Origin of the sequence: Nonomuraea bangladeshensis (assembly GCF_039529455.1) — a bacterium.
In the GTDB taxonomy this organism is placed as follows: Bacteria; Actinomycetota; Actinomycetes; order Streptosporangiales; family Streptosporangiaceae; genus Nonomuraea; species Nonomuraea bangladeshensis.
The window spans coordinates 224,534-279,606 of record NZ_BAAAMV010000004.1; the positions used below are offsets into that span (position 1 = coordinate 224,534).

General features: G+C 72.2%; 59 protein-coding genes (2 of these 59 running past the window's edge). 21 read left to right on the plus strand and 38 right to left on the minus strand.

Translation table 11 applies throughout. The annotated features are described in order from the left end of the window. The 13 genes from ABD292_RS12845 to ABD292_RS12905 all read right to left on the minus strand — a co-directional run. A protein-coding gene (locus tag ABD292_RS12845; protein ID WP_344207371.1) for an NADH-quinone oxidoreductase subunit A crosses the window boundary here: on the minus strand, positions 1–90 show its 5' end (the start). The gene continues 261 nt to the left of window position 1, outside the view; only the first 90 of its 351 coding nucleotides appear in the window; it begins with the start codon at positions 88–90; its stop codon lies beyond the left edge, outside the window. 14 nt (positions 91–104) lie between these two features. Continuing rightward, positions 105–497 carry a sensory rhodopsin transducer gene (locus tag ABD292_RS12850; protein ID WP_344207372.1) on the minus strand — a complete coding sequence of 131 codons (393 nt, stop codon included), beginning with the start codon at positions 495–497 and terminating at the stop codon, positions 105–107. A 293-nt stretch (positions 498–790) separates the two neighbouring features. Beyond that, on the minus strand, positions 791–1,648 hold the full coding sequence (locus ABD292_RS12855) for a GNAT family N-acetyltransferase (RefSeq protein ID WP_344207373.1): 858 nt from the start codon (positions 1,646–1,648) through the stop codon (positions 791–793). Beyond that, positions 1,645–2,619, minus strand: a complete 975-nt coding sequence (locus tag ABD292_RS12860) for a hydroxyacid dehydrogenase (protein ID WP_344207374.1) — start codon at positions 2,617–2,619, stop codon at positions 1,645–1,647. The genes ABD292_RS12855 and ABD292_RS12860 overlap by 4 nt, the downstream gene beginning before the upstream one ends. Beyond that, positions 2,603–3,643 (minus strand): dihydrodipicolinate synthase family protein, encoded by a 1,041-nt coding sequence (locus ABD292_RS12865; RefSeq protein WP_344207375.1) that lies wholly within the window; start codon positions 3,641–3,643, stop codon positions 2,603–2,605. The genes ABD292_RS12860 and ABD292_RS12865 overlap by 17 nt, the downstream gene beginning before the upstream one ends. Continuing rightward, on the minus strand, positions 3,643–4,665 hold the full coding sequence (locus ABD292_RS12870) for an NAD-dependent epimerase/dehydratase family protein (protein WP_344207376.1): 1,023 nt from the start codon (positions 4,663–4,665) through the stop codon (positions 3,643–3,645). Before ABD292_RS12870 ends, ABD292_RS12865 begins: the two co-directional genes overlap by 1 nt. Next, the gene (locus ABD292_RS12875) at positions 4,665–5,510 is read right to left on the minus strand and encodes a carbohydrate ABC transporter permease (protein ID WP_344207377.1); all 846 of its coding nucleotides are present in this window, start codon (positions 5,508–5,510) and stop codon (positions 4,665–4,667) included. The genes ABD292_RS12870 and ABD292_RS12875 overlap by 1 nt, the downstream gene beginning before the upstream one ends. Further along, positions 5,507–6,361 (minus strand): carbohydrate ABC transporter permease, encoded by an 855-nt coding sequence (locus tag ABD292_RS12880; protein ID WP_344207378.1) that lies wholly within the window; start codon positions 6,359–6,361, stop codon positions 5,507–5,509. The genes ABD292_RS12875 and ABD292_RS12880 overlap by 4 nt, the downstream gene beginning before the upstream one ends. Then, positions 6,361–7,584, minus strand: a complete 1,224-nt coding sequence (locus tag ABD292_RS12885; RefSeq protein ID WP_344207379.1) for an ABC transporter substrate-binding protein — start codon at positions 7,582–7,584, stop codon at positions 6,361–6,363. The genes ABD292_RS12880 and ABD292_RS12885 overlap by 1 nt, the downstream gene beginning before the upstream one ends. Positions 7,585–7,596: 12 nt before the next feature. After that, positions 7,597–8,817, minus strand: coding sequence for a Gfo/Idh/MocA family protein (locus tag ABD292_RS12890; RefSeq protein ID WP_344207380.1), 1,221 nt, complete (start codon positions 8,815–8,817; stop codon positions 7,597–7,599). After that, positions 8,818–10,884, minus strand: coding sequence for a hypothetical protein (locus ABD292_RS12895; protein ID WP_344207381.1), 2,067 nt, complete (start codon positions 10,882–10,884; stop codon positions 8,818–8,820). Between the two features lie 10 nt (positions 10,885–10,894). Next, positions 10,895–12,844 carry a hypothetical protein gene (locus tag ABD292_RS12900; RefSeq protein ID WP_344207382.1) on the minus strand — a complete coding sequence of 650 codons (1,950 nt, stop codon included), beginning with the start codon at positions 12,842–12,844 and terminating at the stop codon, positions 10,895–10,897. 175 nt (positions 12,845–13,019) lie between these two features. After that, entirely contained in the window at positions 13,020–13,817 is a 798-nt protein-coding gene (locus ABD292_RS12905; RefSeq protein ID WP_344207383.1) for an IclR family transcriptional regulator, read from the minus strand. A 161-nt stretch (positions 13,818–13,978) separates the two neighbouring features. On the opposite strand from ABD292_RS12905, the gene ABD292_RS12910 reads away from it, so the two are divergent. Genes ABD292_RS12910 through ABD292_RS12925 form a run of 4 tightly spaced genes read left to right on the plus strand, consistent with a single transcriptional unit; the run spans position 13,979 to position 18,074 of the window. After that, positions 13,979–15,316, plus strand: a complete 1,338-nt coding sequence (locus ABD292_RS12910) for an aspartate aminotransferase family protein (RefSeq protein ID WP_344207384.1) — start codon at positions 13,979–13,981, stop codon at positions 15,314–15,316. After that, a complete protein-coding gene (locus ABD292_RS12915; protein WP_344207385.1) occupies positions 15,303–16,484 on the plus strand; it encodes a mandelate racemase/muconate lactonizing enzyme family protein in 1,182 nt (393 codons plus the stop codon). Before ABD292_RS12910 ends, ABD292_RS12915 begins: the two co-directional genes overlap by 14 nt. After that, positions 16,474–17,316, plus strand: coding sequence for an amidohydrolase family protein (locus ABD292_RS12920; RefSeq protein WP_344207386.1), 843 nt, complete (start codon positions 16,474–16,476; stop codon positions 17,314–17,316). The genes ABD292_RS12915 and ABD292_RS12920 overlap by 11 nt, the downstream gene beginning before the upstream one ends. Further along, positions 17,313–18,074 carry an SDR family NAD(P)-dependent oxidoreductase gene (locus tag ABD292_RS12925; protein WP_344207387.1) on the plus strand — a complete coding sequence of 254 codons (762 nt, stop codon included), beginning with the start codon at positions 17,313–17,315 and terminating at the stop codon, positions 18,072–18,074. The genes ABD292_RS12920 and ABD292_RS12925 overlap by 4 nt, the downstream gene beginning before the upstream one ends. A 302-nt stretch (positions 18,075–18,376) precedes the next feature. Here the strand turns inward: ABD292_RS12925 and ABD292_RS12930 are convergent, their stop codons facing one another. The 3 genes from ABD292_RS12930 to ABD292_RS12940 all read right to left on the minus strand — a co-directional run bounded on the left by ABD292_RS12930 (position 18,377) and on the right by ABD292_RS12940 (position 20,786). Next, on the minus strand, positions 18,377–19,126 hold the full coding sequence (locus ABD292_RS12930; protein WP_344207388.1) for a hypothetical protein: 750 nt from the start codon (positions 19,124–19,126) through the stop codon (positions 18,377–18,379). Beyond that, a complete protein-coding gene (locus tag ABD292_RS12935; protein WP_344207389.1) occupies positions 19,126–19,599 on the minus strand; it encodes a papain-like cysteine protease family protein in 474 nt (157 codons plus the stop codon). The genes ABD292_RS12930 and ABD292_RS12935 overlap by 1 nt, the downstream gene beginning before the upstream one ends. 197 nt (positions 19,600–19,796) lie before the next feature. Further along, on the minus strand, positions 19,797–20,786 hold the full coding sequence (locus ABD292_RS12940; protein ID WP_344207390.1) for a helix-turn-helix transcriptional regulator: 990 nt from the start codon (positions 20,784–20,786) through the stop codon (positions 19,797–19,799). Positions 20,787–20,878: 92 nt separating this feature from the next. Between ABD292_RS12940 and ABD292_RS12945 the strand changes: the two genes are divergently transcribed. Further along, positions 20,879–21,259, plus strand: a complete 381-nt coding sequence (locus tag ABD292_RS12945) for a VOC family protein (protein ID WP_344207391.1) — start codon at positions 20,879–20,881, stop codon at positions 21,257–21,259. Here the strand turns inward: ABD292_RS12945 and ABD292_RS12950 are convergent. Further along, on the minus strand, positions 21,256–24,465 hold the full coding sequence (locus ABD292_RS12950; protein ID WP_344207392.1) for an ATP-binding protein: 3,210 nt from the start codon (positions 24,463–24,465) through the stop codon (positions 21,256–21,258). The genes ABD292_RS12945 and ABD292_RS12950 overlap by 4 nt on opposite strands. Before the next feature lie 110 nt (positions 24,466–24,575). Between ABD292_RS12950 and ABD292_RS12955 the strand changes: the two genes are divergently transcribed. Beyond that, a complete protein-coding gene (locus tag ABD292_RS12955) occupies positions 24,576–24,986 on the plus strand; it encodes a DUF4267 domain-containing protein (protein WP_344207394.1) in 411 nt (136 codons plus the stop codon). Positions 24,987–25,005: 19 nt separating this feature from the next. Further along, positions 25,006–25,191: a hypothetical protein gene (locus ABD292_RS12960; protein ID WP_344207395.1), complete on the plus strand. Its 186-nt coding sequence runs from the start codon at positions 25,006–25,008 to the stop codon at positions 25,189–25,191. 10 nt (positions 25,192–25,201) lie between these two features. On the opposite strand, the gene ABD292_RS12965 is transcribed toward ABD292_RS12960, so the two are convergent. The 3 genes from ABD292_RS12965 to ABD292_RS12975 all read right to left on the minus strand — a co-directional run bounded on the left by ABD292_RS12965 (position 25,202) and on the right by ABD292_RS12975 (position 26,602). Then, entirely contained in the window at positions 25,202–25,552 is a 351-nt protein-coding gene (locus ABD292_RS12965) for a transcriptional regulator (protein WP_344207397.1), read from the minus strand. Continuing rightward, on the minus strand, positions 25,549–26,190 hold the full coding sequence (locus ABD292_RS12970; RefSeq protein WP_344207398.1) for a hypothetical protein: 642 nt from the start codon (positions 26,188–26,190) through the stop codon (positions 25,549–25,551). Before ABD292_RS12970 ends, ABD292_RS12965 begins: the two co-directional genes overlap by 4 nt. Positions 26,191–26,278: 88 nt before the next feature. Beyond that, positions 26,279–26,602, minus strand: coding sequence for a hypothetical protein (locus tag ABD292_RS12975; RefSeq protein ID WP_344207399.1), 324 nt, complete (start codon positions 26,600–26,602; stop codon positions 26,279–26,281). A gap of 58 nt (positions 26,603–26,660) precedes the next feature. Between ABD292_RS12975 and ABD292_RS12980 the strand changes: the two genes are divergently transcribed. After that, positions 26,661–27,035 carry a hypothetical protein gene (locus tag ABD292_RS12980; RefSeq protein WP_344207400.1) on the plus strand — a complete coding sequence of 125 codons (375 nt, stop codon included), beginning with the start codon at positions 26,661–26,663 and terminating at the stop codon, positions 27,033–27,035. Between the two features lie 90 nt (positions 27,036–27,125). Further along, on the plus strand, positions 27,126–28,403 hold the full coding sequence (locus ABD292_RS12985) for an MFS transporter (RefSeq protein ID WP_344207401.1): 1,278 nt from the start codon (positions 27,126–27,128) through the stop codon (positions 28,401–28,403). A gap of 45 nt (positions 28,404–28,448) precedes the next feature. Here the strand turns inward: ABD292_RS12985 and ABD292_RS12990 are convergent, their stop codons facing one another. Continuing rightward, complete coding sequence (locus tag ABD292_RS12990; RefSeq protein WP_344207402.1) at positions 28,449–30,959, minus strand: MMPL family transporter; 2,511 nt, start codon at positions 30,957–30,959, stop codon at positions 28,449–28,451. A gap of 159 nt (positions 30,960–31,118) precedes the next feature. Between ABD292_RS12990 and ABD292_RS12995 the strand changes: the two genes are divergently transcribed. Further along, positions 31,119–31,793: a TetR/AcrR family transcriptional regulator gene (locus ABD292_RS12995; protein ID WP_344207404.1), complete on the plus strand. Its 675-nt coding sequence runs from the start codon at positions 31,119–31,121 to the stop codon at positions 31,791–31,793. 25 nt (positions 31,794–31,818) lie between these two features. On the opposite strand, the gene ABD292_RS13000 is transcribed toward ABD292_RS12995, so the two are convergent. After that, complete coding sequence (locus tag ABD292_RS13000) at positions 31,819–32,427, minus strand: TetR/AcrR family transcriptional regulator (protein ID WP_344207405.1); 609 nt, start codon at positions 32,425–32,427, stop codon at positions 31,819–31,821. A 63-nt stretch (positions 32,428–32,490) separates the two neighbouring features. Between ABD292_RS13000 and ABD292_RS13005 the strand changes: the two genes are divergently transcribed. Beyond that, positions 32,491–33,111, plus strand: a complete 621-nt coding sequence (locus ABD292_RS13005) for a maleylpyruvate isomerase family mycothiol-dependent enzyme (protein ID WP_344207406.1) — start codon at positions 32,491–32,493, stop codon at positions 33,109–33,111. Positions 33,112–33,393: 282 nt separating this feature from the next. On the opposite strand, the gene ABD292_RS13010 is transcribed toward ABD292_RS13005, so the two are convergent. Together ABD292_RS13010 and ABD292_RS13015 are read right to left on the minus strand one after the other, a co-directional pair. Further along, complete coding sequence (locus ABD292_RS13010) at positions 33,394–34,293, minus strand: aminoglycoside phosphotransferase family protein (RefSeq protein WP_344207944.1); 900 nt, start codon at positions 34,291–34,293, stop codon at positions 33,394–33,396. 2 nt (positions 34,294–34,295) lie between these two features. Continuing rightward, on the minus strand, positions 34,296–35,195 hold the full coding sequence (locus ABD292_RS13015; protein ID WP_344207407.1) for a LysR family transcriptional regulator: 900 nt from the start codon (positions 35,193–35,195) through the stop codon (positions 34,296–34,298). A 129-nt stretch (positions 35,196–35,324) separates the two neighbouring features. Between ABD292_RS13015 and ABD292_RS13020 the strand changes: the two genes are divergently transcribed. Beyond that, the gene (locus tag ABD292_RS13020; protein ID WP_344207409.1) at positions 35,325–35,900 is read left to right on the plus strand and encodes a DoxX family protein; all 576 of its coding nucleotides are present in this window, start codon (positions 35,325–35,327) and stop codon (positions 35,898–35,900) included. 6 nt (positions 35,901–35,906) lie between these two features. On the opposite strand, the gene ABD292_RS13025 is transcribed toward ABD292_RS13020, so the two are convergent. The 5 genes from ABD292_RS13025 to ABD292_RS13050 all read right to left on the minus strand — a co-directional run bounded on the left by ABD292_RS13025 (position 35,907) and on the right by ABD292_RS13050 (position 39,995). Continuing rightward, positions 35,907–36,575, minus strand: coding sequence for a cation efflux transmembrane domain-containing protein (locus ABD292_RS13025; protein ID WP_344207410.1), 669 nt, complete (start codon positions 36,573–36,575; stop codon positions 35,907–35,909). After that, positions 36,572–36,955, minus strand: a complete 384-nt coding sequence (locus tag ABD292_RS13030; protein WP_344207411.1) for an ArsR/SmtB family transcription factor — start codon at positions 36,953–36,955, stop codon at positions 36,572–36,574. Before ABD292_RS13030 ends, ABD292_RS13025 begins: the two co-directional genes overlap by 4 nt. Before the next feature lie 221 nt (positions 36,956–37,176). Next, positions 37,177–38,421 carry an MFS transporter gene (locus ABD292_RS13040; protein ID WP_344207412.1) on the minus strand — a complete coding sequence of 415 codons (1,245 nt, stop codon included), beginning with the start codon at positions 38,419–38,421 and terminating at the stop codon, positions 37,177–37,179. Then, positions 38,418–39,509, minus strand: a complete 1,092-nt coding sequence (locus ABD292_RS13045; RefSeq protein WP_344207413.1) for a PLP-dependent cysteine synthase family protein — start codon at positions 39,507–39,509, stop codon at positions 38,418–38,420. The genes ABD292_RS13040 and ABD292_RS13045 overlap by 4 nt, the downstream gene beginning before the upstream one ends. Before the next feature lie 51 nt (positions 39,510–39,560). Then, on the minus strand, positions 39,561–39,995 hold the full coding sequence (locus ABD292_RS13050; protein ID WP_344207414.1) for a hypothetical protein: 435 nt from the start codon (positions 39,993–39,995) through the stop codon (positions 39,561–39,563). A 149-nt stretch (positions 39,996–40,144) separates the two neighbouring features. Between ABD292_RS13050 and ABD292_RS13055 the strand changes: the two genes are divergently transcribed. Genes ABD292_RS13055 through ABD292_RS13065 form a run of 3 tightly spaced genes read left to right on the plus strand, consistent with a single transcriptional unit; the run spans position 40,145 to position 41,447 of the window. Then, positions 40,145–40,723: a PadR family transcriptional regulator gene (locus ABD292_RS13055; RefSeq protein ID WP_344207415.1), complete on the plus strand. Its 579-nt coding sequence runs from the start codon at positions 40,145–40,147 to the stop codon at positions 40,721–40,723. Next, entirely contained in the window at positions 40,720–40,971 is a 252-nt protein-coding gene (locus ABD292_RS13060) for an NAD-dependent epimerase/dehydratase family protein (RefSeq protein ID WP_344207416.1), read from the plus strand. Before ABD292_RS13055 ends, ABD292_RS13060 begins: the two co-directional genes overlap by 4 nt. Positions 40,972–40,979: 8 nt before the next feature. After that, positions 40,980–41,447 carry a hemerythrin domain-containing protein gene (locus ABD292_RS13065; protein ID WP_344207418.1) on the plus strand — a complete coding sequence of 156 codons (468 nt, stop codon included), beginning with the start codon at positions 40,980–40,982 and terminating at the stop codon, positions 41,445–41,447. Between the two features lie 16 nt (positions 41,448–41,463). Here the strand turns inward: ABD292_RS13065 and ABD292_RS13070 are convergent, their stop codons facing one another. Together ABD292_RS13070 and ABD292_RS13075 are read right to left on the minus strand one after the other, a co-directional pair. Further along, positions 41,464–42,399, minus strand: coding sequence for an NADP-dependent oxidoreductase (locus tag ABD292_RS13070; RefSeq protein WP_344207419.1), 936 nt, complete (start codon positions 42,397–42,399; stop codon positions 41,464–41,466). Positions 42,400–42,426: 27 nt separating this feature from the next. After that, positions 42,427–43,038, minus strand: coding sequence for a TetR/AcrR family transcriptional regulator (locus ABD292_RS13075; protein WP_344207420.1), 612 nt, complete (start codon positions 43,036–43,038; stop codon positions 42,427–42,429). A 147-nt stretch (positions 43,039–43,185) separates the two neighbouring features. Between ABD292_RS13075 and ABD292_RS13080 the strand changes: the two genes are divergently transcribed. Then, positions 43,186–43,947 (plus strand): class I SAM-dependent methyltransferase, encoded by a 762-nt coding sequence (locus ABD292_RS13080; RefSeq protein ID WP_344207421.1) that lies wholly within the window; start codon positions 43,186–43,188, stop codon positions 43,945–43,947. A gap of 33 nt (positions 43,948–43,980) precedes the next feature. On the opposite strand, the gene ABD292_RS13085 is transcribed toward ABD292_RS13080, so the two are convergent. Further along, entirely contained in the window at positions 43,981–45,399 is a 1,419-nt protein-coding gene (locus ABD292_RS13085; RefSeq protein WP_344207422.1) for an MFS transporter, read from the minus strand. Next, on the minus strand, positions 45,396–45,854 hold the full coding sequence (locus tag ABD292_RS13090; RefSeq protein WP_344207423.1) for a MarR family winged helix-turn-helix transcriptional regulator: 459 nt from the start codon (positions 45,852–45,854) through the stop codon (positions 45,396–45,398). Before ABD292_RS13090 ends, ABD292_RS13085 begins: the two co-directional genes overlap by 4 nt. A gap of 111 nt (positions 45,855–45,965) precedes the next feature. Here ABD292_RS13090 and ABD292_RS13095 point away from each other — a divergent pair, with 111 nt between their 5' ends. After that, a complete protein-coding gene (locus ABD292_RS13095) occupies positions 45,966–48,887 on the plus strand; it encodes an AfsR/SARP family transcriptional regulator (RefSeq protein WP_344207424.1) in 2,922 nt (973 codons plus the stop codon). 14 nt (positions 48,888–48,901) lie between these two features. Here ABD292_RS13095 and ABD292_RS13100 read toward each other — a convergent pair whose 3' ends face one another. After that, complete coding sequence (locus tag ABD292_RS13100) at positions 48,902–49,384, minus strand: winged helix-turn-helix transcriptional regulator (RefSeq protein ID WP_344207425.1); 483 nt, start codon at positions 49,382–49,384, stop codon at positions 48,902–48,904. A 129-nt stretch (positions 49,385–49,513) separates the two neighbouring features. On the opposite strand from ABD292_RS13100, the gene ABD292_RS13105 reads away from it, so the two are divergent. Continuing rightward, positions 49,514–50,512 carry a hypothetical protein gene (locus ABD292_RS13105; protein WP_344207426.1) on the plus strand — a complete coding sequence of 333 codons (999 nt, stop codon included), beginning with the start codon at positions 49,514–49,516 and terminating at the stop codon, positions 50,510–50,512. A 79-nt stretch (positions 50,513–50,591) separates the two neighbouring features. On the opposite strand, the gene ABD292_RS13110 is transcribed toward ABD292_RS13105, so the two are convergent. After that, a complete protein-coding gene (locus tag ABD292_RS13110; RefSeq protein ID WP_344207427.1) occupies positions 50,592–51,029 on the minus strand; it encodes a hypothetical protein in 438 nt (145 codons plus the stop codon). Positions 51,030–51,192: 163 nt separating this feature from the next. Then, positions 51,193–51,780 (minus strand): isochorismatase family protein, encoded by a 588-nt coding sequence (locus ABD292_RS13115; RefSeq protein WP_344207428.1) that lies wholly within the window; start codon positions 51,778–51,780, stop codon positions 51,193–51,195. 298 nt (positions 51,781–52,078) lie between these two features. Here ABD292_RS13115 and ABD292_RS13120 point away from each other — a divergent pair, with 298 nt between their 5' ends. After that, positions 52,079–52,822 (plus strand): PIG-L family deacetylase, encoded by a 744-nt coding sequence (locus ABD292_RS13120; RefSeq protein ID WP_344207429.1) that lies wholly within the window; start codon positions 52,079–52,081, stop codon positions 52,820–52,822. Beyond that, positions 52,809–53,192 (plus strand): MFS transporter, encoded by a 384-nt coding sequence (locus tag ABD292_RS13125; protein ID WP_344207430.1) that lies wholly within the window; start codon positions 52,809–52,811, stop codon positions 53,190–53,192. The genes ABD292_RS13120 and ABD292_RS13125 overlap by 14 nt, the downstream gene beginning before the upstream one ends. Before the next feature lie 114 nt (positions 53,193–53,306). Here ABD292_RS13125 and ABD292_RS13130 read toward each other — a convergent pair whose 3' ends face one another. Next, entirely contained in the window at positions 53,307–54,131 is an 825-nt protein-coding gene (locus tag ABD292_RS13130) for an SDR family NAD(P)-dependent oxidoreductase (protein WP_344207431.1), read from the minus strand. Positions 54,132–54,186: 55 nt separating this feature from the next. Between ABD292_RS13130 and ABD292_RS13135 the strand changes: the two genes are divergently transcribed. After that, on the plus strand, positions 54,187–54,783 hold the full coding sequence (locus ABD292_RS13135; protein WP_344207432.1) for a TetR/AcrR family transcriptional regulator: 597 nt from the start codon (positions 54,187–54,189) through the stop codon (positions 54,781–54,783). A gap of 29 nt (positions 54,784–54,812) precedes the next feature. On the opposite strand, the gene ABD292_RS13140 is transcribed toward ABD292_RS13135, so the two are convergent. Next, a protein-coding gene (locus ABD292_RS13140; RefSeq protein WP_344207433.1) for an alpha/beta fold hydrolase crosses the window boundary here: on the minus strand, positions 54,813–55,073 show its end. It continues 1,950 nt past the right edge of the window; 261 of the gene's 2,211 nt are visible here — the last part of the coding sequence; the start codon falls outside the window, past its right edge; it ends in the stop codon at positions 54,813–54,815.

The window sequence follows — 55,073 nt, forward strand, 5'->3', positions numbered from 1 at the left end:
CACACGCGACCACCACGACAAGGCGTACAGCACTCCCGCCGCCGCCAGGACGACGGCGAGCAGGGACACGGCGGCGGACAGTCCGTTCATCGGGGCGGCGCGGTTCAGGTGACGGAGGCCGCGGTTCCGGCGGGGAAGGCGATGGTCGACAGCAGGGCCAGGGCGGGCTGGCGGGAGTCGAGGCGGGTGTGCTGCACCACGATGGGCACGTCGCTCACGATCACGCTGGCGTAGTCGCTGCCCACCGGGACGGGCTCGGGCTCCCGCAGGTCGTTGAAGCGCTGGTGCAGCGTCCGCCGGGGCGGCACGACCACGCGGTAGGGGCCCACGGGGTCCCGGTCGGGGAAGAACAGGGTGATCTCGACGTTGGCCGGCGTCGGCCCGGTGTTGAGCAGGCAGGCGGTTTCGTGGCTGGTGAAGGCCCTGCCCTCGCCGGTGCTCTCCGGCGGTATGTAGCCCTCGGCGATGATCCAGGTCGTCCGGCCCAGGTGGTCCACTGCTCGCGTCCCTTCGTCGGTGCGGTGGGAAGCACGATGGTGTCCCCGGCGTCACCGTGTCCCTCCCCCGCTGAGCAGGGACGGAATCCGGTTCACGCCAGGTGGTGGGACCAGGACGGGTCCGAGATCTGCTGCTCGCCGCCGGCGGTCGAGGATCCGGTACGGCTGCGCATCGTCTCGATCGTGGCCGGCCATCAGGGCGGCGCGGCCACCATCGCACAACCCGCTCCGCGGTACCCACCGCAGGACGACCGGACAGGCCGTCAGCACGACTTCCGCATGGCCGAATCCGGCTAGAAGTAGTCCGCCGGCCAGTGGGCGGCGTTCTCCGCGCCCACCACGGGGGCCGGGTCGCCCAGGATCGCACGGGCCATCCCCGTGCGGTCCCGCTCCCGGACGACACTCGCGAACAGGTGCGGCAGGGCCGGCTCGTCCCAGGTCAGCCTGGCCCTGCCGGTACGGATACCCTTGGCCGCCGCCTCGACGGCCAGCGCGGACAGCACCCCGGGCAGGTCCCCGGCCACCTCCAGCACGTCGAGGACGCCGCCGTCCCATCGCACGGCGGCGTACCCGGCGTCCCCGGCCAGCAGCTCGACCGGGTCGCCGTACCAGATCGGCAGCCGGTCCCGCCAGTGCGCCTCGTCGCGCACGGCGGTCAGCGGACGCCGCGCGTTGTGCCGCTCGTACACTTCCCGCAGGACCGCCGCCTCACCGGCGGGGATCCGGCGCAGCCCCCGCCCGGCCGAGCCGGCGCGGCGCAACGGCCCGGACACGGTCCGCAGCTCGAAGCCGGTCCACTCCTTGTAGACCCCCGGCGTGCCGGTGAACAGCAACGACCAGGCGCAGCCGTCGGCCGCCATCGCCTCGGCCGCCAGCGCCAGCAGCCGCCGGACGTGCCCGCGCCCGCGTACCGACGGGTGGGCGGCGACGTTGGCCACGCCGCCCGCCCGCACCTCGCCGCCCAGGCCGTCGTGCAGCCGGCGCGGCAGGTAGTACACGCAGGCCGACACGTCTTCGGTCACGAACGTCCTGCCGTACCGGCCGGGGTCGGTCTCGTACAGGGGCACCACGTGCGGGGCGTCGAAGCAGGCGGCCCACAGCGCGTGGAGCGCCTCCCGGTCGCCGGGACGGGCGGTGCGCAGGGCCGTCATCCCATCCTCCCCAGCAGCTCCGGCGTCACCTCGTGCGCCAGCGGGACGCCGGCGGCGTACCGGGCGATCTCCTCGACCACCAGCCCGCCCTGGCGGGCCCGGCCCGAATCGGTGCCGGCCGCCTGGTGCGGGGTGAGCAGCGCGTTCGGCAGCGCGCGGAACGGGTGTCCGACCGGCAGCGGCTCCTCGTCGAAGACGTCGATCGCCGCGTCCAGCCGTCCCGAGCGCAGCTCGGCCAGCAGGGCGGCCTCGTCCACCAGCCACGACCTGGCGGTGTTGACCAGCCCGGCGCCGTCGGGCATCAGCGCCAGCTCCCGCGCCCCGAGCAGGTGGCGCGTCTCCGGCAGCGCCGGGGCGTGCACGGCCACGATCCGGCTGGTGGACAGCAGCTCGTCCAGCTCCATGGCGCCCTCGTGGTACGGGTCGGCGACGGTGACCTCGGCGCCGAGCGCGCGGACGAGGTCGAGGTAGGCCCGGCCGGTCCTGGAGGCGCCGATGACGCCGATCGGGCAGCCGAGGATCTCCCGCCTGGCCGGGGCCCGCTCGGCCGCCTCCCACGGCCGGCCGCCGCGCAGGGCGTGGTCGAAGCGGTGCACCTGGTGCAGCAGCGCCAGCGTGAACGTCAGCGCCACTTCGGCGACCGACCGGGCCATGGCCGCGCCCGCCTGCGTCACCCGGACGCCCCGCGCCCACAGCTCGCCGGTGACGAACGGCTTGACCGTCGCTCCGGTGTGCGCGACCAGCCGCAGCCCCGGCGCCCGGTCGAGCAACTCGGCGGTCAGCGGCGGCACCCCCCACGAGGTCACCAGCACCTCGGTGCCGGGCAGCGCCTCGGGCAGCGCGCGGTGGTCGTCGAGCAGCCGCACGTCCCCCAGGGCCAGCAGGGCGGCGGGGTCGGGGAAGAACTGCGCCCGCAGCGGCGGCGGAACGCTGACCAGGACGCGCACGGCGGCGTCAGCCGAGCCAGGCATCGCGGTGCTCCGCCACGAAGTCGTCGTCGGTCAGCCACGGGTAGGCGGCGCTGACGCGGGTCAGCTCCTCGGCCTGGCCGGGGGACAGGCCCTCGTCCGGGTCGAGGCACCAGGTGCCCGCCAGCAGGCCCTGCCTGCGCAGCACCTCGTGCACGCCGGCGATGCAGCCGGCGAAGGCGTTGGCGCTGTCGAAGACGGCGGCGTTGGCGTCGGTGAGCGCCGTGGCCCGGCCCCACCACCGCGCCGGGTCGTCGCGCAGGCCGTCGACCATCTCCACCGCCGCCCGCGTCCACACCGCCCACTGGCCGAGCAGCCCGCCGGCGAAGCGCAGGCCGCCGGGCAGTTCGGCCAGCAGGTCGCCGACGATGTGGTCGTCGTTGCCCGTGTAGAGCGTAACCTGGTCGGCCCGGTCGGAGGCGGCCACGCCGTGCGCCACGTCCAGCGAGCGGTAGCGGTCGAACGCCGCCACCTTCACCGCGACCGTGGAGGGCTGGTCGGCCAGGGCCCGCCAGAAGCCGCGAGACAACACCGGCCCGCCGATCGCCGCCTGGAGGTAGAAGCCGACGACCGGCAGCACCTCGCCCACGGCCCGCGCCCGCGCCAGCAGGTCGTCCTCGGAGGCGCCCGGCACGACCGGCGAGAGCAGCACGGCGTCGTACCCGAGCGAGGCGGCCAGCTCGGCCTCGGCCACCGCCTGCGCGGTCGGCCCGCACGCCCCGGCGACCAGCACCGGCCGCTCCCGGGCGGACTCACGGGCGGACTCACGGGCGGACTCACGGGCGGATTCCCGGGCGACGTCGGCGGCCAACCGGAGGACCGGCTCCAGCAGCCCGGCCCCGCGGATCTCGAACTGGGTCGTGTGCACGCCCACGGCCAGGCCGCCGGCCCCCGCCGCCAGGTAGTACCGGGTGAGCCCGGCCTGGCGGCGCTCGTCCAGCGTCCGGTCCGCGGTCAGCGCCAGCGGGTGGGCGGGGATGACGGTCCCCGCGCGCAGGCGCGACAGCGCGGGGTTCGGTGTGGGCATCAGAATCTCCCGTCTCGTACGGCGAACTTGGTGGGCTTGCCCGACGTCGGCAGCCCGGCGGCCAGCCAGTCGGCCTGCCAGTCGATCAGCGTGCCCAGCGGCACGTGCGGGTAGCCGAACAGGCGGTGGCAGAGCGTGGCGTCGTTCAGCAGCGCCGTCCCGGCCTCCGCGCCCTCGAAGGACACCGGCGTGCCGAGGCGCGCGCCGAAGGCGGCGGCCACCCGGCGCACCGAGGCGGTCTCGGGGCCGGTCAGGTTCAGCGTGAACGGCGTGCCCGCCGTCGCGTGGGCCAGCGAGCGCAGCACGACCTCGTTGGCGTAGCCCTGCCAGACCACGTTGACGTGCCCGGTCGTCACGTCCACCGGAGCGCCGGACAGCACCCGCTGCCCGATGTCGGCCAGCACGCCGTACCGCAGGTCCACGGCGTAGTTGAGGCGGATGACCGTCACGGCCGTGCCGCGGGTGGCGGCCGCGTGCTCGAGGACGCGCTCGCGGCCGAGGCAGCTCATCGCGTACTCGCCCACCGGCCCGACCGGGTCGCCCTCGACGCTCCCGCCGGACGACAGGGGCACCAGCGGGTAGACGTTGCCCGTGGACAGCGCCGCGAGGCGGGAACCGCCGTACCGCTCGGCGACGCGGGCGGGCAGGGCCGCGTTGACGACCCAGGCCAGGTACGGCGCGGCGGACGTGCCGAACTTCGCCCCGACCATGAAGACCACGTCCGCGGCGTCGGGCAGCGTGCCCAGGTCGCCGTCGAGCAGGTCGAAGGGGACGACGTCCACGCCGTGCGCGGCCAGCGCGCCGGCCGCCGCGCGGTCGGACCACCGGGAGACGGCGAAGACACGGTCGGCGCCGCGCCCGGCGGCGTCCAGGCCGCGCCGGGCCAGGCGGCACAACGTGGGCCCCATCTTGCCCCCGGCGCCCAGCACGACCAGGTCGCCGGAGCCGGCGGCGAGGTCGGCGACGAGCGGCCCGGACGGGCGGGTGAGGTGTTCTTCCAGATCCTCGACGGAGGTGAACATCAGCCCTTGATCCCCGACATCGTGACTCCTTCGGTGAAATAACGCTGGCCGACCAGGTAGGCGGCGAAGATCGGTACGAACGCGACCGTGGCCCCGGCCAGCACGACGCTGAGCGGGACGTTCTCCGTCTGCAGGGAGGCGATGCCCACGGTCAGGGTGCGCATGTCGGCGCCGCCGCCGATGATGAGCGGCCAGAGCAGGTCGTTCCAGTGCCACAGGAAGACGAAGACGCCCAGCGTGGCCAGAATCGGCTTGCACAGCGGCAGGACGATCCTGATGAAGATCCGCCATTCGGAGGCGCCGTCGAGCCGGGCCGCCTCGAACAGCTCGTCCGGCAGGCCCATGATGAACTGCCGCATCAGGAAGACCGCCTGCGCGTTGGCGAGCGTCGGCAGGATCAGCCCCCAGTACGTGTCGACCCCGCCCAGCTCGGCGATGAGCATGAAGGTCGGGATGAGCGTCACGTGGTAGGGCACCATGACCATGGCCAGGAACGACCAGAACATGGGCTCGCGGCCGGGGAAACGTTTCTTGGCGAAGGCGTATCCGGCCAGCGAGGCCAGCAGCAGCACGGCCACCACGCTGACCACGGAGTAGATCAGCGTGTTGACCGTCCAGGTGACCAGGTCGCGCCCGCCCAGCACCTCGCCGTAGGCGCTGAAGTCGACCGGCCAGGGCAGCATGCTCTCCGGGAACGTCACGGCCGTGCCCGGCTTCAGCGACAGCACGACCATCGCGTAGAACGGGAACAGCGTGACCGGCGTGGCGACGGCCAGCAGGACGAACCTGGCCACCTTCCCGGCCCTGGTCGGCTCCAGCGCCTTGTACGGGCGGTATGTCGTCACTTCGACCTCCCGATCATCAGGCGCTGGACCAGCGCGACCACGAGGGTCATGACGAACAGCGCGACGCCGATGGCGCTGGCGTAGCCGAAGTCGAAGTTCTTGAACGCCTGCTCGTACAGGGCCATGACCAGTGTGAAGCTGCCGTGCGCCGGTCCGCCGCCGGTCATCACGTAGACCAGGTCGAACACCTGGAAGGAGTTCGTGGTCTCGATCACGGCGACGAAGAACAGCGCCGGGCGCAGCTGCGGGGCCACGATGTAGCGGAACCGCTGCCAGGTGGAGGCGCCGTCGGTGAGCGCGGCCTCCTCCAGCTCCCGCGGCAGGTCCTGCAGCCGGGCCAGGACGATCAGCATGCCGTAGCCGAACCTGGACCAGACCGAGACGATCACCAGGGCCGGGATGACCAGCGTGGTGGAGGCCAGCCAGGACTGCCCGGTGAGCTTGGTGATCGGCCCTTCGGAGGAGAACAGCCAGGTGAAGACCGTCCCGGCCAGGACCAGGCTGGTGACGACGGGCAGGAAGAAGACCGAGCGGAAGAAGGCGGCCCCACGGAAGGCGCGGCGCACCAGCAGCGCCATGCCCACCGAGGCGGCCATCGACGCCGGTACGTACAGGATCGTGTAGATCAGCGTGATGCGCAGCGACTCCCAGAAGACGGGGTCGGCGGCCATCCGCCGGTAGTTGTCCACGCCGGTCCACTCCGGGCTGGCGCCGATGGAGGAGTCGAAGAACCCCAGCAGCACCCCGGCGACGGACGGGCCGAACCGGAACAGCAGGAAGAGCAGGAGGCACGGCAGGACGAACAGCAGTCCGGTCCGCGCCTCCCACCGCCTGACGTCGATCGCCGCCATCAGCCACCCAGCAGCGCGTCCGCGGCCTTGGCCGCGTCGGCGAGCGCCTGCTCGGGCGTCTTCTTGCCGATCAGCGCGGCCTGGATCTCGGGAGCCAGGACGCCCATCACGTCACGCGCCTTCTCGTGCAGCGGCCCGGCCGTGGTCAGGTCGAGCGCCTTCTCCACCTCGGCCTGCACCGGGTCGGCCGCGTACAGCGAGCCGGTGGACTTGCGCGGGGAGAAGTATCCGGAGGCCAGGTCGTAGGCCTTGCTCGGGGCGGCCCCGGTGGCGAAGCCGATCCACTTGCCCGCCGCCTCCTTGTGGTCGGACGCCTTGAGCAGGGCCAGCGAGCCGACCGTGCCGTAGGCGACCTGCTTGGCGTCGGTCAGCGGCGGCAGGACCTTGATGTTCTCCTTGCCCCAGAACGACTCGACGTCAGCGGGCAGCTGCTGCCAGGTGCAGGCCACCTTGTTCTGTGCCGTCCTGGTCTGCTCGAACTTGGGCAGCCCGGTCAGCAGGTCCTTCTCCACGTAGCCGCCGTCGGCCAGCTTCTTCAGGAAGGTCAGCGCCTTGACGCCCTCGGCGCCGCCGAAGGCCGCCGCCTTGCCGTCGGGGCTGAACACGTCGCCGCCCGCCTGCCACAGCAGCGGGTAGAACGACTGGTTGAGGGTGGCGGCGGGGTCGGCCCAGTAGTTGGTGACGTCCACGTCCTTGGCCTTGAACGTCGGGGCCAGGGCGAGCACGTCGTCCCAGGTCTTGGGGAACTCGGTGACGCCGGCGGCGTCGAAGGCCTTCTGGTTGCAGACCAGCGGGTTGGCCGACATGAGGATCGGCGCGCCCATGACCTTGCCGTCGATGGTGACCGACTTCAGGGCGTTGTCCCGGTAGTCGGCCTTGTCGGCGAGGTAGGCGTCCACCGGCTCCAGCGTCCTGGCGTACTTGGGGAGCTGGTCGGGGATGAGGTAGACCACGTCGGGTGCCTTGTTTCCGGCGATCGCCGTGGACAGCGCCTCGTCGCGCTTGGCCCACGGGTAGATCTCGACCTTGACGTCGATGTTCGGGTTGGCCGCCTCGAACGCCTTGGTCTGCTCGTCCCAGAACGCCTGGTGCTTGGCCTGGTCGGCGATGTTCGGGTAGATCCACATGGTGACGGTCTGCTTCTCGTCGCCTCCTGAGCCGCCGCCGCAGGCGGTCAGCGTGCCGAGGGCGGCCGCAGCGGCGGCCAGCGCGCGCAGTCGCATGATGGTTCCTTCCTAGGATGCGGGCACGGTGACGACCGTGCCGCTGTGCCGGGCCTTCTCGGCGGCGAAGACCGCGAGGTGGCTGTGGAGCGACTCGGTGGGGCCCGAGCGCACGTGTGCGGGGTCGCCGGTGGCCAGCGCGGTGACGAAGGCGTCCATCACGCCGTCGTCGCCGCCGCCGTGGCCGTCGCCGGCGTTCGAGCCGGTCCCGGCGACGCTGCGCCGGCTGCTGCGGCCGTCGCGGAAGTCGAGGACCTCGACCGACTCGCCGTCGCCGACCAGCCGGCCGTGGGTGCCGAAGATCCTGGTCTGGCGGTGGGTCTGCTCGGTGAAGGCGGTCATGGTGAACGTCGCGGTCGCGCCGCCGGTCAGCTGCATGGCCAGCACCTGGTGGTCGACCACGTCGTTGTCGCAGGCGTAGACGCACCTGCCGTACGGGCCGGTGCGCAGGGCGTCCATGACCTGCTCCTCGTTGTCGCCGAGGACGCTGGTCGGCCAGTCGTAGCCGCGGTTGAGATACAGGCGGGGAGCCGAGTACGGGCACCCGGGCTCCAGGACGCAGTCGAGGCAGCGGTCGGCGGCCTGCGCCGGGCGCCGTTCGGGCCTGAAGTGGCCGAGCGAGCCGAAGCTGGCGACCTGCTCGATCCTGAGCCCGGTGACGTAGGTCAGCCAGTCGAGGTCGTGGGAGGACTTGGCCAGCAGCATCGGGCTGGCCAGGCGCTCGCTGCGCCAGGGGCCGCGCACGTAGGAGTGCGCCTGGTGCCACCAGCCGACCGGCTCCAGGTGCTCGACGCTCATGACCTCGCCGAGCACGCCGCTGTCCACGGTCTGCTTCACCAGCGCGGTGTAGGGCGTGTAGCGCAGCACGTGGCAGACGGCGAGCAGCACGCCGGTCTCGCCGACGGCCGACACGATCTCGCGGCATTCCTCCTCGGTCGGCGCCATGGGCTTCTCGACGAGCAGCGCGTAGCCCGCCCGCGCCAGGGCGATGGCGGGCTCGACGTGCAGGCGGTCCTGGGTGGCCAGGACGACGGCGTCGGCCACCCGCTCGCGCAGCAGGTCGCGCCAGTCGCCGAACTCGCGCACGCCGGGGCCGGCCAGCCTGGCCCGGCGTGCGGGGTCGGGGTCGGCCACGGCGACCAGCTCCGCGCGATCGGGGTGCGCGGCGATCCAGGAGGCGTAGGTCTGCCCCCGGTTGCCCGCCCCCGCGACCGCCAGCGTTATCTTTCGCACCTAAATCACCAAATTTCCTGATGTGAGGACCTTCGGGCCGTCGGCCGGCAGCTCCCTGGCCACGCCTTCCTCGACGTTGCCCGTGTGCTGGACCACCTCGAAGGCCTTGATCGACAGCCGGCCGCCGCCGAACTGGCAGCCCGTCGCCGCGTAACGGTTTCTGCCGGAGTCGAGCTGGACGTGGGCTCCGGCGTTCTGGCTGCGGACCCCGGCGAGCTGCCAGGAGACGAGCCCGGCGGCCTCCACCCGCGACAGCCCGGCCTCGGCCAGCTCGGTGCCGCCGTCGAGGCGGATGCGCTGGTCGGCCTTGCCGGCGGCGGCCAGGCCCACGCCCTTCACCGTGCAGCCGGTCAGCGACACCGCACCGGCCAGGACCAGCGGGGCCGCGCCCTCGGCGCCGTTCAGCGTCGAGCCGGACAGGCGCAGGTCGGCGCCGTTGAAGGCGTTGCCGTTCAGGCCGTGGAACGTGGTGCGGCTGACGTGCAGCGGCGCGGTCACGTTCGCTTGGACGATCTCGCTCTTGGCCGGGACGGTGAAGACGCAGCCCTCGATGAGGTTGGGCCGGCGCGACAACTTCGACTGCTGGGAGACGATCAGCGTGTGGCTGGCCGAGCAGCCGCGCATCTGCACGCCGTCGGCGTTGACCCAGATCATGCCCGAGCCCTCCAGCGACGGCTTGCCGATGACCTGGAGGTCCTCCAGCGTCAGGTCGGTGACCTTCACCCGGGCCACGAACCACGAGCAGACGTGCTTGCGCACCGTGATCCGCTTGGCCGCCGAGCCCCAGGCCGCGCCGGAGTTGGCGAAGGTCATCAGGCCGGAGTTGCCGGTGTAGGTCAGGTCGTGCTCGTACTGGCCGTGGGTGACGAACGGGCCCTGGTCGTCGCCGTCGCCGTGGCAGTTCTCCACGTAGCAGTAGGCGCTGGCGGTGAAGTCGTTCAGGTGGCGGGCGTTGGCCGTGTGGCAGTCGCGGACGTGGCCGTACAGGCAGTAGATCTGCTGGGTCAGGTAGCCGGCCCCGCCCCAGGTCACGCTGGCGGGGTTCTTCAGGGTGCAGCGCTCGGTGCGGAAGTGGGTGGCCCAGCGCCGCATGACCAGCGGCCAGAACGTGCCCGTGCCGTGGATGCCCTCGACGTCGCAGTGGACGGCGTACTCGTAGGCCAGCGGGTGCGAGCCGGTGTACTGGTCGCCGTCCGCGACACCCTCGAAGCGCAGGTTGCGCACGTGCACGCGCTCGACCGGCTCGACCAGGGTCCAGGTGATCGTGCGGCCGGCGGCCAGCTCCCAGCCGTTCTTGTAGTTGACCCTGATGTGCGTGCCGTCGACGATCTGGGTGACCTCGACCAGTTTCTGCAGCTCGCGCTCCCAGCGGCCGGACAGCGCGTTGACCTCGGCGCTCCACCACTGCCCGACCTTGAAGGCGCCGGAGTCGGCGACCTCGAAGACGTCCGACAGGTCGGGCACCGCGGCGCTCAGCTTGTGGCTGACCGTGGTGGCGGTGACCTTGCCGCGGAAGAACATGACCGCCGCGAAGGGGTCGTCCTGGCCCGCCTTCTCGATGCCGACGGTGCGCATGGTGTGGCCGCCGAAGTCGAGCACCAGGCCGGAGCGCTGGAACTTGTGGCGCTTGACGAAGTTGAGGTCGGTGTGAGCCTCGATCCTGGTCACGGCCGGATCGCCGACCATGGCCTCCAGGGCGGCGTCGGCGGGCGTCTTGTCGTCGAAGACGCCGAAGGCGCGGAAGTCGAGGCAGCCGTCGTGCAACTGGATCCAGCGGCCCTTGGGCGCGGAGCCGAGCACGGTGCCGCCGTTGGCGGGCGCGGTGGAGGCGGCGTCCCAGCGGACGAGCTTGCCGCCGCCGTCACCCGGCTTGAGATAGCCCGCGACCTGCGCCAGCGTTCCGTCCGCCAGTTTGGCGGCCTCGAAGGCGAGCAGCTCGGCGACGGTGGCGACCGCGTGCACCTCGTCCTTGGGCTTCTTGTCCGGCTCGGCGAGCGCGGGCTTGGCCATCAGGACGGTGCCGACAGCCGCTAAACCGGTGACGCGCAGGATGTCACGACGTTCCATGGGGGGTTCCTTACAGTGCGAGGGTGTCGGCGATGAGGACGCGGGGGCCGGCGGGTGGGAAGGCACGCTCGACGCCCTCCTCGGTGCAGCCGGTGTGCACCAGGACGGTGGCGGCGGTCAGGTCGAGCCGGCCGCCGGTGAACCGGGAGCCGGTGGCGCGGAAGCGGTTGTCGCCCGTGGACAGCCCGACGCGGGTGGCGGTGGCCGTGCAGGCGGCCAGTTCCCAGGTCAGGACGCCCGGACCGGCGGCCCGGGCGAGCGAGGCGTTCTCCAGCGTGACGCCCTCCAGGCGCAGCCGCTGGTCGCGTACGGCGCTCAGCTCGATCTGCACGCCGTCGAGCCGGCCGCCGCTGATCACGACGTCGGCCGAGCCCACCGAGACCTTGCCCGATCCGCTCAGGACGCAGCCGGTGAAGCGCAGGGCGCCGGAGCCGCGCAGGGTGGCGCCGTCGAGACCGGTGAGGACGCACTCCTTGAAGTGCAGCGCGTTGCTCACCGGCGTCTGCACCAGCACCTGGCCCTGGGGCAGGTCGAAGGAGCAGCCTTCGATGACGTTGGGCCGTCCGGAGCGGTCGGAGCGCTGGCCGATCGCGACGGTCTTCGCCGAGCAGCCGCGCATGTGCAGGCCGTCGGCGTTCACTTGGAGCGTTCCCGCCGGGTCGAACGTCGAGCGCGGGATCACCCGGACGTCCTCCAGCGTCAGGTCGGTGATCTTCGTTCCGGCGACGAACCACGAGCACAGGTGCTTGCGCACGGTGATCCGCTTGGCGCTGGTGCCCCAGAGGGCGCCGCTGTTGGCGATGTCCATGAGGCCGGAGTTGCCGGTGAAGACCAGGTCGTGCTCGTACTGGCCGTGGGTGGTGAAGGGGTTGCCGCCCTCGTCGTCGCCGTCGCCGTGGCAGTTCTCGACCGTGCAGTAGGCGCTGGCGGTGAAGTCGTTGAGATGGCGGACGTTGGAGGTGGTGCAGTCGGCGACGTGGCCGTACAGGCAGTAGATCTGCTGGGTCAGGTAGCCGGCTCCGCCGTACATGACGGTCGGGGGGTTCTTCAGGCTGCAGCGCTCGGTGCGGAAGTGGGTGCACCAGCGTCGCATGATCACCGGCCAGAAGCTGCCGGTGGCGTGCACGTCCTCGACGTCGCAGTGGACGGCGTACTCGTAGGCGATCGGGTGCGAGCCGGTGTACTCGTCGCCGCCCGGGGCCGCCTCGAAGCGCAGGTCGCGCACGTGCACGCGCTCGACCGGCCGGATCAGCGTCCAGGTCAGCGTACGGCCGGCGGCCAGCTCCCAGCCGTTCTTGTAGTTGACCCGGACGTGCCGGCCGTCGACGACCTGGGTGATCTGGACCAGTCGCTGGAGCTCGCGCTCGTACGTGCCGGCCAGCGCGTCGACCTCCACGGCCCACCACTGGCCGACCCGGAACTGCCGGGAGTCGACCTCGAAGACGTCGGCCAGGTCGGGGATCGTGGCCGTGAGCGTGCCGGTGACGGTGGTCCCGGTCCGCTCGCCCTGGAAGAACAGGACCGCGCCGAAGGGGTTGTCGTGGGAGTTCTTCTCGATGCCGGCGGTGGTCATGGTGTGGCCGCCGAAGTCGAGCACCAGACCGGAGCGCTGGAACTTGTGGCGCTTGACGAAGTTGAGGTCGGTGTGAGCCTCGATCCTGGTCACGGCCGGATCGCCGACCATGGCCTCCAGGGCGGCGTCCGCAGGCGTCTTGTCGTCGAAGACGCCGAAGGCGCGGAAGTCGAGACAGCCGTCGTGCAACTGGATCCAGCGGCCCTTGGGCGCGGAGCCGAGCACGGTGCCGCCGTTGGCGGGCGCGGTGGAGGCGGCGTCCCAGCGGACGAGCTTGCCGCCGCCGTCACCGGCGCGGTGATAGCCCACGACACGCAGCAGCGTGCCGTCGGCGAGTCGGGAGACGTCGAGCGCGAGAAGGCGCGCGACGTCGGCTACATGGTTCATGGGGGGAGGCCTTCGGGGAACGGGGTGATGGAAGGCCGGGCGACGTGCGAAGGCGGGCAGGCGGCGGTGCTGCGGCCCAGACGTCCGGCGCCGGGGCCGCGGCGCTCGGAGTCGGATCTTCGCCCGAAACGATTGGCGAGGACGCTAGACAGTGGGGGGCGGGTCTGTCAAGCCGTCACGTGGGATGGCCGAGACCTCGGGAGATCGTCGCCGCGGTCTCTCTCACCTCCCGGCCGAGCTCCTGGTAGCGCCAGGCGGGCAGGTCGCGCTTGAGCGAGGTGATGCTGATCGCGCCCACGCAGGCGCCGGTGTGGTCGCGCAGCGCGCTGCCGATGCAGAAGATGCCGTCGGCGTCCTCCTCGTCGTCGACCGCGTAGCCGAGCTCCCTGACCGTCTTCAGGTGGGCCAGCAGCAACGGCAGCTCGGTGATCGTGTTGCTGGTGCGGCGTGGCAGGCCGACGTGGCCGACGACCCTGGCGACCTCCTCGTCGCTCATCTCGGCCAGCAGCGCCTTGCCCAGCCCGGTGCAGTGGGGCGGCTCCCTGGTGCCCATCCGCAGGTCGACCTGGATGCGCTCGCCGTTGCTCACCTGGTCGACGACGACCGCCTGGCCGGCCTCGGGCACCGCGAGCCTGGAGTTCATCCCGGTGCGCTCGGTGAGCTTGACCAGCGCGGGACGGGCCACGTCGCGCAGCGAGAGCTGCTCCTGGGCCCTGGCACCCAGCCTGGCCAGCGCCATGCCCAGCCGGTAGCGGCGGTTCATGCCCTCGCCGTCGTCGGCGACCAGGCTGTAGCCGCGCAGCGTGTAGAGGGTGGCGAAGGCGGCGCTCTTGCTCAGCCCGCAGGCCGCGGCGACCTCGGTCACGCTCATGCCGCCACCCGGCCCCACGCGGGACAGGACCTCCAGCACCTCGGCGGCGCGGGCGACGCTGCGGACCCAATATCTCGATTCCTCAGCAGCAGTGTTCGTCACAGCCGAACAGCTTAGCGGAATTCATCGTTGACCCCCACCCATTCTCGTGTTTCAATCTCCCTCATCTGTTCGGTCTTGCCAAACACTGTTCGGAATTTGTGGCGGATCATCAGCGCTTCCCCGGCCGGGCCGGGCCGGGAGGCGCGTCGGAGGAGAGAGATTTGAAGCACCTAGCCGAGCGCGCACGCCAGGTCATCCCCGGCGGCGTGAACAGCGGGCAGCGCAGCATCCCCGGGCTCACCGACCTGGTGATCACCCATGCCGCCGGCGCCCGCTTCCGCGACTCGCAAGGACGGGAGTTCGTCGACTACCACGCCGCCTTCGGCCCGCCGCTGCTCGGCCACAACGACCCCGACGTCGGCGCGGCCGTCGCCGAGGCCGGCCGTACGGTGGACCTGTGCGGCGTCGGCGTCACCGCCGGCGAGGTCGAACTCGCCGAGACGCTGGCCGAGCTCGTGCCGAGCGTGGAGAAGGTGCTCCTGACCAGCACCGGCAGCGAGGCCACCTTCCACGCTCTGCGCGTGGCCAGAGCCGCGACCGGCCGCCGGCTCGTGGTGAAGTTCCAGGGCTGCTATCACGGCTGGCACGACGCGGTCAGCCTCAACGTGATCTCCGCGCCGGAGAAGGTCGGCACGCACGACCCGATCTCGACCGGCATCCTGCCCGAGGTGCTGCAGGCCACGCTGGTCCTGCCGTTCAACGACCCCGAGGCGGTACGCCGGGCGTTCGCCGAGCACGGCGACGACATCGCCGCCGTCATCCTGGAGCCGGTGCCGCACAACGTCGGCTGCCTGCTGCCCGAGCAGGAGTTCCTGCAGACGCTCCGCGCCGAGTGCACCAGGGCGGGCAGCGTGCTGATCTTCGACGAGGTCATCACCGGCTTCCGCCACCACCTGGGCGGCTGGCAGGCGATCTGCGGGATCACCCCCGACCTCACCACCATGGGCAAGGCGATCGCGAACGGCTACCCCGTGGGCGCGCTCGGAGGCCGCGCCGATCTCATGGAGCTGTTCAGCTCGCGGCCCGGCGGCCCCGCCTTCTTCGCCGGCACCTACAACGGCCACCCCGCCGTCGTGGCGGCCGCCCTGGCCACGCTGCGCAAGCTGCGCGAGGAGCCGGTGCACGAGCACGTCTTCCGCCTCGGCGAGCGGATCAGGACCGGCCTGGCCGAGGTCTTCGCCTCGCTGGACATCCCGGCGCTGGTCAGCGGGTACGGCTCGGTCTTCGTCGGCTACTTCATGACCGGACCCGCCCGCACCTACGACGACCTGCTGCGCAATGATGCCAACATGTTCATCGGGTACCGCCGCCGGCTGCTGGAGCACGGCGTCTTCGAGCTGCCACTGAACCTCAAGCGCAGCCACGTCTCCTACGCCCACACCGACGCCGACGCCGACCACCTGCTGGAGGCGGCCGCCACCGCGGCCAGGCTCGCCCGCGGCGACGTACTCGACCTGACCGACGCCAGCACGATGGGCGGCGCCGATGCTCACCGTTGACACCAGCCGCCCGGCCGGCCCCGCCGGCCGGATCAGCCGCGTCGAGACCCTCTCGCTGGGCACCGCCTGGCGCGACTTCTCCTACGTGCGCATCCACACCGACGAAGGGCTGAGCGGCATCGGCGAGATCACCCACCCCTACCGGGGCCGGGAGACCTGCTCGCTGACCGAGGCCATGGCGCAGCGCCACCTGATCGGCGCCGACCCCTTCGACGTCGAGGAGATCTGGCTGCGGATGTACCAGGGCGACTTCCTGCGCGGCGGCGACGTCGGCGGCATCGTCGTCTCCGGCGTCGACCAAGCGCTCTACGACATCATGGGCAAGGCGCTGGGCGTGCCCGCCTACCGGCTGACCGGCGGCGCCTGCCGCGACTCCGTACGGGTCTACGCCAACGGCTGGTACACCGGCGAGCGCGACCCGCAGGTGTTCGCGGCCAAGGCCAAGGAGGTCGCCGCCCGCGGCTACACCGGGCTGAAGTTCGACCCGTTCGGCGCCGGTCTGGGCGAGCTGTCCCGGGCCGAGCTGCGGCTCTCGGTCGACATCGTCGCGGCCGTCCGCGAAGCCGTGCCCGACCTCGACCTGTTCGTCGAGGGGCACGCCCGGTTCGCGATGCCGACCGCCGTCCGGCTCGTGCGCGAACTGGAGCCGTACGACCTCGGCTGGTTCGAGGAGCCACTGCCGTGGACGCACATCGAGCGCTACGCCGAGCTGCGCGCCCGCGCCTCCATGCCCATCTCCGGCGGCGAGCACTTCCACAACCGCTACGAGTACGCCCGGCTGTTCGCCACCGGCGCGGTCGACATCATCCAGCCCGACCTGTCGATGGCCGGCGGGTTCACCGAGATCAGGAAGCTGGCCGCGCAGGCCGACGTGCACGCCATGCTCGTCGCCCCGCACAACTCCAACTCCCCGCTGTGCACCACGGCCTCCGTGCACGCCGTGCTCGGCATGCCGAACCTGCTCGTCCTGGAGACGTTCGACGGCATGCTGGAGCCGTACGTCTTCGACGCGCTGAAGGGCGTCCTGCCCGTGATCGACGGTCATGTCGGCCTGCCGGAGCGGCCAGGGCTCGGCGTCGAGCTGGCCGACGAGGTCTTCGCCGAGCACCCGCCGTCCCACCGGTTCTGGAACATGTTCAAGGAGGGCTGGGAGAAGCGTGATCGTTGACGTCCACTCCCATCTTTTCACCTGCCCGGACGACGTCGGCGACCCGTTCGCGGCCGAGTCCGCCCGCGCGCACGGCGGTCACGTCGACCTGACCGTGCGCTGGGCGGACTACGCCGCCACCTCGCCCGCCGGCACCCGTACCGTCGTGGTGGGCGGCAAGGCCAGGCGCTCGGGCCTGTGGGTGGACGACGCCGCCGTGGCCGCCTACGCGGGCGAGCACCCCGACCGGCTCATCGGCTACCTGTCGCTCGACCCCACCCAGCCCAGCTGGCGCGACGAGCTGGAACACGGCCACCGCGACCTTGGGCTGCGCGGCATCAAGCTCATGCCGATGTACGCCGGTTTCGACCCGGCCGCGCCCGAGCTGGACGACCTGTACGCCTACGCCGCCCGCCACGGCCTGCCGCTGCTCGTGCACACCGGGACCACGTTCGTCTCGGCCGCGCCCCTGCGCTACGCGCTGCCGGTGCACCTGGACGAGGTCGCCATCAGGCATCCGGAGCTGCGCATGGTCCTGGCCCACCTCGGCCACCCGTACGAGGGTGAGTGCATCGCGGTGATTCGCAAGCACCGCCACGTCTACGCCGACGTCTCCGCCCTGCACTACCGCCCCTTCCAGCTCTGGCACAGCCTGCGCCTGGCCCAGGACTACGGGGTGTGGGGCAAGCTCCTGTTCGGCAGCGACTACCCCTTCACCACGGTGGACGCCTCGGTGGAGGGGCTGCGGGCCGTCGGCGCCGTCCCCGGCATCCCCGGCCTGCCGCCCCTGGACCAGGAGGAGATCGAGAAGCTGATCCACCGCCCGTCGCTCGACCTGCTGGGGCTGTCATGACCGGACTGGCCGTGGTCACCGGGGCCGCCAGGGGCCTCGGTGCGGCCATCGCCGCGCGCCTGACGGCCGACGGCCACCGGGTGGTCACCGTCGACCGGCCGGGCGCGGGCTGCGACTACGGCTTCGACCTGGCCGACACCGAGGGCCTGGCCGGGCTGGCCGACGCGGTCCGCCGCGACCACGGGCCGATCCACGTCCTGGTCAACAACGCCGGGGTGGCCCGCCTCGAACACTTCAACGAGATCACCGTGGCCGGCTGGCAGGCCGTCATGCGGGTCAACTGCGACGCGCCGTTCTTCCTGGCGCAGCGGGTGGCCGAGCACATGATCGCGGACGGCGTGCGGGGGCGGATCGTCAACGTCTCCTCCAAGAACGGCCTCATGGCCGAAGCCGGGCTGGCCCACTACAACGCCTCCAAGGGCGCCCTGGAGCTGATCACCCGCTCGCTCGCCGCCGAGCTGGGCGCCCATGGCATCACCGTCAACGCCGTGGCGCCCGGCATGATCGCCACCCCGATCGACGGCGACTTCCCCTTCGACCGCGCGGCCTTCGAGGCGGCGTGGGAGGAGCGCATCCCGCTGCGCGGCGGGTACGGCAGGCCGGACGACGTGGCCGGTGCTGTCGCGTACCTGGCCTCGGAGTCGGCCCGCTACGTCACCGGCGCCACCCTGGTCGTGGACGGCGGCGTGCTGGCCGACCAGATGCCGCGGACGCGGTTCATGCCGCCGTACCGGAACTCGTTGCGACCCGGTTCCTGACCCGCGGCGTCGTCGGGGCTCGAATCAGCCGCCTTCCAGAGGGCGGGCGTAGGAACGTGTACAGAAGCGGCTGTCCCCGGGCGAAGTCCAGGAAGTCCGTCAGGAGGCTGAGCACCCGCGCCTCCCGTGGGCCGTCCGGGACCCGGTTGCTCGGGGAAGTGCTTGTAGGCGGCCATCCGCCGCATGGTCACGGCTGCGGCGCCCTCGGTCACCAGGACGGCTTGCGCGGTGTCCGCGATCTGGGTTGGGGGTCCTCACGGTGTACGCCGTGAACCATGAGGGTTCACGGCGTACACCTTCGATCAGGCCGGGCGTGCCCGGCGCAGGAGGCGGGCTCCGGCGAGCGAGGCTCCGGCCAGCGCCACGACCACGGCCACCATCCCCATCGGGGCGAGGCCGTGCGGGCGTTCGGGCCCGTACCCGCCGGCCAGGCCCTGCCGGTCGTAGTCGGAGCCGGCCTGCTTGTCGGCGTACCGGCTGACGAGCAGGGCCTGGTAGTCGGCCAGGCGGTAGACCCTGGGCGCGGTCTCGGCGGCGGCCGAGGTGTCGAGCAGCCGGACCTGGTCGCCGCGGAGCTCGTACCAGCCGTCGATCTGCGGCTCGTAGAGCAGTGAGGCGTCGGCGCCCAGCTGGGCCGCGACCTGCTCCTCCGGCGTGCCGGAGGCGATCTCCGACAGCCGCCAGCCGCCGTCGTTCGTCATGGCGACGGTCGCCGGGGTGCCGTCTCCGGTCCGGACGGGGATCGCCACGTAGGAGAGCCGGCCGACCGGGGCGCCCGCCTCGCCGCGGGCGAACTCAGGGGTGATCGCGTAGACCGGGATGGCCTTCTCCCCGATGGACGCCTGGCCCTGGATCTCCGACCGGCTGTCCGGGAACTTCAGGACGGCCAGGCGGGCGAGGAGTTGCGGCGTGGCCGCGGCCGTGTGCGCGTGCTGCAGGTCGGCGGCCGAGGGAGTGCCGGTCAGGTGACCGGAATCGGCCGCCGCGGTCCCGCCGGCCAGAAAGACCAGGCCGGCGACGGCGGTGACCGCCGCCGCAATCGCTTTCTTCATCACGGCTGTTTCGTCCTCACGATGTTGTCGAGCGTTCTGGTCCAGGTGTAGGTGTCGTTGCTGACGAAATAGCTGTACGGCTTGATGCGGTAACGCGGCGGATTCTGCCCCGGATTGCCGAACATGATCTGGCCGCCGTCCGCGTCGTCATATCCGTAGACCACCAGGGCGTGCCCGCCGCCGGCGGCCCAGCGAATTCCGGCGTAGAACGGGCGTTCCACGTCGATCTGCGTCTTCACCGCGGCGTAGCTGATCGGGTTGTGCAGATCGTCACCTGACCGGTAGAAGCCGAGCCGGTCCAGGGCATGCTTGACCAGGGCGGCGCTGCCGGCGGCGTTGGGGCAGACATCGTTGACGGGGTAGTCGTTCGCCAGGTTGCAGAACTGGTTCTGGGACAGCCAGGCGCCGTGATAACCGGCGATGGTGACGCCCGTCGCGGCCCAGCACCATTTGCTGTTCTCCTGGTGCTGCATGGTGATGTAGAGAACGCGGCTCGTGGACGTGCTTCTCGTGCTCGCCGAAGCCGGGGCGGTGAGGCCGGTCAGAAATGCTCCGGCCGCGATGAGTGCGGCTGAGGCGCGCAACGCGTTTCTTGGCACGCTTCCTCCTTTCGATTGTCGTTGTCCGGACCCTGGACAATGTACGAAGCCGCGCAGCGTCGTTCCGCGTACTAATCACCCTCGCAGTGCGTATAAATACGGAGGGCCGATCGCAGGAGCCGGTCGGCGTGCTCGGCGATGAGGTCGCGCAGCGCGTCCGGCCGCTCGACGGCGAACGGCAGGTCCAGCGACGCGAGGACGCCGGGCAGCCAGTCGAGCCGTTCCGCCCGCAGCTCGACGCGGGACCAGCCGCCGGCGTCCGGCTCTCCCACGATCGCGATGCCGGGCGGCAGCCAGGTGTGGATCTGCTCGGCCGTCCCCTGGACCAGCAGGGTCACCTCGTACCGGTAGGGGGCGGTGGCGAGTCCGGTGAGCACGCGTCGCGCCGGGTCGAGCCCGGCGGGTGGCTCGAACACGCCCGGCAGGGTCTTCGCGCCGGTGATGCGGTCCAGCCTGAACGTCCGGTCCTCGCCGATCGCCGGATCCGCGCCCGTCACGTACCACCTGCCCGCATGGGTCACGAGCCCGTACGGGTGCAGCGTGCGTTCGCTGCGCCTGCCGTCGGCCGCGACGTACCTGATCGAGATCGGCCGGTGATGGCTGATCGCGTCGGCGATCGCGAGCAGGACCCCGCTCTCAGGGGCGGCCGGCTGCTCGCCGGGCGGAGTCGTGAAGGCGAGGGAGCCGAGCACGGCGTCGAGTCTGCGGGCCAGCGGCGCCGGCAGCACCCGCCGGATCTTGGCCGCGGCCGTCTCGCCCGCCGTGCCCATGGCCGTCATCAGGCCGGCCCGCCGGCCGGCGACCAGCCCGAGCAGCACGGCGAGCGCTTCGTCGTCGGTCAGCATGAGGGGCGGCATGCGGTAGCCGGGGGCCAGCCGGTAGCCGCCGTAGCGGCCGCGGACGGACTCGACGGGCACGTCGAGGTCGACGAGGTGGGCGGCGTAGCGCCGCACAGTGCGCTCGTCGACCCCGAGCCGGTCGGCGAGCTCCGCGACGGTCCGTACGCCTCCCGCCTGCAGGAGCTCCAGCAGGGCGAGCACACGGGCAGTGGGTCGGGACATGTTCCTCGATGTCAGACGAATATCGGGCGGTTTCTGTCCAGTATTGCCCGTAGCGTCGGCTCAGCAGCATCGACCCACCCTGAGAGGACCTCATGAACTTCGTCTCGATCCGCATCATCACCGGCGACGTGGCCCGGCTCGTCGGCTTCTACGAGCGCGTCACCGGGGTGCGGGCGAGCTGGGCCACCGAGGACTTCGCCGAACTCACGACCGCCTCGGCCACCCTCGCGATCGCCGGCACCCGTACGGTTCCGCTGTTCGCGCCCGGCTCCGCCCGCCCGGCCGACAATCACAGCGTGATCATCGAGTTCCTGGTCGACGACGTGGACGGCGTCCACCGGAACCTGACCGGCTTCGTGGCGGACTTCGTCAACGAGCCCACGACGATGCCGTGGGGCAACCGGTCGTTGCTGTTCCGCGACCCCGACGGGAACCTCGTCAACTTCTTCACCCCTGTCGCGGGCAGAGGCTAGATGGCCGTCCGCGAGCGGGCCTCGGCGGCCCAGTGGGGGGCGTTCCACCGCTCGGCGATCGCGGCGGCCTCGGCGAAGTGGGCCGTGGCCTCGGCGCGGCCCAGGAGGAGGGCCAGCTCGCCCAGGGTGTGGGCGACCGGGCGCAGCGCCACCGCCAGGTTCGCGGCGCCCGCCGGGGGGCCGTCGCGGTGCGGGAGCAGCGCCGCGTAGACCTCCTCGGCGGCGTCGCGATCCCCCAGGGCGACGACGGCCATCGCGCGCACCGTCGTGAGGAAGGTGAAGAAGAAGTCGGGGCGGATCGGGCCGGCTGAGGCGCGGACCTCGCGGGCTTCGGCGTCCAGGCCGCCCTCGTGGAGGGCGAGCGCGAGCAGGTCGGAGGTCATGGCGCCGCCGAGCGTGGCGTGCAGGGCGCGTACGTCGTCCAGGTGCGCGCCGAGCGTGCCGTCGTTCAACCAGATCGTGGCCAGGGCGAGGGGGAGGAAGCCCGTGGCGTGCACCGAGCCGGCGCGCCGCATGCCCTCGTCGGCCTGCACGTAGAGGCGCTCGGCGTCGGAGAACCGGCCTTCGACGAGCGCCAGGGTCGCCAGCGTGATCTCGGCGACGGGGATCGCCCCGGGCATCCGGTAGGCGCGGGCGAGTTCCAGGGCCTCGGTGGCCGCCTGGCGCATGGTCACCGGGTCGTTGGCCGCGGCGGCGACGGCGGCCAGGTTGATCAGCCCGGTGACGCGGTAGACGGGCAGGTCGTGCTCGGCGCCGATGGCCACGAGCTCGCGGCAGAGCTCGGCGTCGCCGTGGACCCGGGCCAGGCTCTGGAGCGCCGCGGCCCGCAGCCGGGGTCCGGTGGCGAGGTCGAGCGCCTCCCGCGCCGCGTCCAGAACGGCCGGGTCGTCCTCGCCGGCCAGCTCGTCCACGTACGCGATCAGGAGCCGGCACCGCACCGCGGGGGTCAGGTCGCGCTTCAGCAGGCGGCTCAGGCGGTCGACGACGGGCCGGTCCACCGTGCCGTACATGCGGGCCTGCCAAGGGGTCGGCTCCGTCCACGCGGTGAACGCGGCGATCATCAGGTCGTCGCGGCCCAGGGACTCGGCGTACTCGACCGCCTCACGGCGGGTCTCGCGGGCGGCCGCGACGGCTCCCGCCCGGATCTGCGCGCGCAGCAGCCTGCCGAGCAGCTCGACGCGTTCGTCCGGTCCTGTCGCGTTGGCGACGGCGTCGGTGAGGAGGGCGGCCGCCACGTCGTGGGCGTAGCGGGCCTCGGCGAGCTCGGCGGCCTGGACGCAGTAGCCGACGGCCTTCGGCGAGCCGGCGCGCGCGTAGTGGTGGGCCAGCGCCGCGACGTCGTCGCCGCCTTCGAGCGCGGCGGCGATCCTGGCGTGCATGCGGGCGGCACGCAGGCGGCTGAGGTCGGCGATGAGCGTGTCCCTGACGAGGGCGTGGACGAAGCGGACGCGTCCGGGGGCGGGCTCGTTCAGCAGCCCGGCGATGACGCCCGCGTCCAGCGCGTCCATCACGCCGTCCTCGTCGGTGCCGGCGGCTTTCACGAGGACGTCCACCGAGCTCTCCCGGCCGGCGACCGCGGCCAGCCGGAGGATGGACACGCCTCCTTCGGGCAGGCGCGCGAGCCGGCGGCGCAGGACGTCACGTACGCCTTCCGGGACCTCGGAGAGCGCGACCAGCGCGCCTTCGCCGTTCAGCAGCCGGGCGCTCTCGCGCACGTAGAACGGGTTGCCGCCGGTGCGTTCTGCGATCCCCGCCACGGTCTCCTCGTCGGCCTCGCACTCGGTCCGTACGAGCTGCGCCACGGCCGCGTCGTTCAGCCCCGTCAGCGCCAGGCGCAGCGGCGTGGCGCGGGCGAGGGAGGCCAGCGTCTCGGTGAGGTGCCCGCTCTCGTCCGCCCGGTACGCGGCGACGACCAGGATCGGGGCCCGCAGGCCGAGGCCGCCGCCGAGCAGCTCCAGCGTGGCGGCGTCCGCCCAGTGCAGGTCGTCCAGCACGACGGCGACCGGTCGCCGCGCGGCGACCGCCGCGAGCCATCTCCACACGGCCTGGCGCAGGCGGAAGCGTCCCGCGGTGGCGTCGGCGTGCACCGGCTCGGTGTCGGTGAGCAGCGGCGCGAGGTCGCCGGCGAACGCGCCCGGTGGCGAGGCGGCGGCGACGGCGCTCAGCGCCTCGGTCCACGCCCACGCGGGCGGCGCGCCGTCGACCTCGGGGCAGTGGCCGACGGCGACCAGCCAGCCGTCACGTTCGAGCCGCCTGCCCAGGTGTTCCAGCAGCGTCGACTTGCCGAGCCCGGCCTCGCCGGTGACCAGGGCGATGCGGGCGCCGTCGGCGGCGGCCTCGGCGGCGGCCGTGACCAGCGCCGACAGCTCCGCCTCACGTCCGACGAACGGCGCCTCGGCGATCTGGGCCAGTGGTGGCGGGGGCGGTGGGGGCGGGGGCACGGTCGCGCGCAGGACGTCCGTGCGCTGGGTGAGGATCGCCTCCTCCAGCGCCGTCAGCTCCGGGCCGGGGTCGAGCCCGAGCTCCTCGGCGAAGACGCCGCGGGCGCGGCGGAGCGTCGCCAGCGCGTCGGCCTGGCGGCCGCTGCTCCACAGGGCCAGGGCGTGCAGCCGCCAGCCCTCCTCGCGCAGCGGCTCGTCGCGGGTGAGCCGCTCGGCCTCAGGGACCACCGCGGCGGCCTCGCCGATCCGCAGACCCGCCGCGACGTGCAGCTCGGTGGCGACCAGGCGCAGCTCGTTCAGCCGGGCCGTCTCGGCGGCGGCCCACGGCTCGTCGGCGACCTCGGCGAACGCCGGCCCCTGCCACAGCCCCAACGCCTCGGCGAGCAGGGACCGGGCGGCACGCGGGTCGGTGACCGCCCGGGCCTCGTCGAGCAGGTGCTCGAACCGCCACGCGTCCACCGCCTCGGGCGGCAGCCGCAGCGCGTAGCCCGGCGACGCGCTCACCAGCAGCCGGGCCGACGTGCGCGGCGGGCGGCCGGGCTCCAGCAGCCGGCGCAGGTTGGACACGTACGCCTGCAGGGACATCAGTGCCCGCCCGGGCGGCTCACCGCGCCACAGGTCCTCGATCATCCGGTCGACCGGCACGACCTGCCCGCGCGCCGCCACCAGCATCGCCAGCACGGCCCGCTGCCGCGGCCCGCCGAGGTGAACGGCCGCGCCGTCCACCTCGGCCGCGAACGAGCCCAGCACGCGGATGAAGACCATGATCCGCACATCGTACGGGGACAGCTCCAAACCGGCTCCAAGTCCCCTCCAAACATCCGGGAGCAGCCTGAACACCACACCGCCTGGTCCGACCTCACAGGAGAAGAACGATGTCACTGAAGAACATCAACACCGTCCTGACCACCGCTTTCATCCTCTTCATCCTCTGGTTCGGGATGGACTTCATCCTGCGTCCAGAGACGGTGGCGCCGGGGTTCGGCCTGCCGAGCTGGCCGTCCGGCGACGGCGGCGGCTTCCTGGTCGTCAAGGGGGTCCGGGACGTCGTCCTGGCCCTGGTCCTGGGCGTCCTGCTGGTGACGGGCCACCGCCGGGCGCTGGGATGGGTGCTGCTGGTGGAGTCCTTCGCCGCGTACGGCGACATGACCATCGTGCTGGCCCACCACGGCTCCGTGGCCACCGCGCTCGGCGTCCACGCCCTGACCGCGACGCTGATGGCGGTCAACGGCCTGCTGGTGCTGCGCGAGACCCGCACGGCCGCGCCCGCTCTGCGGTCCGCCTGAACCCGGATGGAAGACGACCATGACAATCAACGATGTACGCGGTGTACTCAAGGGGCGCGTGCTCCTGCCCGGCGACGACGGCTTCGAGCAGGCGGCCACCGCGTGGAACCTCACCGTGAGGCAGCCGGTGGCGGCCGTGGTGGAGGCCGCGGACGCCGGGGACGTGGCGGCGCTCGTGCGGTACGCCCGGCGGGCGGGGATATGACGGTGACCGCTCAGCCGAGCGGGCTGCTCGGGTGAACCGGTGGCGGGGCCGGGCCACGCTCCCGGCCGTGGCGGCGGATCAGCTCCTCGAGTGCGGTGAGTTCGGCCGACAGCGCGGCCCTGCCTTCGCCGGTGATGACGATCCAGGTCTTGGGGCGCCGCCCGTCGTACCCCTTCTCCAGCACGATCAGGCCGGCCTCCTCCAGGACGGCGAGGTGCCGGTTGAGGTTTCCCCTGGTCAGTTCGAGCACGTCGTGGAGGTAGGTGAACTCCACCCTGGCCGCCTCGTCGGCGATGGCGAGGATGCCGAGCCGGTGACGCTGGTGGACGACGTCGCTCAGGCGTCCGGTGGGGTGGGTCACGGACGGGCCTTCCGCAGGGCGCGCAGGCCGGCCACGAGGAGCACGGCGGCCGGGAGCAGCAGAGCGATCTCGCGCGCGCCGAGGAGGCCGTCCAGTCCGGACCGTTCGAGCAGCCGCTCGTACAGGTGGACGCCGTCGCTCGCCACGGCCGGGACGACCGCCGCCGCGTAGAGCCCGACGACGACCCACAGGTGCCCGCTGTGTTCGACGCAGGCCAGGGCGATCAGGCCGAGGCCGATGACCAGCAGGTAGAAGGGGGCGCCGTCGAAGGGAAGCAGGAGCGACAGCAGGGGGACGGCCGCGGCGAGGCCGCCCAGCACGCCCGGCCGGCGTACCGCCGTCTGGATGCCCTTGCGGTAGCCGTGGCGGTGGTAGTGCCACACGGTCAGCCCTGTCCCGGCGATCAGCCCGGACACCCACACCATGTCCACGAACTCCCTCGGGAGGAGATGGGCGAGGTCTCCTCCCGGCGGGAAACGGAGCGCGCCGTCGATCGTCTGGAGAACCGCCAGGAACGCGGTGAGGCCGCCGAAGAGCACCAGGGGGTAGCCGAAGGCGTGCCGGTCGGCGCGAGCGCGGCCCCGCAGGACTCTGACCTCGCCGAGCAGGCGATCGGCGGCGTCGTACGAGTGCTCCATCGTGAGACCCCCAGGATGTCGGTGTCGCAGACTTGTCTGCATCGCAGACACTAGCCCGCCGGCGGCGAACTCGGCAACGGCGGAAGGGTCATCTCTGGCCGGGGCCGTCCACCACCTTGGCGTCCAGCCGGGCCGTCAGCGTGAGGGGCGTGCCCGCCTCGATGGCGGACGAGGAGGGGTGGTCGTACTTCGTGGTCTGGACGCCGTACGTGCCGAGGAAGCGGAAGTCGACGGGGTCGAGGATCAGGTCGTAGCGGGCCCGCGCGCCGGTGTGGCTGAACGCGACCCCCCGCCTGCCGTCGGCGTCCACGACGTTCTCGGTGAAGCTCACGCCGGGGATCGTGGCCAGGCCGCGGAACAACGCCGCCCGCACCTCCGGCGACAGGACAGGAGACCATGCAAAAACGTGCACCAACCTCTGCGTGTTTCATCTTGTTAATTCCGAGTCATTCGTACTATAGTCCCGAACCGTGATGATTCTGATTGCCGGCCCCTACCGTTCAGGTACGGGCGACGACCCCGAACTGATGGCCCGCAACCTGGCCCGCCTGGAGGAGGCGGCGTGGCCCGTGTTCCGCAGCGGGCACGTCCCGATGATCGGGGAGTGGGTGGCCCTGCCCGTGCTGCGCGGCGCGGGCGGCACCGGCCCCGCCGACCCCGTGGCCGAGCAGATCATGTACCCCACGGCGGAGCGGCTGCTGCGGCACTGCGACGCGGTCCTGCGGCTGCCGGGCGAGTCCAGCGGCGCCGACCAGGACGTCCGCATCGCCACCGAGCGCGGCCTGCCCGTCTACTACCGGGTCGAGGACATCCCCGGCTACCGGGAAGAGCTCACCCGCCGCTGATCTCGGCCCGGAGAGTTTCGCCCTCAGGCAGATGTACGATGTCCCGGCCGGTGGCCCTCGCCGTCCCGCGTCCGACATGGAAGCCGCTTCGTGACCGACATCGTCCCCCTGCGCAAGAACGCGCGTTTTCAACTGCTGTGGGTCGGCAGCGCGGTCTCCGAGCTGGGGTCGGAGCTCACCAGGCTCGCCATGCCGCTGCTGGTGCTGGCGCTCACCGGCTCGCCCGGCCTGGCGGGCGTCGTCGCAGGGGCCCGTACCGTCGCCTCCCTCGCGGTCCAGATCCCGGCCGGCGTCTGGGTGGACCGGTGGGACCGCCGCCGCACGCTCATCACCGCGCAGGGTCTCCAGGCGGTCGTCTCCGCGCTGCTGACGGGGCTCGTCGTCACCGGTCACGTACAGGTCTGGCAGTTCGTCACGCTGGCGGTGCTGGACGGGCTGTGCGCCGCGTTCGTCGGTCCCCTCCAGGACACGGCGATCCGCGGCATCGTCCCCCCGGGCCAGCTGCACACCGCGTACGCGCAGGAGGAGGCCCGCACCCACGCGGCCGGGCTGATCGGCCCGCCGCTTGGCGGATTGTTGTACGGCCTGGGGCGGGCGGTGCCCTTCCTCGTCGACACCGTCACCTTCCTCGCCGCCACGCTCTTCTACGCCCTGGCGAAGGTGCCGCGCCGCCCGGCGGACGAGCCGCGGACCTCGGAGCGGGACGACGGCGAGGAGCGGCGGGGCATGGGCAGGGAGGCGGCCGAGGCCGTCGCGTGGCTGTGGCGCCGGCACGGCCTGCGGGAGGCCACCGCGGCGGTGATGGTGCTCAACCTGCTGGGCGGCGCGTTCCTCATCCCGCTGATCGTGCTCGTCGGCGAACGCGGCGGCGACGCGCGTGTCACCGGCACGGTCCTGGCCGGTCTCGGCATCGGTGGACTGGCCGGCGCGCTGCTGTCGGGCCGCATCAGCAGGCTCCTGCCGCCCGGCAGGCTGGTGTCGGCCGTCGTGGCGGTCTTCGGCGCGGCGGTGGCGGCCACGGCGCTGCCGTGGGGGAAGTGGTGGCCGATGGTCCCGCTGGTGTTCATCACCTTGTCGACGCCCTCGCTGAACGTGGTGCTGAACGTGGTGATCGCCCGCATGGTGCCGGAGACGATGCTCGGCCGGATGGGCGCGGTCCTGAGCATGAGCGGGATGGCGCTCAAGCCCCTCGGGCCGGTCCTCGGCGGGACGCTGGCCGCGGCGCTGGGCGGCGCGGCGTCGCTCGTCGTCCTGGGCGGGCTGCTCGGCCTGGCCGCCGCCGTGGCGGCGCTCAGCCCGCAGCTGCGTCACTTCACCGGAGAGATCCCCGCGGCCGAAGCCGACGGCATGGCGCCGCGCGCCGGCTGACGGGCCGGGCCGGGGACGCGGCCCGGCCCGTCAGGCGAGGCGCCGTCAGCGTGCGGCGGTCTCCGGGACCCGTGCCGGCGGGGCCTGGTGGTGGCGTTCCAGCTTGGCGCCCTCGACGTCCACGTCGGGCAGGATCCGGTCGAGCCAGCGCGGCAGCCACCACGCCTTGTCGCCCGCCAGATGCATGACCGCCGGAATGATCAGCATGCGCACCACGAACGCGTCGACGAGCACGCCGAAGGCCAGCGCGAAGCCGACCGGCCGGATCATCGTCATGTGGGAGAACATGAACCCGCCGAAGACCGAGATCATGATGATCGCGGCGGCGGTGACGACGGCCCTGCCCGCCCGTACGCCCTCGGTGACCGCCTGCCGGGCGGGAGCGCCGTGCGCGTACGCCTCGCGCATCCCCGAGGTGAGGAAGAGCTGGTAGTCCATGGCGAGCCCGAACAGGATGCCCACCAGCAGGGTCGGCAGGAAGTTGAGGATCGGCGCGGGGTCGGTGACGCCGAAGAGGCCGCCGAGCCAGCCCCACTGGTAGACGGCCGTGACGCCGCCGAGCGCCGCGAACAGCGACAGCACGAAGCCGCCGGTGGCGATGAGGGGCACGAGGATCGAGCGGAACACGACGATCAGGATCAGCAGCGACAGGCCGACGACGAGGGCGAGGTAGGTCGGCAGGGCGTCGGCGAGCTTCTCGGAGATGTCGAGGTTGGCGCTGGCGCTGCCCGCGACGGACAGGGACACCTTGTCGGAGCCGAGCTCAAGGGTACGGCCGCGCAGGTCGTGGACGAGGTCCTCGGTGGACTCCGACGTCGGCCCACCCGTCGGCACGACCTGGAAGACCAGGACGGTGCCCTTGTCGTTCGCGCCGATGGGGGCGACCGCGCTCACGCCGTCGACGTCCATGAGCTGCTTGCCGAGGCCGGCCTGGGCCGCCGTGAGGTCGTCCCCGGTCACGCCGTCGCCGAGGTCGGCGACGACGACCAGCGGCCCGTTCGCGCCGGCGCCGAACTTCTCGGTGATGGCCGTGTAGGCGCGGTACTGCGTGGAGTCGGCGGCCTCGGAGGCGCCCGTGGGCAGGCCGAGGCGCATCGAGGCGGCGGGCACCGCGATGAGGGCCAGCGCACCCACGCCGATCACGATGCGCAGGACGGCGCTGCCGATGGTCATCGGCCGCGCGGGCGCGGACGCCGGCACGGGCGCGGCCTGCGCGGCGGCCTTCCTGTCGCGCCGGGGGAGCAGCCGGTGCCCGAGCAGGCCGAGCAGCGCCGGGGTCATGGTCACGGTGAGCAGCACCGCGACGGCGATGGCGACCGCGCCGACGGTTCCCATCAGCGCGAGGAACGGGATGCCCGTGACGTTGAGCGCCAGCAGCGCGATGAGCACGGTGCTGCCCGCGAAGACCACGGCGTTGCCGCTGGTGCCGTTGGCCAGCCCGATGGACTCCTCCACGGTCATGCCCGCCTTCAGCTGGCGGCGGTGCCGGTGGAGGATGAACAGCGCGTAGTCGATGCCGACGGCCAGGCCGAGCATGGCGCCCAGGATGGGCGTCACCGACGTCATCTCGATGCTGCCCGACAGGGCCATGGCGCCCGCGACGGCCACGCCCACGCCGAAGAGCGCGTTGAGGATCGGCAGCCCGGCGGCCACGAGGGTGCCGGTCATGATGATGAGCACGACGGCCGCGACGACGAGGCCGACCGCCTCGCCGACGCCGCCCAGCTGGATCTCGCCCTGCGCGATCTCGGCGGAGTAGTCGGCGGTGACGCCGTCGGGGAGCGCGGCGTCGAGGGTCTCGGTGACGGCTTCCTTGGTCTCCGGGGTGATCTCCTGCTGCGGCAGGTCGAAGACGACGGTCGCGGTCGCGGTGGAGCCGTCGGAGGAGACCATGCGGATGTCCTGCGCGATGGTCAGCAGGTCGCGTCCGGTGAGCAGCTGCCGCTCGGACTTCTCCAGGGTCGCGCGCTGCTTGTCGAGCTCGGCCTGCTGCTTGTCGAGCTGGGCGAGGGTCGCCTTGAGCCGGGTGAGGGTCGCTTTGAGCTGCGGGTTCGTGCCGGCCTGCCGGAGGGCGGTCTCGGCCTGCTCGATGCCCGCCTCGGTCTGTGAGCGGGCCTGGTCGAGCTGCTTCCGGCCCTGGTCGAGCCGGCCGCGGCCGTCCTCGACCTGCGCGAGACCGTCCGTGATCTTCTTCGCCTGCTGGGCGCGCGTGTCGGTGGAGGTGAACGGGTCGGCCACCTGGTCCACGCCGTCGAGGCCGGCGACCTTGCGCAGCGCGGCGCTGACGCCCTCGCGCTGGGCGGCCGTGAGCTCCTCACCGTTGCCGGAGTGGATGACGACCTGCCCGGTGCCGCCGCTGGCCACCGGCAGCTCGGTCTTGAGCCGGTCGGTCACCTGCGCCGTGGGCGTGCCGGGGATGGTCATCGTCGAGCTCATCGTCCCGCCGAAGGCCAGGAAGGCTCCGACGGCCAGGGCGAGCACGACGACCCAGGCGGAGATCACCCACCAGGCCCGCCGGGCGGTGAACCGGCCCAGCCGGTAGAGCAGTTCGGCCATCGAGCACTCACTTTCCGCTTCTCACGTGGGGTCCGAAACCGGATATGACCTATCCGATTCGGCAAGTCTAGTGAGAAGCGGATAGCTCTCATCCGTTTCATCGGAGGTGCGGGCTGTGACGTTGATCCCATCGATCCGCCCAGGGGTACGCTTCGACACGTGAAACCGCGACCCGCCGCCGCCGACGAGCCCATGCGGCGTGGCAGCCTGCGCCGGGACGCGGAGCGCAACCGGGACCGCATCGTGCGCGCCGCTCGCGAGCTGTTCGCTGAGCGCGGCCTCGCCGTCGGCTTCAACGAGGTCGCCCACCACGCCGGCGTCGGCGTCGGCACCGTGTACCGGCGCTTCGCCGACAAGGAAGAGCTCATTCGCGCGGCGCTGGAGGAGCCGCTGGGCGAGCTGGCGGAGGTCGCGCAGCGCGCGGGCGAGGCCGAGCGGGCCTGGGACGGCCTTGAGCTCCTCCTGGGCAGCATCACCGAGCTCCTGGTGGACAACCTCGGGCTGCGGGACGTCGCGCTCGGCGGCGGCGGATGGCGGCTCGGCAGGTCAACCGTCGAACGCGTCGCGGAGGTGATGCGGCACCTGCTCGACCGGGCGCGGGCCGAGGGCGACCTGCGTGACGGCGTCACCGGTGACGACGTGGTGATGATCCTGTGGCTGGTGACCGACCTGGCGCAGCACTCCGTCCAGGTCCGCCCGGGGCTCTACCGCCGCTATCTGCAGGTCATGCTCGACGGGCTGCGCGCCGCCCCGGACAGCAGGCCGCTGGTGGAGAAGCCCACCGAGCAGCAGATGCTGACGATCTGCCGGCGCTGGGCGGGCGCGCCCCTCTGAAGCGCGTCCCTCTGAAGCGCGTCCCTCAGGGCGGTCCGAGCACGTCCGGGGTGATCAGGGCGCGGGCGGTGGCCGCGAAATAGTCCCCGGGGGCGGCGTCGGCGAGGCCGAGAGTGACACCCTGGCTGAGGCCGACCATGAGCGCGCGCAGCGCCGTGGCCAGGCGGCGCGCCTGCCGCGACGTCACGGCACTGCCGTCGTGGACCCTGCCGGACAGCAGCGCGGTCAGGCGTTCCTCGTGCTCCCGGACGGAGGCGGCGAGCCTGGGCGCCAGCTCGGGGTCGCGCAGGGCCAGGTCCTGCAGGCTGATCTCGAACGACAGGTGGCGCAGCGCGTCGGGGTCGTCGCACAGGCGGCGGTAGTGGCGGGCGAAGACCTCCACCGCCTCGACGAGGTCCAGGCCGTCGGGGACGGTCTGCTCGATGCCGTCGTAGTGCGGGGTGAGGTAGTCGGTGACCAGGGCGATCAGCAGCCCGTTCTTGCTGCCGAACAGCGAGTAGACGGCGCCCGTGGTCAGCCCGGCCTGCTCGGCGATCTCCTCCAGCTTGGCCCGGTGGCCGTCGCGGGCGACGATCAGGCGCGCGGCGGCCAGCAGGGCCCGCCGGTTGTGCTCCTTGGCCTCGGCCCTCGTCATTCGCATAATTCTATTATTACCGTAATCTCATTATTGATGTTGCCGAGGACAGGAGCCGCACCCATGGACACAGCCACCGCGATCGCGAGCGAACGCCGGGAACTGGCGGCGATGCTGGAGAGCCTGACACCCGCCCAGTGGGACGCGCCGACCTTGTGCGCCGGCTGGCGCGTACGCGAGGTCGCGGCCCACATGTCGATGGGATTCCGCGTTTCGCTGCCCCGGCAGGTGCTCGAACTCGTCAAGGCCCGAGGCGACATCAACCGGATGGCGGATCGGCGGGCCCGCCAGGACGCCGCCACCCTGTCCACGGCCGAGCTGGTCGGCGCCATCCGCGACAACGCGCACCATCCATGGAAGCCTCCGGTGGGCGGCATCGCGGCCGCCCTGGGCCACGACGTGGTCCACGGCCTGGACATCAGCGTCGCCCTCGGCCTCGGCCGCCGCGTACCGGAAGACCGCGTGCGCCTCCTCCTGGAGCAGGTCACTCCCCGCACCCTCAAGTTCTTCGGAGCCGATCTCGACGGCGTCGAACTGCGCGCCGACGACCTCGACTGGTCCTTCGGCGCCGGCGCGCTCCTGACCGGCGCCGCCCAGGACCTCCTCCTGGTCGCCTACGGCCGCAAGCTCCCGCCGGGACACCTCGGCGGCGCGGCCCGAGACGCTCATGTCTCACGGTCGTGATCGGAAGCCCATGCCGGCGTGGGCGTCATGGGCTGGTCGGCGGTAGGTCGTGTCCTCGCCGTTCGGGTGTGAGAGCCGCCTCAGACGGGCTGGCCGACCAGCCGGATGGTCAGGGTGCTGAGGTCGACGCCGGCCGGCGCACCCCACCAGCCGGCCGGGTTGACGCGCGCCCTCACCCGAGCCTGCCCCCGCCGCCCCCGGCGATCAGCTCCTCGTGGGTGCCGCGCTGCGCGACGCGTCCCCGGTCGAGGACCATGGGAGCGGTGTCCCGTCCCGGCCGGGTCACCTGTCCCGCCGGGCCGATGCCACGATGCGGTCGAGTGTCGTGCGCCCCATCGCGCTCATCGGCGGATTGCTCTCGGCGTAGTACCAGACCAGCCCCATGGCCTGGACGAAGGCCCAGGCCATGCCGCGTTCCCACTCCAGGTCGTCGCAGCCCAGGCTCCGCCGCAGCACCTCGCGCGGACGTGTGCGCAGCAGGTGCCAGGCGGCGACCAGGTCCAGCGCGGGATCGGCCGGGCCGAAGCCGCCGCCGTCGAGGACGCCGCTGAGGCGGCCCGCCGCGACCAGCACGTTCCCGGAGATCAGGTCGCCGTGGCTCATCACGTCGTCGCCGTCGCGCGGCAGCTCCCGCAGCCGGCTCCACAGGCGGCGCAGCCGCGGCACGTCCAGCAGCCCTTCGCTCTCCTTGAAGCACTCCTCCATCCACGGGTCGTGGCGGGTGAGCTCGCCGCCGCGCCCTGAGCCGTTGAAGCGCCGGCCTCCGGTCTCGGCTTCGCGCAGGGCGGCGACGAAGGCCGCGAGGTCCTCGGCGAACCCCTCCGACCCGCTCGGGTCGGTGTCGGTGGCGGGCGTTCCCCGTACCCATGTCTGGACCGACCACGGCATGGGGTAGCCGTCGCCGGGCTCGCCCAAGGCCACCGGTTCGGGGGTGGGGAACGGCGAGACCCGCGCCAGCTCCGCGCTCGCGCGGGCTTCCCGCTCCAGAGCCGACCGGACGGCGCCGGCGTCGGCCAGGCGCAAGGGGAAGCGCGCCGCGAGGTCGTCCCCGATCCGGAAGATCGTGTTGACCGTGCCCGTCGAGCGCACCCGGCGGATCTCCATGCCCGTCCACTGCGGGAACTGCTCGGCGACCAGGGCGGCGACCACCTCGGCCGGCACGTCCACCTGATCGTCATGCATGATCACGTCGTGCTCCCTTCCGGCAGTGCCGCCTCGATCTGGCGGGCGGTGTTCACGAAGGAGCGGATGAGGTCGGTTTCCGCGGCGGTGCGCCACAGCAGCGCCCATCGCGCCGGAGGCGCGTCGTGGACGGGCACGTAGGCGATGTCGGGCCGGGAGTGGTAGCGGATGGCGTGGGAGTGCACGAGCGCGACGGCTTCGCCGTTGGACAGGATGGGCAGCATCTCGCTCTCGGCGGTGACGGCCGGCCCCATGCGGATCGGCCGCCCGCCTGGGGTGTGGCTGGGGACGAGGGCCTCGCGCCAGTAGTCGGGTCTGGCGCCGACGATGACGGCTTCGTCGGCCAGGTCCTCATACGACACCGTCTCCCGCTGGGCCAGCCGGTGCCCGGCTCCGACGGCGAGGACGACGGGCTCGACGCGGACGACCGGCCCCACGGTGAGGTCGGCCTCCCTGACCGGCAGCCAGGCGATCTGGACGTCCACCTCCCCGTCGCGCAGCGGCCCGAACGGGTCACCGAATCCGACGTAGCGGATCTGTGCCTCGCACGCGGGATGCCGGGCGTGGAACGCGTCGAGCAGGGGCCGGAAATCCTGGACGTTGCTGGAGAGCATGCCCAGGCGCAGCACCTCGGTCTTCCCGCCGGCGGCGCGGGCGGCCCGCGCCATGCCTTCGTGCAGGCCGCGGTACATCGGCGCGAGGTCCTCGAACAGCTGCTTGCCGATCGGTGTCAGCGTCACGGCCCGGTTGTTGCGTTCGAACAGGGCGGCGCCGATGCGGCGCTCCTGCTTCTTGATCGCCTGGCTGACGCGGGCGGGCGTCACGTGCAACCGTTCGGCGGTCCGGCCGAAGTGCAGCTCCTCGGCCAGGGTCAGGAAGATCTCGATGTCCCGGAGCTCCACAGGCGCGCTTCCGTCGTTAAGTGAGAGGTTAAGGCACCTTATCGAACCTGGCGTTGTCGCCGGTGCCGGCCTGCGGCCAGGCTGGAGGGCGTCCGGAAGATCATCGTCACCCGAAGGTAGCGAGAGAACATGAACCTGCACGTCAGTAACAGCGCACTCGACGTCAAGGACGTCGAGCAGCAGCCCAGGAGGCGTCCGACGAGGTTCACGCTCAACGGCGTGCTCTGGGCGCTGCAAGCGGTGTTCGGCTTCTTCTTCGCCGGCAGCGGTTTCGGCAAGGTGCTGCTGTACGACGCGGCCCTGTACGCGGACGCGCCCCGGGCCGTCGCCTGGTACGCCGCGGTGCCGCAGTCCCTGATCGTCTTCATCGGGATCTGCGAGGTGCTGGGCGGCGTCGGCCTGATCCTGCCGGCGATGGCGAGGGTCAAGCCGGTGCTGACGCCGCTCGCCGGCGCCGGCCTGACCCTGACGATGATCCTCGCGGCCGGTTTCCACATCGTGCGCGGCGAGTACGCGTTGGTCCCCGCGAACCTCCTGCTGGGAGGTGCCTCGGCGCTCATCGCGGCCGGACGGTGGAAGCTGAGGCCCGTCGCACCCGCGCCCCTCACTACCGCGCGCGTGCTGTGGCCCTTCGCGGTCCTCGTCGCCGTGGTCCTGCTGACCTTCGTCCCGACGTGGTACACGATGACCAACGTGCAGTTCTGACCCGGGTCACGATCTGTCGGTCTCCGGCGGCACGGCCGGCGCGGGCGGGCAGCAGGCGTCGCCGCGCCAGGCTTCGCGGCCTTCCTTGACCGCCACGGCGGCGATGACCAGGGCGGCGATCGGGTCGGCCCAGGACCAGCCGAAGGCGCTGTTGAGCGCCAGCCCGGCCAGCAGCACGCCGGACAGGTAGGTGCACAGCAGGGTCTGCTTGGAGTCGGCGACCGCGCTGGCGGAGCCGAGCTCGCGGCCGGCGCGGCGTTGCGCCCGCGACAGGAACGGCATGATCATCAGGCTGAGGGTGGCGAGGATCAGGCCGGGGGTGGAGTGTTCGGCCTCGCCGGCGCCGAGCAGCGCGCGTACGGCGTCGAAGGTCACGTAGGCGGCCAGCGCGAAGAACGAGAGCGCGATGACGCGCAGCGCGGCCTTCTCCCGGCGTTCGTGGTCGGCGGCCGAGAACTGCCAGGCCACCGCGGCGGCCGAGGCGACCTCGACGACGGAGTCGAGGCCGAACCCGATGAGGGCGGCCGAGGAGGCGACGGTGCCGGCGGTGATGGCGACGGCCGCTTCGATCACGTTGTAGGTGATGGTCGCCGCGACCAGCAGCCGGATGCGGCGCCGCAACGTCGTGCGCCGGGCCGGGGAGGGGCCGAGGCCCGGCAGGTCGATCGCGCTCATGCCCCTGCGCCGTCCGTACGGACCCCGCTGGGAGCGGGACGGAGCGTGACCGCGTGGCCGGTGGCGGCCAGCAGCTGCTCGGCGGAGGCGAGCAGGTCCATCAGCTCGGGCCGGGTCAGGGAGTAGAAGGACTGGCGGCCTTCGGCGCGGTAGTCGACGAGATCGCAGTCGCGCAGGCAGGCCAGGTGCTTGGAGACGGTGGACTGGGCCAGGCCGAGCTCGGCGACGAGGTCCACCACGCGGGCCTCGCCGCGGGCCAGGCGCTGCACGATGCGCAGCCGGTTCTCGTCGGCCAGGGAGTGGAACAGCGCGGCCGCCGGGGGGACGCCGGCGGCGACGTCGGCGCTGACACAGGAGCCGGAATCACCATTGATCGCCATGTGGCGATGATAGCGCGATTCAGGCATGGATGCGGCAAGCGCAGGGGCTCCTATCGGCCGGTCGCCGACCCGGCGTCGGTGGCCTGCCGGCCGGCCAGCGAGCCCAGCAGGACCGCGCCGACGTCGGTGAGCCGGTACATGACCAGCTTGCCCGCCCGCCGCGAGTCGGCCAGTCCGGCTCTGCGCAGGGCGCGCAGATGGTGCGAGACCTGCGGGGCTGATCACGACCGCCTCGGCGTAGGCGCTGCCTGGCCGCGCAGATGCTCGCCCCGGTCCAGGCGGCTGACGGCCGCGGCGGAGGCGAGCCCGGCCGCGGTCAGCAGCAGCCACGGCAAGGCGGCCAGGCCGGCGGCGCGGCCGACGTCCACCAGGGCGCCGGCCAGCAGATTCCCGGCGAGGATGCCGGCGCCGCACGCCAGGTTGTACAGCCCGTAGTAGGTGCCGACCAGCCCCTGTCCGGCCATGTCGGCGATGGTGGCCATCTCGAACGGGAACGCCACCAGGCTGCCGAGGGTGAGCAGCAGCGCGCACACCACCACCGGGGCCGGCGCCCAGCCCGCCGGCAGCGGCAGGTGCGCCGTGGCCGCGAGCGGCACGAAGGCCACGCCCATCAGGGCCAGGCCGCGGCTGATCGCCTGGCCGCGGCTCCACCGGGCCGTGCACCATGCGGTCAGCCGTACCTGGGCGGTGATGCCCAGCAGCGCCGACAGCGCGTACAGCGCCGCCACCGCCGTCGGGCCGCCGCCCTGGCGCTGCACCTGCAGCGGCAGCGCCAGATACATCTGGAACGACAGCGCGTAGGAGGCGATCATCGCCGCCGAGAAGGCGACGAAGGCGCGGTCGGTGAACGCCTGGCGCCACTCGCTCAGCACCGGTGGCCGCGGTCCGGCCGCGACGCGCCGGGCCGGCAGGCACAGGCCCTGCAGCACGGTCAGCACCGCGAAGATGGCCGCGGCCGCCAGGCACACCACGGTGAAGCCGCCGCGCAGCAGCGCGAGCCCGGCGAGCGGGCCGGCCAGGATGCCGCCCTGGTAGAACACGTTGAACACGGCGAACGCCGCCGCCTTGCGCTCCCCGGCCTCGGCCGCCAGGCAGGCGCGGGCGGCCGGGTTGAACAGCGCCCCGGCCAGTCCGGTCACCACCGCCGCCGCGATGAGCGGCGGCACCGTGGTGGACAGGCCGAACAGGGCGAAGCCGATCGTCCGCAACGCGCACCCTGCCATGATCATCGGCTTGCAGCCGAGCCGGTCGGCCAGGCTGCCGCCGATCAGGAACATGCCCTGCTGACTGGCGTTGCGCAGGCCCAGGACGAGCCCGATCGTCCAGGCGGCCAGCCCGGCGCCCGCCAGGTGCTGGGCCAGGTACGGCATCAGCATGTAGAAGCCGAGGTTGATGCCCGCCTGGTTGAGCTGCAGCAGCTGGACAGGCCGGTCGAAGGAGCGGAACTCGCGCAGCGTGGCCCTCATCGGGCCCCCGCCAGAGGATCGGTCACGGTGGCGCAGCGGGTCCAGCGGTGCACCTCCCGTTCGTGGGGCGCCGCCAGCACGTCCGGCTCCTGCGCCGGTACGGTGCCGAGCAGGCCGTGGGCGTGGCAGTAGTCGTCGTCGAAGATCGTGCTGTGGTACCGCCACGGCCCGTCGGGGAAGATCGCGACGGTGGTCCGGCCGGGAGCGGCGCGGGCCAGCCAGCCCGCCACCAGCGCGACCGCCCCGGTGCTCCAGCCGCCCGAGACGTAGTGCCGCTCGGCCAGGGTGCGGCAGGCCCAGACCGCCTCGGCTGGGCTGACCCAGTGCACCTCGCTGAAGGCGTCGTAGGCGACGTTGCGCGGGTGGATGCTGGAGCCGAGCCCGCGCATCAGCCGGGCGCGGGCGGGCTGGCCGAAGATGGTCGAGCCCACCGTGTCGACGCCGACCAGCCGCAGGCCGGGGAAGTGCCGGCGCAGCACGGCGTGGATGCCGGCGCTGTGCCCGCCGGTGCCGACCGAGCACACCAGCGTGTCGATGTGGGGGAGCCGGCTCAGGAGTTCGTGCGCGAGCCCGGCGTAGGCCTCGACGTTGTCGGGGTTGTGGTACTGGTCGGGGCAGTAGGCGCCGGGGATGTCGGCCAGCAGGTGCTGGACGCGTTCCCGGCGGGCCTGCTGCCAGCCGCCGGTCGGATGCGGCTCGGTCACGGTCTCCACGTGGACGCCGTATCCGGCGAGAAGCCGGCACATCAGCGGCTCCATGCCGGGATCGCTCACCAGGACGACCGGATGGCCGAAGACGATCCCGGCCAGGGCCAGGCCGAGCCCCAGGGTTCCGCTGGTCGACTCGACGATGGTGGCTCCGGGCCGGAGCTCGCCCCGGGCGCGGGCCTGGCGCACCATGTGCAGGGCGGGGCGGTCCTTGATGCCGCCGGGATTGAAGCCTTCGAGCTTCGCCCAGAAACCGCCGATCCCGGACACGGGAGACGCGGGCAGCTGGACCAGCGGCGTGTTGCCGACCGTCAGAGAGAGCGCCGGATATCCCGGCGAGGCCCCCTCGTGCGGGCGCGCGAAAACAGCGTGCGGTGACATGAAAGTGTTTCCTCTGGTGATGGGATTGGACGACGGATGACGGTCGTCGTCCTATACGCGCATCACACAGAGACTCTCCGGATGCTGTCCGGGCGAAAGGCGGCTGCCTGCCTCGACGGGCGACGGCCCGCCGCAGGTCCGGGCGGCGGGCAGGACGGCGCTCGCCTGCAGGGTCGAGGGAGCCGGCACGGCGGCCGGGCCGGTCGCCGAACAGTCCTGCTCGGTGCCGTGCTGGTGGCGCGGAGGCAGGCCCCTATGCAGGCAGACGGCGTTGTGCACGGCATGGCGCGCGGTGTCCGGCGGCTCTGCCGCGCGCACATCGGCGCTGTGATCGGCCGATTCCGCCATCTCCAGGGCGGCGCAGGCGCCACCGTGTGCGAACACCGCGCCGATCATCATGGCGATGACGAACACCACGCGCGCCAGCAGCCCACCCCTGCCGGAATCGGCCGGGCGGCGGGAACGGGTCGTTCGGGTCGCGAGCATCACGGGTGATGATGCCCACCGGGCGACGGCGTGCGCCGGGTGATGGCAAATGATCAGGTAAAGCTCGCCCCTGCCGTCGGCTGATCTGCATCTCCCGCCTGAACTACTCGCGTTTGACTAGCCTAACCTACTCGTGTTTGAGTAGCCGGGTGAGTGACGTACGCATGTTCGTGCTCGGCGCCCTGCTGCGCGGCCCGATGCACGGCCATCAGATCCGCCGGCAGGCGCAACTGGACCGCACCGAGCTGTGGACCGACATCAAGGTGGGCTCCCTGTACGGCGCCCTGCACCGGCTGGTCGCCGAGGGCGCGATCGAGGTGGTCCGCACCGAGCAGGCGGGGGGCCCGGCGCGGACGGTGTACGCGCTCACCGCGGCCGGACGCGAGGAGTTCATCGCGCTGCGCGACCGGACGCTGCGCGAGGTCCGGCTGCGGCCCGACCCGGTGGACCTCGCGCTGCACTACGCCGACGACCTCGGCGAAGCGGACCTGGGGGCCCTGATCGGCGACCGGCGCGACGCGCTGATCGCCCGGCTGACGGCCTGGCGGCACCAGCGCGAGCAGGCCGAGCCGTACCTGCGCGGGCTGGAGCCGATGACCTTCGATCACACCACGGCACGCCTGCGGGCCGAGATCGCCTGGCACGAGAGCCTGCTGGAGCAGCTGCCGAAACTGCTCGCCGCGGGCGACCGCGGCCAGGCGCCGACAGCGGAAGGACGGCACGGATGATCCTGGTGACCGGAGCGACCGGCCTGGTGGGGCGGCACCTCATCACCACGCTGCGCGGGGACGGCGCCGAGGTGCGCGCCCTCAGCCGCCGTCCCGAGACTGCCGGCCTGCCGTACGGGACCGACCTCGCCGCCGTCGCCGCGGTCGCGCTCAGGGGCGGGCACGCGGACCGCCGGCACTCGCTCGCCGGGCTCCCCGCCCGGGGTTTCGCGCTGTGGGCCGCCGAGCACGCCGGCGACTTCCGCTGAGCACCGTCATGCCGCGCAACCGCATCATCGCCTGGCACCGGGAGCTGCAGGACGTCCACCACCGCCTGGAGAAGGCGCTGGAGGACGCCCGCATGGCCATCCGCTCCGGCGAACGCGCCCAGAGCCTCAAGCCCGAGCTCCGCGACTTCTGCTACACCTTCTGCTCCGCCCTGGGCAGCCATCACCGCAGCGAGGACAGCGACTTCTTCCCGGCCTTGCTGCGGCAGCTGCCCGAGCTGGAGCCCACCATCGCCCGCCTGGGCCGTGAGCACGAAGTCCTCGCGCGCCTGCTCGCCGACTTCCAGCTGAGCCTCGACGACCCGCGGTCATCGCCGCAGCAGCTCTTCCGGCAGATCAACGACATCAAGGCCGCGATGAAGGCCCACTTCGGCTTCGAGGAAGGCTCACTGAACAGGGCACTTCATGCTCTTGACGCCCCGGAGAGCGCCAGGAGCCGGATGTTCGGCGACGTCTGACGGATCTCCGGCCCGGTCAGTCGAACCGCAGGACGAACCGCCCGCGGACGCCGCGCCGTTCGAGCGAGCGGTGCGCGTCGGCGGCTCGGGCGGCGGGCAGCCGGCCGGCCACGCGGACGGTGAGCCGTCCGTCGCCGGCGAGTGCGGCGAGCCGGTCGAGCTCGGCCGCGGCCTCCACGTAGTCGCGTACGAAGATCGGGACGACGCGGACCCGGTCGGTCCCGTCGCCCTGGTAGCCGCGTACGGTGACGACGGTGCCGCCGTCCTTGACGGCCGGGAGCGCGGCGGCCTCCAGCGCGGCGGCGTCGAGCAGCCCGTCCACGCCGCCGTGGTGACGGCGCCGGACCTCCGCGGCGAAATCGTCTCCTCGCGGCACGACCTCGTCGGCCCCGCAGTCGCGTACGAAGGTCTCGTCCTGCCGGGCGGCGTCGGCGACGACGACCAGCCCGGCCAGCTTGGCGAGCTGGACGAAATACCCGCCGACACTGCCGGCGGCGCCGGTCACGGCGACCGTCGCGCCGGCCGGGAGCGCCAGCGTGTCGAGCGCGAGCTGCGCGGTGAGCCCGTTCATCGGGACGGTGGCGGCCTGGGCGTGCGAGAGCCCGGCCGGGATCCTCGCGACCGACCGGGCCGGCACGACCAGGTCCGCCCGGTAGCCGCCGTGCTCGCCCGAGGGCACCACGATGGCCATGACGGCGTCCCCGATCGTGAACGGGCGGTCGACGGCGGGGCCGATCTCGGTGATCACGCCGGCGACCTCCATGCCCGGCACCCGCACCGCGTCCGCCTCGTCCGCCTCGTCCGCCTCGTCCTGTCGCGGACGTGCACGGATCATCGCGTCGACCGGGTTCACCGTGGCGCTGGTGACCCGGATCCTCACCTGGCCGGGTCCGATCGGTTCGGCCGCGAGGTCGAGCTCGCCGAGAGCGTCCGGTCCGCCTGGTCGGGTCACTCCGATTGCTTGAACCACGGTCGTTCGTCACTCCTTGTTCGTCGCGGACGCGGGGGACTGAAGTCCTTCGAGCAGCAAGCTGCACACCTCGTCGAGCTCGCCGCCGATGCCGGGGTTCTGCCATTCGGCGGCATGGGCGAGGTGGTTGAACTTGGCGGTGGCGTGGAAGACCACGCGGGCGGTGGCCGCCGCGTCGCCGGTGCGGAAGCTGCCGTCGGCGGCGCCGTCGGCGATGATGGCCGCCAGCTGGCCCAGCAGGTCGGCTACGTGGTCGGTGGCGACGGTGCTGTGCGCGGCCGCGAGGATTCCGTAGGCGGCGAACAGCTCCGGGTCCTCACGGATCTTGGCCTGCTTCACGGCCAGGACGGCGTGCAGCCAGGCACGCAGTCGTCGCGCCGGCGGGACCGTACGGTCGGCCGCGAGGACGGCGAGGGTGTCCCGGTTGCGGTCGAGCCAGCGCCGGGTCACCGCCTCGCGCAGCGCCTGCTTGGAGGCGAAGTGCTTGTAGACGGCGGCATGGGTCACCCCGAGCGCCCGGGCGACGTCGACGACGGTCGCCTTGTCCGGTCCGTGGCGGCGCAGGATCTCCTCGGTGGCCGTCAGGATGGTGTCCGCGTCCAGCGGGCTTCGGGCAGGCATCAGCGGCACACCCCGTCGTCACCGAGTCTTCTCCGTTCCATACGACGAACGCTAAGCGGATCGGTGACAAATTTCAAATCTTGTAACCAGTAACCGGGACGGCGGGAGGGGTGTGCGGCCGGATCAAGGTTTCCTAGGATCGGGCCCATGACGACGAACCGGGTTCGGGGACGGGTGTTCGGCGAGATCGCCGACGAGTACGACAGGATCCGGCCGAGCTATCCGGCCCAGCTGGTCGCCGACGTCCTGGCCTATGCCGGGCCGCCGGCGCTGGAGGTGGGCGCGGGCACGGGGAAGGCGACGGAGCTGTTCGCCGCGCACGGCATCGACCTGGTGGCCACGGAGCCCGATCCGGCGATGGCGGCGCTGCTGGCCCGGCGCGTCGCGGACCGGCCGAACGTGACGGTCACCGTCTCCACGTTCGAGGAGTACGTGCCGGACCGGCGCTTCGGGCTGCTGTTGTGCGCCCAGGCCTGGCACTGGATCGACAAGGAGGTGCGCTGGCAGCGGGCCGCCGCGGCGCTGGCCCCAGGAGGAGGGATCGCCCTGTTCTGGAACGCCGACTGGCCCAGGGACCCCGAGGTGACGGCCGTGCTGCGGGCCGCGCACCAGGAGTTCGCACCGCATCTCACCCTGAACACCGGCCCGATCAGCGACCCGGCCGGCGAGGAGGCGTGGGCGGCGGACATGGGGGTGCCACCCGAGTTCGGAGACCTCGGCACCCGGAGCTATCGGTCGGAGCGCACGCTGTCGGCGGCCGACTACATCGCCTACCTGTCCACCCAGTCGGCCTACCGGCTCCTGGACGAGGACGTGCGCGAGAGGCTGTTCGGCGCGCTCAGGCACGGACTCGGCGCGCAGGTGAGACTGAACGTGGAGACCAAGCTGTACCTGGCTCGCCACCTGTAGGCCGCGCTCACGTACGTCGCGACGGCATCTGACTCAAGAGTCGGTCTCGGACGAGCGCCGGCGGGCGAGAGCGAGGCTGGTCAGCGTCGTGATCGCCATGGCGCCGATGCCGATCAGCGCCGCGGTCGTGTAGGCGCTGTCGTCGGGGAAGAGGCGGCCGGGGCCGGTGCCCGCGGCGAGGATCAGGCCGCCGACGGCGCTGCCCAGGGAGTATCCGACGCTGCGGACGACGTAGTTGAAGCTCATGGCGCTCGACGTCTCGCTCTTGGGGGTGACGGCCAGGATGACGCCGGGCATCGCGGCCGAGAAGCCGCCGACGCCGAAGCCGAGCACGCCCATCGCCACGAACAGTTCGGCCAGGTCCGACCGGGCCGCCGCGAACAGGGCGAACCCGCCGCCGACCACGACGGCGCTGCCGGCCAGGAGCAGGGGGTCGGCGATCCGCGTCCGGACCCGCGGCGTGAGCTTGCCGGCGACGAACCCCAGCACCGAGAACGGGATGAGGACCAGCCCGGCGACGAAGGTCGTCAGCCCGAAGCCGTAGCCGGCGCCGTGCGGCGTCTGCGCGTACCGGGTGATGAGCGTGAGCAGGAGGTACATGCCGATCCCGCCGACGAACATGGCGAGGTTCGCCCCGGCGACCGCCGGGTGCCGCACCGCCCGCACATCGACCAGGGGCGTCGTGCTGCGCAGCTCGATGACGGCCCAGACGCCGAGCAGCACCACCGCGACCACGGCGAGGCCCGCCGCCACGGCGAGGTGCCGGCTCCACAGATCCCGTTCGCCGGCGAGGAACAGCACCAGGAGCAGCGCGGCGGCCAGGACGACCGCGCCCGCCACGTCCACGCGGGCGGAGCGGCCTTCGGGGGCTTCGGGCATGGAGCGCCACGCGGTCAGGAGGGCGGCGGCGGTGACGACCAGGCCGAAGCCGTAGGCGGCCCGCACTCCGCCGAGCTCGGCGAGCAGTGCGGCCAGCGGGTAGCCGACACCGGCCCCGATGATCGAGACCACCGAGATCAGGGCGATCACGGACGCGCTGCGCTCCTCGGGGAGGTGGTCCCGGGCCACGCCCATCATCAGCGCCGTCAGCCCGAGCCCGACGCCCTGGGCCGCCCGGCCGGCCAGCAGCCACGCGAACGGCAGCGGCAGCACGGTGAGCGCGCTGCCGGCGACGACGACCGCCAGCGTGACGAGGATCGCGGCCCGCCGGTGCGGGCCGGCTCCGAGCCTGCCCAGAACCGGCGTGGCGACGGCGCCGCTGAGCAGCGCGACGGTCAGCGTCCACTGCGCGCTGCCGAGCGAGACGTGGAACGAGGTCGCCACGCTGGTGATGAGCGGCGTCCCGAGGCTGGCGACCGCCGCCACGACCAGAGCGATGAACATCAGGGCGGGGACCAGCAGCCGCCCCTCGGTACGCGTCACCGCGACCCCCGCGGCCGGCTGCCCGTTCACCGCTTCGGCCCTTCGCGGTCCTGGCTTTCGAGCTCTGCCAGGTGCTTCAGCGCCGGAAGGGCCGCCACCAGCGCCTCGACCTCGTCGCCGGTGAGCTCGCCGATCAACCGCTCGAACGCGTGGACGCCCGCCTGGCGCCGCTTGCGGACGTAGGAGGCGCCGGCCTCGGTCAGGCACACCAGCGTGACCCGCTTGTCGGACGCGTCGCCGCGCCGCTCGACCAGTCCGGACTCCTCCATCACCCGGACCAGGGCGGTCATCGCGGGCTGGGTGACGCCCTCGACCGCGGCCAGATCGGTGATGCGCCGCGGTCCGGTCCGGTCCAGGGTGGCCAGGGTGGCGGCGGACGTCAGGCTCATGTCACGGGGCAGGCGTCTCACGGCCCTGGTGGCCAGCCCGTAGAGGGCTGCCCCGATGGCGGCGGCCGTGCCGGGAGCGGGATCCTGATGACTCACGCCAAAAGCATAGCATTTTTATATTCATAGTTTATGTAAATGCGGCACGGCCGCCGTCGCCGGCGTGATGGCACGGTTCGCGACCCCGGCCTCTGGACAGGCTCTGGATGTTTGCTGAACACTGTGGCGGTGCTGGTCGTCCAAGTGCTCGGCCGCCTCCGGGTGTGGCACGATGATCGCGAGGTCGACGCCGGGCCGCCCGCCCGCCGCCTGATGCTGGGGGTCCTGGCGCTCAACGCCGGGCGGCTCACCACCCGCCGGGAGCTGATCGAGTCACTGTGGGGCGAACGGCCGCCCTCAAGCGCGGTCAACGTGCTGCACACCCACACCAAACACCTGCGCCGCCTGCTCGACCCCCGCCACAGCCCACGCGGCCAGGACGGCGTGCTCTCCACCGTCGGCGACGGCTACCTGCTGCGCCTGCCGGACGACGCCCTCGACCTGCTGCGCTTCCGGCGTACGGTGGCGGCCGCCCAGCAGGCCGCGAACCGCGGCGACCCGGCCCGAGCCGCCACGCTCTTCCGCGAGGCCCTGCGGCTGTGGGAGGACGACGAACCCCTCTGCGACCTGCCCGCCCTCGAAGACCACCCCAAGGTGTGGGGCCTCAAGACCGAGCGCCGCCGCGCCCAGCTGTCCTACTGGGACCTGATGCTGCGCGCGGGCAACGCCGCCGAGATCATCGGCGCGCTGGCCGTGCAGGGCGCCGCGAACCCGCTCGACGAAGCCGTACAGGCCACACTGATCCACGCCTACCAGGCGACAGGCCAGCGGGCCATCGCCTTCGAACGCTACGAGGCCACCCGCCGCGCCCTCGCCGACGAACTCGGCGTCGAGCCGAGCGGCGAACTCCGGCAGGCACACCGGCAACTGCTGGAGGAACACGAGAACCGCGACCCGCCGACGATCCCGCGCCAACTCCCAGCACCGGTGCCGGACTTCACCGGACGCGCCGACGAGCTCGCCCTGCTCGACGCCGCCCACGCCCGCCGCCCACCGGGCATCGCCATCATCTGCGGCACCGCGGGCGTCGGCAAGACCGCCCTCGCCGTCCACTGGGCCCACCACAACCGCGAACGGTTCCCCGACGGGCGCATCCACCTCGACCTGCGCGGCGACGACGCCCAGCACGCACTGTCCCCGTACGAGGCACTCGGCCGCCTGCTCACCGCCGTCGGCGTGCCCGACCACGACATCCCGGCCGACACCCAGTCGCGGACCGCCCGCTGGCGCACCGAGACCGACGGCCGCAAACTGCTCGTCCTGCTGGACAACGCGGCCACAGCCGACCAGGTACGGCCCTTGCTGCCTGGCACGCACGACACCCTCATGCTCATCACCAGCCGCGACAGACTCGCCACCCTGGCCGCCCTGCACGGCGCACACCGCATCGAACTGGACCTGCTGCCCCACCCCGACGCCGCCCACCTGCTGCGCCGGCTGCTCGGCGAACGGGCGGGCACCGATCCCGGCAGCGTCGACACGCTCGCCACCATCTGCGCCCGCCTGCCGCTCGCGCTGCGCCTGGCCGCCGAGTACGCCGCAGCACAGGCCCACCTGCCGCTCGCCGGCGTGGTCACCCGCCTGCACCGCGCCGGACCCCTGGACCTGCTCGACTGGGGCGGCGCAGCGGCCATCCGGCACGTCTTCGGCTGCTCCTACCGCCTCCTCGACCCCGAGACGCAGCGCCTGTTCCGGCTGCTGAGCCTGAACCCGGCGCCCCACTCCACCCCGGCCTGCGTCGCGGCACTGGCCGACCTCGACGAGATCGGCGCGGCCCGGCTCCTGCACCGCCTCGCCTCGGCGCACCTGCTGCGCTGCGACGCTCTGGGCCGCTACGGCTTCCACGACCTGCTGCGCGCGTACGCCACCGAGATGAGCCTAGCCACCGACGGCGACGCCGAACGGCAGGCCGCCACCGACAGGCTGCTCGACCACTACTGCGAGACCGCCGTCGAAGCCGGCGACACCCTCTACCCCGGCTGGAGCGGAAGCAGGAGGCACGCCGGGCTCGCACTCGAACCCGGCGGCGTCACCCTCTCACCGGACGCCGCACTGTCCTGGCTGGACAGCGAACTGGCGTCGTTCGGCACGATCTGCCAGTTCGCGGTCCGGCAGGGACGCCCGGAACGGGCCGTCACCCTCGCCGCCGCCCTGCACCGCTACCTGGAAGCGGGTCACGGCACCGAAGCCCTGTCCATCTACGCATGCGCCATCGACGCCGCCCGGCAGCTGGCGGACCCGCAGGGCGAGGCGCACCTACGCACCAACACCGGAGTCATCCTGCGCCTCCTCGGCCGATACGCCCCCGCCGTCGAAGAGCTGAGCCAAGCCCTGGAGCTGTGCCGGCGCACCGGCAACCGCCACGGCCAGGCCCGCGCGCTGTCCAACCTCGGCATCATCGAAGAACGCCTCGGCGACTTCACCTCATCGGCTGCCCGGCACAGCGAGGCCATCGCCCTCTACCGCGACCTCGACGACCCCTTCGGCCAGGCCGCGGCGCTCACCAACCTCGGCAACCTCGAGGAGTCGATCGGCGAATATGCCGAGGCGGCACAGCACCTCCTGGCCGCGCACGACATCTTCGCCACGCTCGGCGAACGTTCCGGCCAGGCCATCGCCCTGTGCAACCTCGGCCAGATCCACACCGCGCTCGGCGACGACACGCTCGCCGTCGCGAGACTACGCGAGGCGCTGGACCTGTTCCGCGAGATCGAGCACCGCGACGGTGAAGCGACCGCGCTGAGCAACCTCGGCACCGCCCTGTGCCGCCAGGCCAAGTTCGACGAGTCCCTGTGCCACCTGGAGCAGGCGCTGGACATCTTCCGCTCGACCAGGCACCGGTACGGCGAGGCCAGCGTCCTCAACGCCATCGGCGAGACGCTGCACGCCCTGGGCCGTGACGGCGAGGCGGCGCAGCGGCACCGGCTGGCGCTGGAGATCGCCGCCGAGACGGGCGACGAGGACGAACGCGGCCGCGCGACCGCCGCGCTCGAAAGCCTCGCTGAGGCGCGGGAGGCGCGGCCCGACGAATGACTCGCCGCCTGCCGCTAGCGGCGGCGTCCGTGGGGGATGTGGTCGGGGGGCATGCCGGGGCCGATCGTGGCCCGGATCTCGGCCGGGTCGTCCACCCGGCCGCAGTGGGCGCACACCGTCTGCTGAGTGACTCCGGCGCCGCACTCCCCGTGGGTGTAGAGGATCGGCGGCTCGCCCTCGGTGGACCAGCGGTCGCCCCATTCGGTGAGCGCGACCAGCGCGGGCGCGAGGGCGCGCCCTTTCTCCGTCAGCAGGTACTCGTACAGTTCGGGCTGGTCGGAATATCTGTGGCGCCGCATGATCCCTGTCTCGACGAAGCCGTCGAGTCGCGTCTTGAGCACGTTGGTCGCGATGCCCAGGCGGCGGTTGAAGTCGCTGTAACGGGTCGCCCCCGCGAACAGGGCGTCACGAATGATCAGCAGGCTCCAGCGTTCGCCGACCAGCTCCAGCGCGCGTGCGATCGAACACACCTCTGAGTCGTACGTCCTCCCCAGCATGCGGCCAGTCTACCGGCCTGCTTGCTTCATGAAAGTGGCACGATTACCGTTACTTGCATGACGCAAGTCACCAGGAAGCAGAGCCTGAGCTCGTCCGGAGTGGCCGGAAGCCCACTTTTCCTGGGTTCCTTGGACGAGGTGCACGTCGACGTGGCGCGCTCGCCCGGCGCGACGCTCTTCTCCGTCGTGCGGGACGTGCTCGGCGACGCCGGCGGCGGCGTACCCCAGCCATGGCGCCACGCCGTACGCACCGCGCTGCCCGCCGACGCGGCGGCGCTCGTCAGCCCCTTGCTCAACACGGGGAAACGCTGGATCCCCGACGCCCTCGCGCTGACCGACCACCTCCGCACCACCAGCATGCGCGCCATCCTCGACGAAGTGGACGGTCTCGACCCGCGGGCGCTCGCCGACGAGGTGTCCGACCTCTACCGCACGTCGATGCCCCAGCCCTGGCAGCGCTTCGTCGAAGCCCCCGGAGCCTTCCTCGCCGCCTACGGACAGGTGTTACGAGCCGCCTGGACCGTCATGGAGCCGCTGTGGGCCCGGGCCGACGGCCTCATCGCCCGAGAGACCGAACGCATCGGCGCCGCCGTCGTCAGCCGCGGCCTCGACGCCGTGCTGAACGCTCTGAGCGCCTCTCTCCGCTACGCCGACGGCACGCTCTGCCTGCCCCATTCGCCCTGCCCCCGCCACCGGTCCGACCTGGAGGGACGCCGCCTGATGCTGGTGCCGCTCGCCTCGGGGTTCACCGCCGGCATGTACAACGCCCAACGCGACGACTACGTCTGGATCGGCTACCCGCTGCCCGGCCTGGGCCGCATCGCCACCCGCACCCACCCGGCGCAACCTCCCGCCCCCGACAGCGCGCTGACCCAGGTCCTGGGACCCATCAGGGCCGCGATCCTGCGCCAGTCGTCCTCGCTGCCGTCCGTCAGCGAACTCGCCCGCCACCTCCACCTGGGCGTCAGCACCATCACCTACCACTGCCGGCAGCTCGCCGCCGCGGGGCTGCTGCACCGGGAACGCCACGGCCGCGAGGTCCGCCTCCGCCTGACCCCCCGTGGCACGGAACTCCTCGACCTGCTCACCGGACCGCCGGAAGGGGTGCGAGCCCGCGGGTCCCGCTGACGGCCGCCCCCGTGCCACGGCCGAGGCCAGGAGGCGCGTACGCACCCCCTGGCCTCAGGCGTCGTCAGGACGGAGCGGGTCAGGCGTAAGCGCTGATCACCAGGTTCGCTCCCGCCGATCCACCGCAGTACCCGGTGAAGGTGGCGAGGTATTCGAATACCGTCACCCGCACGATGGGGCTGGGCGTGATGAAGTCGACGTACAGTATCGAATAATTGTGCGGGGCGGCCGGCTCGGGATAAACGATCTGACGATTTCCGTTGTTGTCGATCAGGAAGACCCGCTGGATGTTCGCGATGTGGTTGGTGCCGTTCCAGAAGGCCAGGCGGGTCACCCGGAACCCATTCCCGTAATAGTGCCAGTTGACCTCGGTCGAGATGCTGCCGTTGGCCTGGACGGGGTTGCATTCGGCGCCGTAGTAGATGGCGTTGTAGCCGTTGCCGGGCCGCTGCTGCTCGCTGGCGGAGGCCGACGCCGAGGTCGTCTGCGCCAGAAGTGCGGTGAGGGTGATGGCCACGATCAACCATGGCCGTAATGTGCGTCGGATGAACGCTCGCATGGTGTCCCACCATTCCGGTTTGAAGGTGTACGGCGGTGCCGTGTTCCGCAATTGATGGTGACGTGCACACGACCGGAGAAACAAAGCTTTCGAATTCTTTGAAAAGGCCGGGCCGGACTGCTCAGGCGACGACGGGTTCGCCGCTCAGCGCGACACCGGCCCCGCGCAGCTCGTCCAAGGCGGTGCGCGTGGTGTCGGCGGCGACGCCGGCGGTGTAGTCGAGAAGGACCCGCACCGTGAAGCCGGCGCGCGCTCCGTCCAGCGCGGTGGCCTTCACGCAGTGGTCGGTCGCGATGCCCACCACATCGAGGTCGGTGACGTCGCGGGCCTTCAGCCAGGCCGACAGCGTCTCGCCCTCCTGAGTCGAGCCCTCGAAACCGCTCTTGGAGGCGGAGTGGGCGCCCTTGAAGAAGACCTCGTCGACTTGCCCGGAGGCGACGGCGGGCGCGAAATCCGGATGGAACTCGCCTCCCTCGCTACCGACGACGCAATGCACGGGGAACGAGTCCCGGAAATCGGGGTTGTCGGAGAAGTGAGCGCCCGGATCGATGTGGTGGTCACGGGTGGCGACGACGAAGGCGTACTGCCCATCGGCGCGCCGGACCAGCTCGGCGATGGCTGCGGCCCGATCCGCGCCCCCCTTCACCGGAACGCTGCCGCCCTCGCAGAAGTCCTTCTGCACATCAACGATGATCAGTGCACGGCTCACGGACAATCCCCTTTCTCAGGTGTAGCTGTCCTGCGGACACCCTTCCGGTGGGCAGGCACACCTCACGCCGAATGCCGGCAGACCGGCGGCATCGAGGCCACACCTACCCCACGGTGACGTTCAGAACATGAATCATCACTCTACGTACTCTACTTGGAGGGACAGGTGAACTCCACCGTGCTGCTGTCCGCGGGGCCGCGAACCTGGTTCGAGGGTTCAGCGGCTCGCGGAGGAGGGGCGTTACGATGACCAGCCGTTGATCACTTTGGAGGTGCATGTGGATTTTCGGATGCTGTGCGTGCATGCGCATCCGGACGACGAGGCGATCTGGACCGGTGGAACGCTGGCCAAGTACGCCGACGAGGGCGCCAGGACCGCCGTCGTCACGTGCACGTGGGCCCAGGGCACCCAGCGGGTCGCGGAGCTGGAGCGTTCGCTGGACATCCTCGGCGCCGGCAGACCGAGGTTGCTCGGCTACGCCGACGCCCGCAACCCCGCATCCGCGCCCGGCAGCCCACGTTTTCTGGACGTGCCACTCGACGAGGCGGTGGGACGGGTCGTCGCGCACATCAGGGAGTTCAGGCCTGATGTCGTGCTCACCTATGACGGCTACGGCGCGTACGGACATCCGGATCACGTGCAGGTGCACCGGGTGACCATGGCCGCGGTCGAAGCGGCCGGCTACGACCAGCTCTACCGAGACCTGGGCGATCCGTGGAGGCCGCGCGCGCTCTATCTGGCGACCATCCCGCGGTCCGTCGTGGTGTCGCAGTGGCAAGCGGTGTTCGGCACGCTTCCTGAGCCGGGCCAGAAGCTGCCGGGCGTCCCCGACGAGCAGGTCACCACCCACCTCGATGTCGGTCAGTGGGCCGAACGCAAGTGGGCGGCCATGCACGCGCACGAGTCCGAGGTCGGGCGTGGCGCGTCGATGACCTTGCTCACGTCACTGCCGGAGGAGGCCCGCGCTCAGATGCTGGCGAACGAGTGGTATCGGCGCGTCTCCTATGCCGGCACCCCGGAGACCACCCTTGCAGGACCTTGATCCCGACCTGCCGTGCCCGCTGGCCCGCCGTTCCCTGCTCATGGAGGCGATGGCGGGATTCGCCGACGCCGGGCGGCGGCCGTGGCTGACGGCGCTCCTGCTGTTCTCCCCGGTCAGCCTCATGTTCGTGATCGCGCCCAGCCAGGTGCTCCTGCCCGTGCTGAGCCGGGACACGTTCGGCTCCTACACGGCGTACGGCACGGCCCTGGCGTGCTACGGCGCCGGCGGGCTGATCAGCAGCGTCACGATGATGGCCCGGCGTCCGCGGCGCCCGGGAGTCGTGGCCATGTGCGCGATGGCGCTGTATGCCCTCGTCCCGCTCGGCCTGTTGTACGCCCCTTTGGCCTCATGCCGTTCGGCCAGGCCCTGACCGGGCCGCTGACGGACCTGGCCGGCAAGGGGGCTCGTGCTGGTGATCCCGCCGGGTCTGCTCCTGGTCGCCGGCATGCCTCACCTGCGTGGCACCCGTACGCCGAGGACGACGTCAGGACCCTCCGCGCCGGTCTGATCGCCGCCGGCCCACGGACCGGGTCACAGCGCGGAGGGTCTCCTCGAGACGCCGCGCCTCGTTCCGGTCCACGGTGAGATCGATCGGCTTGCCCTTCTTCCAGGTCGTGAGCGGCTTGGCCGGCGGATGGTCGATGAGCGCGGCCAGCGGCGGCACGGCCTTGGCCACCGGTTGGGCGAACACCGCCGACGCCACCCGTACGAGGCCGCGCAGCGGCTGCGTGAAGGGCTCGTGCAGGCCGGTCGCCACGAACACCGGGTTGTACAGCACGTACTTCGTCCGCTCGGAGAAGTAGGCCGTGCCCAGCAGTTCGCTGGCCGCGGCTCCCTGCATGGTCGCGGTCAGCCCCCGGTAGCCGTCCTTCAGCTGGAGGTCGTCCCAGTGGATCCGGCCGCCTCGACCGGCGCCGCACAGATTGACGATCACCGGTGCCGGTGCGTTCTCCAACGAGGCACGCAGTCCTTCGGCCATGAGCCAGCGGTTGACCACGTAGAGGGCGAAGGTGTGCTCGAAACCCTCGTCGGTCTCCACACGTACGGGGTTGAACCGGAACGCGGCGAGCACCAGCGCGTCGATCACGGGGTGCTCGGTGCCGAGTCGTTCGATCAGCTCGCGGGTCCGGCGCACGGAGCTGAGGTCGGCTCTGACGAATCGGGCCTTCGGCGCCGCCTCGCGCAGGCGCCGCCCGCCCTCCTCGCTGCTGCCCACGGCCACGACGTGGTCGCCGAGCTCGGTGTGGTGGCGGGCGAGGGCCTTGCCGATGCCGTGCGTGCCGCCAGTGATCACGATCGTCCGCGCCATAACTTGAGGCCCTCCTCAACTTGAGATGGGCCTCAACTTAGCTAGGATTCCGGGCATGCGCAAGGACGCCGTGCACAACCGGGAGCGCCTCCTGCGAGCGGCCCGGGAGCTGTTCGCGGACCGGGGGCTCGACGTACCGCTCGAGGAGATCGCACGCTCGGCCGGCGTCAGCATCGGGACGCTCTACAACCGCTTCCCCACACGCGACGCCCTGGTGGAGGCGGTGTTCGCGGATCGCGCGGCGACCGTGGCCGAGTTGGCCGAGCAGGCGCTGGCGATGAACGACGCCTGGGAGGGGTTCGTCGCGTTTCTGACGGGCGTGTGCGAACTGCAGGCGGCTGACCTCGGCTACAACGACCTCGCCGCGCGGACGGTGGCGGTGGAAGGGGATCGCGGATTCGGCCTGATGGGAGAGATCCTCGAACGCGCCCAGCGGTCCGGGGGCCTGCGGGGCGACGTCACACTCGCCGACATGGCGTTCGTGGTCTGGGGTGTGGCGGCGACCGTCAGGGCCACGGCCAAGGTGGCGCCGGGAGCCTGGCGTCGGCACCTCGCCCTCGCTCTGGACGGCCTGCGTGTCGCCGCCGCCCGGCCCCTGCCGGCGCCGCCCATGTCCGTCGCGCAGACCCGCGCCGCGATGCGGGAGTGCTGACCAAGGGCTTGCGCGGAGCGCCCGGCGGATCAGCTCTCCGCGCGGCAGACGGTGTTCGCGGGCGGGACGCGGAGGTCGATGAAGTACCGGTTGGCGTGCGCGATCGTGCAGGCGTCGCCCGTGTGGTACAGCCCGTGCCCGTGCCCCTCGAAGCGGATCGTGCCCGATCCCGGCACCCGGAGGGCGAGGTCGGCGGTGTCGGCGTAGTCGGTCCACGTTCCCGCGCCGACGAACGGCGGCAGCTGGTTCACGGGAAGAGGAGCGGCGGGTTTGCGAACCGGTTCCGGCCA

Bases quoted from the DNA above. Each gene is read 5' to 3' on its own strand.
- ABD292_RS12865 (WP_344207375.1), bottom strand. From the start codon at position 3,643: ATGCCCACACCGAACCCCGCGCTGTCGCGCCTGCGCGCGGGGACCGTC.
- ABD292_RS12915 (WP_344207385.1), top strand. From the start codon at position 15,303: ATGCTCACCGTTGACACCAGCCGCCCGGCCGGCCCCGCCGGCCGGATC.
- ABD292_RS13005 (WP_344207406.1), top strand. From the start codon at position 32,491: ATGGACACAGCCACCGCGATCGCGAGCGAACGCCGGGAACTGGCGGCG.
- ABD292_RS12880 (WP_344207378.1), bottom strand. From the start codon at position 6,361: ATGGCGGCGATCGACGTCAGGCGGTGGGAGGCGCGGACCGGACTGCTG.
- ABD292_RS13080 (WP_344207421.1), top strand. From the start codon at position 43,186: ATGACGACGAACCGGGTTCGGGGACGGGTGTTCGGCGAGATCGCCGAC.
- ABD292_RS12950 (WP_344207392.1), bottom strand. From the start codon at position 24,465: ATGGTCTTCATCCGCGTGCTGGGCTCGTTCGCGGCCGAGGTGGACGGC.
- ABD292_RS12930 (WP_344207388.1), bottom strand. From the start codon at position 19,126: ATGAAGAAAGCGATTGCGGCGGCGGTCACCGCCGTCGCCGGCCTGGTC.
- ABD292_RS13000 (WP_344207405.1), bottom strand. From the start codon at position 32,427: ATGACGAGGGCCGAGGCCAAGGAGCACAACCGGCGGGCCCTGCTGGCC.
- ABD292_RS12990 (WP_344207402.1), bottom strand. From the start codon at position 30,959: ATGGCCGAACTGCTCTACCGGCTGGGCCGGTTCACCGCCCGGCGGGCC.
- ABD292_RS13025 (WP_344207410.1), bottom strand. From the start codon at position 36,575: ATGAGCGCGATCGACCTGCCGGGCCTCGGCCCCTCCCCGGCCCGGCGC.
- ABD292_RS12870 (WP_344207376.1), bottom strand. From the start codon at position 4,665: ATGTTCACCTCCGTCGAGGATCTGGAAGAACACCTCACCCGCCCGTCC.
- ABD292_RS12900 (WP_344207382.1), bottom strand. From the start codon at position 12,844: ATGAACCATGTAGCCGACGTCGCGCGCCTTCTCGCGCTCGACGTCTCC.
- ABD292_RS12855 (WP_344207373.1), bottom strand. From the start codon at position 1,648: ATGACGGCCCTGCGCACCGCCCGTCCCGGCGACCGGGAGGCGCTCCAC.
- ABD292_RS12940 (WP_344207390.1), bottom strand. From the start codon at position 20,786: ATGTCCCGACCCACTGCCCGTGTGCTCGCCCTGCTGGAGCTCCTGCAG.
- ABD292_RS12960 (WP_344207395.1), top strand. From the start codon at position 25,006: ATGACAATCAACGATGTACGCGGTGTACTCAAGGGGCGCGTGCTCCTG.
- ABD292_RS12955 (WP_344207394.1), top strand. From the start codon at position 24,576: ATGTCACTGAAGAACATCAACACCGTCCTGACCACCGCTTTCATCCTC.
- ABD292_RS13075 (WP_344207420.1), bottom strand. From the start codon at position 43,038: ATGCCTGCCCGAAGCCCGCTGGACGCGGACACCATCCTGACGGCCACC.
- ABD292_RS13100 (WP_344207425.1), bottom strand. From the start codon at position 49,384: ATGCTGGGGAGGACGTACGACTCAGAGGTGTGTTCGATCGCACGCGCG.
- ABD292_RS12970 (WP_344207398.1), bottom strand. From the start codon at position 26,190: ATGGAGCACTCGTACGACGCCGCCGATCGCCTGCTCGGCGAGGTCAGA.
- ABD292_RS13030 (WP_344207411.1), bottom strand. From the start codon at position 36,955: ATGGCGATCAATGGTGATTCCGGCTCCTGTGTCAGCGCCGACGTCGCC.
- ABD292_RS13130 (WP_344207431.1), bottom strand. From the start codon at position 54,131: ATGGCGCGGACGATCGTGATCACTGGCGGCACGCACGGCATCGGCAAG.
- ABD292_RS12860 (WP_344207374.1), bottom strand. From the start codon at position 2,619: ATGCCTGGCTCGGCTGACGCCGCCGTGCGCGTCCTGGTCAGCGTTCCG.
- ABD292_RS13020 (WP_344207409.1), top strand. From the start codon at position 35,325: ATGAACCTGCACGTCAGTAACAGCGCACTCGACGTCAAGGACGTCGAG.
- ABD292_RS12935 (WP_344207389.1), bottom strand. From the start codon at position 19,599: ATGCAGCACCAGGAGAACAGCAAATGGTGCTGGGCCGCGACGGGCGTC.
- ABD292_RS12885 (WP_344207379.1), bottom strand. From the start codon at position 7,584: ATGCGACTGCGCGCGCTGGCCGCCGCTGCGGCCGCCCTCGGCACGCTG.
- ABD292_RS12895 (WP_344207381.1), bottom strand. From the start codon at position 10,884: ATGGAACGTCGTGACATCCTGCGCGTCACCGGTTTAGCGGCTGTCGGC.
- ABD292_RS13050 (WP_344207414.1), bottom strand. From the start codon at position 39,995: ATGCTCGCGACCCGAACGACCCGTTCCCGCCGCCCGGCCGATTCCGGC.
- ABD292_RS13060 (WP_344207416.1), top strand. From the start codon at position 40,720: ATGATCCTGGTGACCGGAGCGACCGGCCTGGTGGGGCGGCACCTCATC.
- ABD292_RS12925 (WP_344207387.1), top strand. From the start codon at position 17,313: ATGACCGGACTGGCCGTGGTCACCGGGGCCGCCAGGGGCCTCGGTGCG.
- ABD292_RS13045 (WP_344207413.1), bottom strand. From the start codon at position 39,509: ATGTCACCGCACGCTGTTTTCGCGCGCCCGCACGAGGGGGCCTCGCCG.
- ABD292_RS13135 (WP_344207432.1), top strand. From the start codon at position 54,187: ATGCGCAAGGACGCCGTGCACAACCGGGAGCGCCTCCTGCGAGCGGCC.
- ABD292_RS13040 (WP_344207412.1), bottom strand. From the start codon at position 38,421: ATGAGGGCCACGCTGCGCGAGTTCCGCTCCTTCGACCGGCCTGTCCAG.
- ABD292_RS13010 (WP_344207944.1), bottom strand. From the start codon at position 34,293: ATGCATGACGATCAGGTGGACGTGCCGGCCGAGGTGGTCGCCGCCCTG.
- ABD292_RS12945 (WP_344207391.1), top strand. From the start codon at position 20,879: ATGAACTTCGTCTCGATCCGCATCATCACCGGCGACGTGGCCCGGCTC.
- ABD292_RS13065 (WP_344207418.1), top strand. From the start codon at position 40,980: ATGCCGCGCAACCGCATCATCGCCTGGCACCGGGAGCTGCAGGACGTC.